The organism is Pseudomonas sp. NPDC089422, assembly GCF_044749405.1.
Classification (GTDB): domain Bacteria; phylum Pseudomonadota; class Gammaproteobacteria; order Pseudomonadales; family Pseudomonadaceae; genus Aquipseudomonas.
Window position 1 is genome coordinate 120,834 of the sequence record NZ_JBIVHW010000010.1, and the last position, 55,025, is coordinate 175,858.

54 protein-coding genes (2 of these 54 cut by a window edge) are annotated in these 55,025 nt (G+C 63.9%); 31 read left to right on the plus strand and 23 right to left on the minus strand.

Annotated elements, in window-relative coordinates:
- The 4 genes in view from ACIPZ8_RS19575 to ACIPZ8_RS19590 are tightly spaced (at most 54 nt apart) and all read right to left on the minus strand, a layout consistent with a single transcriptional unit that may run on beyond the window.
- Window positions 1-1,213: the 5' portion of an aldehyde dehydrogenase (NADP(+)) gene (locus tag ACIPZ8_RS19575; RefSeq protein ID WP_400726398.1), read on the minus strand. The gene continues 365 nt to the left of window position 1, outside the view; only the first 1,213 of its 1,578 coding nucleotides appear in the window; its start codon is at window positions 1,211-1,213; its stop codon lies beyond the left edge, outside the window.
- A 54-nt stretch (window positions 1,214-1,267) separates the two neighbouring features.
- Window positions 1,268-2,215 carry a dihydrodipicolinate synthase family protein gene (locus tag ACIPZ8_RS19580; RefSeq protein ID WP_400726401.1) on the minus strand — a complete coding sequence of 316 codons (948 nt, stop codon included), beginning with the start codon at window positions 2,213-2,215 and terminating at the stop codon, window positions 1,268-1,270.
- 43 nt (window positions 2,216-2,258) lie between these two features.
- Window positions 2,259-3,185 (minus strand): 4-hydroxyproline epimerase, encoded by a 927-nt coding sequence (locus ACIPZ8_RS19585; protein ID WP_400726403.1) that lies wholly within the window; start codon window positions 3,183-3,185, stop codon window positions 2,259-2,261.
- 23 nt (window positions 3,186-3,208) lie between these two features.
- Entirely contained in the window at window positions 3,209-4,819 is a 1,611-nt protein-coding gene (locus ACIPZ8_RS19590; RefSeq protein WP_400726406.1) for an APC family permease, read from the minus strand.
- Window positions 4,820-5,195: 376 nt separating this feature from the next.
- Between ACIPZ8_RS19590 and ACIPZ8_RS19595 the strand changes: the two genes are divergently transcribed.
- Window positions 5,196-5,978, plus strand: a complete 783-nt coding sequence (locus ACIPZ8_RS19595) for a helix-turn-helix domain-containing protein (protein WP_400726408.1) — start codon at window positions 5,196-5,198, stop codon at window positions 5,976-5,978.
- Here the strand turns inward: ACIPZ8_RS19595 and ACIPZ8_RS19600 are convergent.
- Window positions 5,966-6,853, minus strand: coding sequence for a LysR family transcriptional regulator (locus ACIPZ8_RS19600; protein WP_400726410.1), 888 nt, complete (start codon window positions 6,851-6,853; stop codon window positions 5,966-5,968). The two genes, ACIPZ8_RS19595 and ACIPZ8_RS19600, sit on opposite strands and share 13 nt — an antisense overlap.
- Before the next feature lie 140 nt (window positions 6,854-6,993).
- Here ACIPZ8_RS19600 and moaB point away from each other — a divergent pair, with 140 nt between their 5' ends.
- On the plus strand, window positions 6,994-7,533 hold the full coding sequence (gene moaB / locus ACIPZ8_RS19605; protein WP_400726412.1) for a molybdenum cofactor biosynthesis protein B: 540 nt from the start codon (window positions 6,994-6,996) through the stop codon (window positions 7,531-7,533).
- Window positions 7,534-7,553: 20 nt separating this feature from the next.
- Here moaB and ACIPZ8_RS19610 read toward each other — a convergent pair whose 3' ends face one another.
- On the minus strand, window positions 7,554-8,453 hold the full coding sequence (locus tag ACIPZ8_RS19610) for a bestrophin family protein (RefSeq protein ID WP_400726415.1): 900 nt from the start codon (window positions 8,451-8,453) through the stop codon (window positions 7,554-7,556).
- 20 nt (window positions 8,454-8,473) lie between these two features.
- Window positions 8,474-9,478, minus strand: a complete 1,005-nt coding sequence (gene moaA / locus ACIPZ8_RS19615) for a GTP 3',8-cyclase MoaA (RefSeq protein ID WP_400726418.1) — start codon at window positions 9,476-9,478, stop codon at window positions 8,474-8,476.
- Window positions 9,479-9,746: 268 nt separating this feature from the next.
- On the opposite strand from moaA, the gene ACIPZ8_RS19620 reads away from it, so the two are divergent.
- A complete protein-coding gene (locus tag ACIPZ8_RS19620; protein WP_400726421.1) occupies window positions 9,747-12,077 on the plus strand; it encodes an FdhF/YdeP family oxidoreductase in 2,331 nt (776 codons plus the stop codon).
- Between the two features lie 33 nt (window positions 12,078-12,110).
- On the opposite strand, the gene ACIPZ8_RS19625 is transcribed toward ACIPZ8_RS19620, so the two are convergent.
- The gene (locus ACIPZ8_RS19625; RefSeq protein WP_400726663.1) at window positions 12,111-12,569 is read right to left on the minus strand and encodes an Lrp/AsnC family transcriptional regulator; all 459 of its coding nucleotides are present in this window, start codon (window positions 12,567-12,569) and stop codon (window positions 12,111-12,113) included.
- Window positions 12,570-12,695: 126 nt separating this feature from the next.
- Here ACIPZ8_RS19625 and ACIPZ8_RS19630 point away from each other — a divergent pair, with 126 nt between their 5' ends.
- Entirely contained in the window at window positions 12,696-13,880 is a 1,185-nt protein-coding gene (locus tag ACIPZ8_RS19630) for a trans-sulfuration enzyme family protein (RefSeq protein WP_400726424.1), read from the plus strand.
- Window positions 13,881-13,984: 104 nt separating this feature from the next.
- Here the strand turns inward: ACIPZ8_RS19630 and ACIPZ8_RS19635 are convergent, their stop codons facing one another.
- The gene (locus ACIPZ8_RS19635) at window positions 13,985-14,221 is read right to left on the minus strand and encodes a YdcH family protein (protein WP_103446325.1); all 237 of its coding nucleotides are present in this window, start codon (window positions 14,219-14,221) and stop codon (window positions 13,985-13,987) included.
- Window positions 14,222-14,338: 117 nt separating this feature from the next.
- On the opposite strand from ACIPZ8_RS19635, the gene ACIPZ8_RS19640 reads away from it, so the two are divergent.
- From ACIPZ8_RS19640 to ACIPZ8_RS19660, 5 genes are all read left to right on the plus strand, one after another.
- The gene (locus ACIPZ8_RS19640) at window positions 14,339-14,704 is read left to right on the plus strand and encodes a 5-carboxymethyl-2-hydroxymuconate Delta-isomerase (RefSeq protein ID WP_400726427.1); all 366 of its coding nucleotides are present in this window, start codon (window positions 14,339-14,341) and stop codon (window positions 14,702-14,704) included.
- A 167-nt stretch (window positions 14,705-14,871) separates the two neighbouring features.
- On the plus strand, window positions 14,872-16,509 hold the full coding sequence (locus tag ACIPZ8_RS19645) for a phosphoethanolamine transferase (protein WP_400726430.1): 1,638 nt from the start codon (window positions 14,872-14,874) through the stop codon (window positions 16,507-16,509).
- Between the two features lie 89 nt (window positions 16,510-16,598).
- Window positions 16,599-17,732, plus strand: a complete 1,134-nt coding sequence (gene rnd / locus ACIPZ8_RS19650) for a ribonuclease D (RefSeq protein ID WP_400726433.1) — start codon at window positions 16,599-16,601, stop codon at window positions 17,730-17,732.
- Window positions 17,729-18,022: a YcgL domain-containing protein gene (locus tag ACIPZ8_RS19655; RefSeq protein WP_400726436.1), complete on the plus strand. Its 294-nt coding sequence runs from the start codon at window positions 17,729-17,731 to the stop codon at window positions 18,020-18,022. The genes rnd and ACIPZ8_RS19655 overlap by 4 nt, the downstream gene beginning before the upstream one ends.
- A 2-nt stretch (window positions 18,023-18,024) precedes the next feature.
- On the plus strand, window positions 18,025-18,957 hold the full coding sequence (locus ACIPZ8_RS19660; RefSeq protein ID WP_400726438.1) for a D-2-hydroxyacid dehydrogenase: 933 nt from the start codon (window positions 18,025-18,027) through the stop codon (window positions 18,955-18,957).
- Window positions 18,958-19,064: 107 nt separating this feature from the next.
- On the opposite strand, the gene ACIPZ8_RS19665 is transcribed toward ACIPZ8_RS19660, so the two are convergent.
- Window positions 19,065-19,658 carry a nitroreductase family protein gene (locus ACIPZ8_RS19665; protein ID WP_400726441.1) on the minus strand — a complete coding sequence of 198 codons (594 nt, stop codon included), beginning with the start codon at window positions 19,656-19,658 and terminating at the stop codon, window positions 19,065-19,067.
- Between the two features lie 146 nt (window positions 19,659-19,804).
- On the opposite strand from ACIPZ8_RS19665, the gene ACIPZ8_RS19670 reads away from it, so the two are divergent.
- The 8 genes from ACIPZ8_RS19670 (at window position 19,805) to ACIPZ8_RS19705 (ending at window position 29,763) form a co-directional block, all read left to right on the plus strand.
- On the plus strand, window positions 19,805-20,254 hold the full coding sequence (locus ACIPZ8_RS19670) for a YcgN family cysteine cluster protein (protein ID WP_400726444.1): 450 nt from the start codon (window positions 19,805-19,807) through the stop codon (window positions 20,252-20,254).
- A gap of 41 nt (window positions 20,255-20,295) precedes the next feature.
- Complete coding sequence (locus ACIPZ8_RS19675; RefSeq protein ID WP_400726447.1) at window positions 20,296-21,504, plus strand: hypothetical protein; 1,209 nt, start codon at window positions 20,296-20,298, stop codon at window positions 21,502-21,504.
- 323 nt (window positions 21,505-21,827) lie between these two features.
- The gene (gene gabP / locus ACIPZ8_RS19680; RefSeq protein ID WP_400726450.1) at window positions 21,828-23,225 is read left to right on the plus strand and encodes a GABA permease; all 1,398 of its coding nucleotides are present in this window, start codon (window positions 21,828-21,830) and stop codon (window positions 23,223-23,225) included.
- A gap of 455 nt (window positions 23,226-23,680) precedes the next feature.
- Window positions 23,681-24,397, plus strand: a complete 717-nt coding sequence (locus tag ACIPZ8_RS19685; protein ID WP_400726453.1) for a GntR family transcriptional regulator — start codon at window positions 23,681-23,683, stop codon at window positions 24,395-24,397.
- Between the two features lie 61 nt (window positions 24,398-24,458).
- Entirely contained in the window at window positions 24,459-25,778 is a 1,320-nt protein-coding gene (locus tag ACIPZ8_RS19690; protein ID WP_400726456.1) for an NAD(P)/FAD-dependent oxidoreductase, read from the plus strand.
- Between the two features lie 183 nt (window positions 25,779-25,961).
- Window positions 25,962-27,290: an MFS transporter gene (locus tag ACIPZ8_RS19695; RefSeq protein WP_400726459.1), complete on the plus strand. Its 1,329-nt coding sequence runs from the start codon at window positions 25,962-25,964 to the stop codon at window positions 27,288-27,290.
- Window positions 27,291-27,365: 75 nt separating this feature from the next.
- Window positions 27,366-28,259 (plus strand): dihydrodipicolinate synthase family protein, encoded by an 894-nt coding sequence (locus tag ACIPZ8_RS19700; protein ID WP_400726462.1) that lies wholly within the window; start codon window positions 27,366-27,368, stop codon window positions 28,257-28,259.
- A 13-nt stretch (window positions 28,260-28,272) separates the two neighbouring features.
- The gene (locus ACIPZ8_RS19705; RefSeq protein WP_400726464.1) at window positions 28,273-29,763 is read left to right on the plus strand and encodes an aldehyde dehydrogenase; all 1,491 of its coding nucleotides are present in this window, start codon (window positions 28,273-28,275) and stop codon (window positions 29,761-29,763) included.
- 88 nt (window positions 29,764-29,851) lie between these two features.
- On the opposite strand, the gene ACIPZ8_RS19710 is transcribed toward ACIPZ8_RS19705, so the two are convergent.
- Complete coding sequence (locus ACIPZ8_RS19710; RefSeq protein WP_085675738.1) at window positions 29,852-30,322, minus strand: RNA methyltransferase; 471 nt, start codon at window positions 30,320-30,322, stop codon at window positions 29,852-29,854.
- Window positions 30,323-30,410: 88 nt separating this feature from the next.
- Entirely contained in the window at window positions 30,411-30,782 is a 372-nt protein-coding gene (locus ACIPZ8_RS19715; RefSeq protein ID WP_023381762.1) for a YajD family HNH nuclease, read from the minus strand.
- A gap of 132 nt (window positions 30,783-30,914) precedes the next feature.
- On the opposite strand from ACIPZ8_RS19715, the gene ACIPZ8_RS19720 reads away from it, so the two are divergent.
- Entirely contained in the window at window positions 30,915-31,193 is a 279-nt protein-coding gene (locus ACIPZ8_RS19720) for a hypothetical protein (protein WP_400726467.1), read from the plus strand.
- A 298-nt stretch (window positions 31,194-31,491) separates the two neighbouring features.
- On the opposite strand, the gene ACIPZ8_RS19725 is transcribed toward ACIPZ8_RS19720, so the two are convergent.
- On the minus strand, window positions 31,492-33,534 hold the full coding sequence (locus tag ACIPZ8_RS19725) for a S9 family peptidase (protein WP_400726470.1): 2,043 nt from the start codon (window positions 33,532-33,534) through the stop codon (window positions 31,492-31,494).
- 91 nt (window positions 33,535-33,625) lie between these two features.
- Between ACIPZ8_RS19725 and ACIPZ8_RS19730 the strand changes: the two genes are divergently transcribed.
- The 3 genes from ACIPZ8_RS19730 to ACIPZ8_RS19740 are packed head-to-tail and all read left to right on the plus strand — an operon-like array spanning window position 33,626 to window position 35,445.
- Window positions 33,626-34,126 (plus strand): MFS transporter, encoded by a 501-nt coding sequence (locus ACIPZ8_RS19730; RefSeq protein WP_400726473.1) that lies wholly within the window; start codon window positions 33,626-33,628, stop codon window positions 34,124-34,126.
- A 14-nt stretch (window positions 34,127-34,140) separates the two neighbouring features.
- Window positions 34,141-34,914, plus strand: coding sequence for a class II glutamine amidotransferase (locus tag ACIPZ8_RS19735; protein ID WP_400726476.1), 774 nt, complete (start codon window positions 34,141-34,143; stop codon window positions 34,912-34,914).
- Window positions 34,915-34,923: 9 nt separating this feature from the next.
- Complete coding sequence (locus ACIPZ8_RS19740) at window positions 34,924-35,445, plus strand: DUF2937 family protein (protein ID WP_294338107.1); 522 nt, start codon at window positions 34,924-34,926, stop codon at window positions 35,443-35,445.
- Window positions 35,446-35,726: 281 nt separating this feature from the next.
- Here the strand turns inward: ACIPZ8_RS19740 and ACIPZ8_RS19745 are convergent, their stop codons facing one another.
- Complete coding sequence (locus ACIPZ8_RS19745) at window positions 35,727-36,641, minus strand: LysR family transcriptional regulator (protein ID WP_400726479.1); 915 nt, start codon at window positions 36,639-36,641, stop codon at window positions 35,727-35,729.
- A 129-nt stretch (window positions 36,642-36,770) separates the two neighbouring features.
- On the opposite strand from ACIPZ8_RS19745, the gene ACIPZ8_RS19750 reads away from it, so the two are divergent.
- From ACIPZ8_RS19750 to ACIPZ8_RS19765, 4 genes are read left to right on the plus strand one after another with little or no spacing between them, the layout of a single operon-like run.
- Entirely contained in the window at window positions 36,771-38,057 is a 1,287-nt protein-coding gene (locus ACIPZ8_RS19750) for an MFS transporter (protein ID WP_400726482.1), read from the plus strand.
- A gap of 9 nt (window positions 38,058-38,066) precedes the next feature.
- The gene (locus ACIPZ8_RS19755) at window positions 38,067-38,846 is read left to right on the plus strand and encodes a 5-oxoprolinase subunit PxpA (protein WP_400726485.1); all 780 of its coding nucleotides are present in this window, start codon (window positions 38,067-38,069) and stop codon (window positions 38,844-38,846) included.
- Window positions 38,843-39,529: a 5-oxoprolinase subunit PxpB gene (gene pxpB / locus ACIPZ8_RS19760; protein ID WP_400726488.1), complete on the plus strand. Its 687-nt coding sequence runs from the start codon at window positions 38,843-38,845 to the stop codon at window positions 39,527-39,529. The genes ACIPZ8_RS19755 and pxpB overlap by 4 nt, the downstream gene beginning before the upstream one ends.
- Complete coding sequence (locus ACIPZ8_RS19765) at window positions 39,526-40,452, plus strand: biotin-dependent carboxyltransferase family protein (RefSeq protein WP_400726491.1); 927 nt, start codon at window positions 39,526-39,528, stop codon at window positions 40,450-40,452. Before pxpB ends, ACIPZ8_RS19765 begins: the two co-directional genes overlap by 4 nt.
- 25 nt (window positions 40,453-40,477) lie before the next feature.
- Here the strand turns inward: ACIPZ8_RS19765 and ACIPZ8_RS19770 are convergent, their stop codons facing one another.
- The 4 genes from ACIPZ8_RS19770 to ACIPZ8_RS19785 form a co-directional block, all read right to left on the minus strand.
- The gene (locus ACIPZ8_RS19770; protein WP_400726494.1) at window positions 40,478-41,320 is read right to left on the minus strand and encodes an RHS repeat-associated core domain-containing protein; all 843 of its coding nucleotides are present in this window, start codon (window positions 41,318-41,320) and stop codon (window positions 40,478-40,480) included.
- A 99-nt stretch (window positions 41,321-41,419) separates the two neighbouring features.
- Window positions 41,420-42,598, minus strand: coding sequence for a VWA domain-containing protein (locus ACIPZ8_RS19775; RefSeq protein ID WP_400726497.1), 1,179 nt, complete (start codon window positions 42,596-42,598; stop codon window positions 41,420-41,422).
- A 13-nt stretch (window positions 42,599-42,611) separates the two neighbouring features.
- The gene (locus ACIPZ8_RS19780) at window positions 42,612-43,457 is read right to left on the minus strand and encodes a MoxR family ATPase (protein ID WP_152953989.1); all 846 of its coding nucleotides are present in this window, start codon (window positions 43,455-43,457) and stop codon (window positions 42,612-42,614) included.
- Window positions 43,458-43,567: 110 nt separating this feature from the next.
- Window positions 43,568-44,641: a DUF748 domain-containing protein gene (locus ACIPZ8_RS19785; RefSeq protein WP_400726500.1), complete on the minus strand. Its 1,074-nt coding sequence runs from the start codon at window positions 44,639-44,641 to the stop codon at window positions 43,568-43,570.
- Window positions 44,642-44,776: 135 nt separating this feature from the next.
- Here ACIPZ8_RS19785 and cysK point away from each other — a divergent pair, with 135 nt between their 5' ends.
- The 4 genes from cysK to ACIPZ8_RS19805 all read left to right on the plus strand — a co-directional run bounded on the left by cysK (window position 44,777) and on the right by ACIPZ8_RS19805 (window position 48,140).
- Window positions 44,777-45,751, plus strand: a complete 975-nt coding sequence (cysK, locus tag ACIPZ8_RS19790; protein WP_400726503.1) for a cysteine synthase A — start codon at window positions 44,777-44,779, stop codon at window positions 45,749-45,751.
- A 172-nt stretch (window positions 45,752-45,923) separates the two neighbouring features.
- Window positions 45,924-46,859: an aspartyl/asparaginyl beta-hydroxylase domain-containing protein gene (locus ACIPZ8_RS19795; RefSeq protein ID WP_400726506.1), complete on the plus strand. Its 936-nt coding sequence runs from the start codon at window positions 45,924-45,926 to the stop codon at window positions 46,857-46,859.
- 118 nt (window positions 46,860-46,977) lie between these two features.
- Window positions 46,978-47,142, plus strand: a complete 165-nt coding sequence (locus ACIPZ8_RS19800) for a hypothetical protein (RefSeq protein WP_400726509.1) — start codon at window positions 46,978-46,980, stop codon at window positions 47,140-47,142.
- Window positions 47,143-47,258: 116 nt separating this feature from the next.
- Window positions 47,259-48,140 carry a DMT family transporter gene (locus ACIPZ8_RS19805; protein WP_400726511.1) on the plus strand — a complete coding sequence of 294 codons (882 nt, stop codon included), beginning with the start codon at window positions 47,259-47,261 and terminating at the stop codon, window positions 48,138-48,140.
- Between the two features lie 3 nt (window positions 48,141-48,143).
- Here ACIPZ8_RS19805 and ACIPZ8_RS19810 read toward each other — a convergent pair whose 3' ends face one another.
- Both ACIPZ8_RS19810 and ACIPZ8_RS19815 read right to left on the minus strand, forming a co-directional pair.
- Complete coding sequence (locus ACIPZ8_RS19810) at window positions 48,144-48,602, minus strand: DUF4265 domain-containing protein (RefSeq protein ID WP_400726514.1); 459 nt, start codon at window positions 48,600-48,602, stop codon at window positions 48,144-48,146.
- Between the two features lie 13 nt (window positions 48,603-48,615).
- Window positions 48,616-49,491 (minus strand): DMT family transporter, encoded by an 876-nt coding sequence (locus ACIPZ8_RS19815; protein WP_400726516.1) that lies wholly within the window; start codon window positions 49,489-49,491, stop codon window positions 48,616-48,618.
- 137 nt (window positions 49,492-49,628) lie between these two features.
- Between ACIPZ8_RS19815 and aceK the strand changes: the two genes are divergently transcribed.
- On the plus strand, window positions 49,629-51,338 hold the full coding sequence (aceK, locus tag ACIPZ8_RS19820; RefSeq protein ID WP_400726519.1) for a bifunctional isocitrate dehydrogenase kinase/phosphatase: 1,710 nt from the start codon (window positions 49,629-49,631) through the stop codon (window positions 51,336-51,338).
- A 31-nt stretch (window positions 51,339-51,369) separates the two neighbouring features.
- On the opposite strand, the gene ACIPZ8_RS19825 is transcribed toward aceK, so the two are convergent.
- Window positions 51,370-52,230, minus strand: a complete 861-nt coding sequence (locus tag ACIPZ8_RS19825; RefSeq protein WP_400726522.1) for a DUF6279 family lipoprotein — start codon at window positions 52,228-52,230, stop codon at window positions 51,370-51,372.
- 131 nt (window positions 52,231-52,361) lie between these two features.
- Between ACIPZ8_RS19825 and ACIPZ8_RS19830 the strand changes: the two genes are divergently transcribed.
- Complete coding sequence (locus ACIPZ8_RS19830; RefSeq protein ID WP_400726525.1) at window positions 52,362-53,198, plus strand: S1 RNA-binding domain-containing protein; 837 nt, start codon at window positions 52,362-52,364, stop codon at window positions 53,196-53,198.
- Here ACIPZ8_RS19830 and ACIPZ8_RS19835 read toward each other — a convergent pair whose 3' ends face one another.
- Complete coding sequence (locus tag ACIPZ8_RS19835) at window positions 53,199-53,579, minus strand: hypothetical protein (RefSeq protein WP_060510375.1); 381 nt, start codon at window positions 53,577-53,579, stop codon at window positions 53,199-53,201.
- Between the two features lie 111 nt (window positions 53,580-53,690).
- On the minus strand, window positions 53,691-55,025 hold the 3' portion of the coding sequence (locus ACIPZ8_RS19840; RefSeq protein ID WP_400726527.1) for a nitrous oxide reductase family maturation protein NosD. It continues 135 nt past the right edge of the window; only the last 1,335 of its 1,470 coding nucleotides appear in the window; its start codon lies beyond the right edge, outside the window; its stop codon occupies window positions 53,691-53,693.

A 55,025-nucleotide genomic window follows, 5' to 3' on the forward strand; every position in this document is an offset into this window, starting at 1 on the left:
TGCAGGCCACCACCAGTGAAGCAGCACCGAACACTTCGGCCTGCAATGCCGGGTCACTGAGAAACGCTTCGGCCTGAGTCACGAACAGCTGTGCCTGGCATTGGTTCGGCCCTTGCTGGGCCTGGCCGCTGGCTGCAACCGTAGCGTTGGCGTTGTTGGCCAAGGCGCCGACGCCAGTGGCATAGGCGCTGGCAATGCCCGGGGTGAGCATGGTCTGCGCGGCAGCCTGGCGCACATGTTCGCTGGCAGTCTCGATGAAGCGCTGCAGCGCTGGCCCCTGGCGGGCGATCACCAGCCCGGGGTTGGTGCAGAACTGCCCGGCGCCCTGGGTCAGCGAGGCGACGAAACCTTGCGCCAACGCTGCACAACGGGCCTGCAGCGCGGCGTCGAAGAGGAACACCGGGTTGATCGAGCTCATCTCGGCGTACACCGGAATCGGCTCCGGACGGGCCTGGGCCGCCTGGCACAGGGCAATGCCACCGCTGCGCGAGCCGGTGAAACCGACCGCCTTGATGCGTGGGTCGTTGACCAGGGCGATGCCGACTTCACGGCCGGCGCCGTACAGCAGCGAGAATACGCCTTCGGGCAGGCCGCAATGTTTGACCGCACGGGCCACGGCCTGGCCGACCAGCTCGCTGGTGCCGGGGTGCGCGGCGTGAGCCTTGACCACCACCGGGCAGCCGGCGGCCAGTGCCGAGGCGGTGTCGCCGCCAGCCACCGAGAAGGCCAGGGGGAAGTTGCTGGCACCGAACACGGCCACCGGGCCCAGGGCCACCTGGCGTTGACGCAGGTCGGCGCGTGGCAGCGGCTGGCGTTGTGGCAGGGCGTTGTCGACCCGCACATCGAGCCATTCGCCGCTGCGTACCACGCGGGCGAAGGTGCGCAGTTGCGTGCAGGTGCGGCCACGCTCGCCCTGGATGCGCGCCTTGGGCAGGCCGCTTTCGGCCACGGCGCGGTCGATCAGTACGTCGCCCAGCGCTTCGATTTCGCTGGCGATGGTTTCGAGGAAACTGGCGCGTTGTTCCAGCGAGGTTTCGCGGTAGCTGTCGAACGCCGCCCAGGCCAGTGCGCAGGCCTGGGCCACGTGTTCGCCGGTGCCGCCGGCGTAGGCGGGTTCGAGGGCCTGGTTGGTGGCCGGGTCGATGGCGCGGATCGCGTCGCGGCTGCCGGGTACGGCGCGCTGGCCGATCAGCAGGTTGCCTGTCAGGGTCATGGGGCGTCCTTTGGAATTGAATTCAGTACAAGGGCTGCGAAGCAGCCCCAGGGATCAGGCCAGGTTCTGCTCGGCCGACCAGCTGGCGTACCACTTGCGGAACAGCGCGTACTGCTGCTCGGTATAGTTGCGCTGGGCATCGGTGAGCACGTCGGTTTCGTTGAAGTGCAGGCTGTACTCGGTGTCGCCGTTGAGCACCATCAGGTGCTTGTAGTACAGCACCAGGTCGCAGCCTTCATCGAACGACGACAGCACCGCCAGCGCCGCTTCCAGCTCACGCGCCAGGCGGCGGGCCTTGGCGTCGCCCTTGGCGGCCTGCTTGCTCAGGCTCACCAGCTGCAGCACTTCACGCGGCAAGGCGTTGCCGATACCGGTGATGGCACCGGTGGCGGCGCAGTTGACGAAACCATGCACCACCTGGGTGTCGACGCCGACCATCAAGGTCACGTCATCATCCTTGGAGGTGATGTGCTCGGCGGCGTAGCGCAGGTCAGCACCACCGCCGAACTCTTTGAAACCGATCAGGTTGGGGAATTCGCGACGCAGTTCGAAGAACAGGTCGGCGCGGGTGGCGAAGCCGTAGTAGGGACTGTTGTAGATTACCGCCGGGAGCTTCGGCGCTGCGGCGAGAATGGCCGAGAAGTGGTGTTTCTGGGCGATCAGCGAAGCACCGCGGCTGAGCACGCGGGGGATGACCATCAGGCCGGCAGCGCCCACCTTGGCGGCGTGGGCCGCGTGGGAAACGGCTTCGCGAGTGTTCACCGCACCGGTGCCGACGATGGTCGGGATGCCGGCGGCCACCAGGCGGGCCACGCCTTCCTGGCGTTCGGCTTCGGTCAGCAGCGGCCAGTCGCCCATGGAGCCGCAGTAGACCACGGCGCTCATGCCGGCTTCGATCAGCTCGCGACCCTTGCGCACCAGGGCGTCGAAGTCCGGCTTGCGCGCGGCGGTGCACGGGGTCATCAGGGCAGGCATGGTGCCGGTGAAGATGTTGTCAGTCATTGTTGTCACTCCTGGCGATATTCAGTGGTTTAAAAAGCCGGGGTCAGATGCCCCAGGCGAAGGGATCCTGTTCGTCGATCAGCAGGGTGCTGTCGGCGGTCATGTATGCGCGGCCGGTGATGAACGGGCGAATGCGCTCGCCGTCGCGCGCGTAGCGGCCGTGGAACTGGCTGCCGGTGATGCTGGCCTGGGCCCAGGTCTGGCCTTCTTCGAGCTTGCCGTCGGCGGCCAGGCACGCCAGCTTGGCGCTGGTGCCGGTGCCGCAGGGCGAGCGGTCGTAGGCTTTGCCCGGGCACATGACGAAGTTGCGGCTGTCGGCATGGGCGTCGTCGGCGAACAGCTCGACATGGTCGATCGGCGCACCGTGCTCGCCGGTGATGCCCTGGGCTTCGAGGGCCTTGAGCATGGCCCAGGTGTAGTCGGTGAGGGCTTCGCGGTTGTCCAGTTCGATGCGCTGGCCGTGTTCGGAGACCAGGAAGAACCAGTTGCCGCCCCAAGCGATGTCGCCACGCACCAAGCCATGCCCGGGCACATCCACTGCCACCTGCTGGCGGTAGCGGTAGGAGGGCACGTTGCCGACGGTGATGGCACCGTCTTCATGCAAGGTGGCACTGACTTGGCCGACCGGCGTGTCGATCTTGTGCTCGCCGGGCTCGATCAGGCCCAGGTGCTGCAGCGAGGCGACCAGGCCGATGGTGCCGTGGCCACACATGTTCAGGTAGCCGGCGTTGTTGAAGAAGATCACCCCGCAGGTGGCGTCGGCCGATACCGGTGGGCAATACAATGCACCGACCAGCACATCGTTGCCGCGTGGTTCCAGCAGGCAGGCGCGGCGCCATTGATCGTGCAGCTCGCGCAGTTCGTCGCGCTGCTCGGCCATGCTGCGCCCCTCAAGCTGCGGGAAGCCTTTCATCACCAGGCGGGTCGGTTCGCCGCCGGTATGCGAGTCGATGACGTGAATCTGTTTCAAGGGCTTGTCCATTGCTAAGAGGATCAGGAGGCGACGGCGGGGCGGCCGCTGTAGGGTTCAGCCGAGGCTTCGCTTTCGTCCTCGCCTTCCAGGCGCACCAGGTGAGCCGGCACGCCGGTGGCCGCGCCCCAGTAGTAGATGCCCAGGGCGCAGGCGGCCACGGCCAGGGTGTCGAACGGGTGGCCGAGCACGCCCAGGCCGCCGAAGCTGCCCAGCCAGGACAGCAGGATGGTCACGGCGTAGAAGCCGATCAGCCAGGCCGACGAACGCACTTGCTGGGCCAGCGACAGGTGCTGGGTCGGGACGAAGCGGCCGCACAGCAGGTACAGCACGAACATCACGATCTGCAGGGCCAGCAGCCAGGACACGGTGCTCCAGCCGGACCAATAGACGATCAGTGCGGCGATGATGAACGACAGCGGGCCGAGCACGCCCATGCCCTTGACCCGGAACGGGCGCGGCATGTCCGGCGCATTGCGGCGCAGGGCGGCGACGGTGACCGGGGCCACGGCGTAGCTCAGTACCAGGGCGGCAGACACCACGTTGATCAGCGCTTCCCAGGAGGGGAACGGCAGGGTCCAGAACACCGACAGGCCGAAGGTCAGCCACAGCGCCGGGCGCGGGATGCCGGACTCGGCGTCGATGCGGGTGAAGTACTTGAAGAAGGTACCGGTCTGTGCCCAGCCATAGACCACGCGCGGGGTGGCGTTCATGTAGATGTTGCCGCAGCCGCTGGGCGAGATCACCGCGTCGGCCACCACCAGGTAGGCCAGCCAGCCCACACCCAGGGCCAGGGCGATGTCACGGTAGGGCAGGGCCAGTTCCTTGGTCACAGCGGCCCAGCCGTTGCTCAGCATCTCGGTCGGCACGCTGCCGAGGAAGGCCAGTTGCAGCAGGGCGTAGATCGCGGTGGACAACAGCACCGAGAGGATCAGCGCGATCGGGATGGTGCGCTGCGGGTTCTTCACTTCGCTGGCCACCGAGATGATCGGCGTCAGGCCCAGGTAGGCGAAGATGATGCCTCCGGCCGACACTGCCATTTCCACGCCGGACAGGCCGAACGGGGCGAAGCCCTGGACTTCGAAGTTCTCCGGCTTGAAAAAGGTGAACAGCACGCCGATCACCAGCAGCGGCACGATGAACTTGAACACGCTGACCAGGTTGTTGGCCTTGGCGAAGGTCTTCACGCTGCGGTAGTTGAGGAAGAAGAACAGCCCCAGCAAGGCGAATTGCACCAGCCAGCCGAGCACCGTCGGGTCGCTGGAGCCGGCCTTGGTCAGCCCGGGGAACCAGGCTGCGGCGTACTGGCGCGAGGCGACCACTTCGATGGCGATCAGGCTGGAGAAGGCGATCAGGGTGATGAAGCCCATCAGGTAGCCGAGCAGCGGGCCGTGGGAGTACACCGGGTAGCGCACCACGCCACCGGCACGCGGCAGGGCGGCACCGAGTTCGCAGTAGACGATGCCCAGCAGCAGCACGGCGAAGCCGCCGAGGAACCAGGAGAGGATACCGGCCGGGCCGGCGATGGCCGAGACGTGGCTGGCGGCGAACAGCCAGCCGGAGCCAAAGATGGCGCCGAGGCCGATGAAGGTGAGGTCGAGCAATGACAGCTGTTTCTTGAATTTGCCTGACATGGGGGCGCCTTTTTGTAGGTTTTGGATAGGCAGGTCTGATGTCACGTGATGCGGCTTGCGTGGGGCATAGAGTGGACCCGATCGGGGCGGGGGTTCTTGATGGTTTTCTGCAGGGGGTATGACGAAATCGGCACAGTTGCAAAAAAGCAGTGGCGAGGTCGAAGGGGGCAGTTATAGGCTGAAAACCTGTGCTGGCAGCCTGAGCACGCACTTTGTAGGAGCGGCCTTGTGTCGCGAAAGGGCCGCAAAGCGGCCCCGGCAATCTTGCATGAAGGCGCAGATCCCGGGGCTGCTGTGCAGCCCTTTCGCGACACAAGGCCGCTCCTACAAAAAGCATGTGCATACCCGGCCGATGCAGCCAGCAGAGATCCGACAGATGACCGATACTTCCCTGGCAACCCTGTACCAGTCCTTCGACCAGCACCGCCCGGCCACCCTCGAGGCCCTGCTGGCGGGTGTGTCGCTGCTGCTACCGATCCTCGACGCCATCCCCAACGCCGCGATCTTCATCAAGGACCCGGCCGCCCGCTATGTACTGGCCAACACCACCCTGGTGCAGCGCTGTGGCCTCAAGCGCCTGCAACCGCTGCTGGGCAAGACCAGCGCCGAGGTGTTCCCGGCGCAACTGGGCCCCGGCTATACCGAGCAGGATCGCCGCGTACTCGAGGATGGGCTGGTGCTGGAAGACCAGCTTGAACTGCACCTGTACGGCAGTCGTGAGCCGGGCTGGTGCCTGACCCACAAGCGCCCGCTGCGCAACCCGGCGGGCGAGATCATCGGCCTGGTGGGCATCTCCGTCGACCTGCAGTCAGCCGCCGACACCCACCCCGCCTACCAGCGCCTGGCTGCCGTGGACGAGCACATCCGCCGCCATTTCCACCAGCCCATCAGCATGCATGAATTGACCCGCATCGCCGGCATCTCCGTGGCGCAGTTGGAGCGTTACTGCAAGCGGGTGTTCCACCTCACGCCGCGGCAGATGATCCACAAGGCACGCCTGGAGCACGCCCACCGGCTGCTGCATTCTGAATTGCCGATCACCGAGGTGGCGCTGCGCTGTGGCTACACCGACCACAGCGCGTTCAGCCGCCAGTTCAAGCAACTGACCGGCTTTACCCCGCGCCAGTACCGCCAGGCAACGGCGAATCAGGCCGGTTGAAACAGCCGCTTGGCTTCGTCGAAGCACTGCTCGGCAATCGCCGAGCGCGGCTCGCTGCGGCGCAGCAGCAGGCCGACCGGGCTGTGGATGCTGGCGTCGGCGATGGGGATGATGCGCATGTGCTCGCTGAGGTCTTCCAGGCCGCAGCCCAGCGGCATGATCGCGCAGCACACGCCGGTGTTGATGGCCTGCACCAGCTGGAAGGTCGAGTCGCTTTCCAGCACGGCGTTGGGCTCGAGGCCGCGGCTGCGGAAACTCAGGTCCAGTGACTGGCGGTAGTGCATGCCCTTGCTCAGCAGGCCCAGGGGAATGTTGCCGAGCTCGTCCCAGCGCAGGCTGTCGGTGTCGAACTGGAAGTGCTGGGTGTCGAACAGCAGGCCCATGGTGGTGGTGCCCAGTTCGATCACTTCGAAGAAGCTGGCGTTGACCTGGTCGAGGTAGCAGATACCCAGGTCGAGCTGGTTGCGGCTCAGGCCGTCCATGATCTGCTCGGTGCTGTGCGAGCTGAGCTGGAACTGCAGCTCGGGGTACTTCTCGCGCAGCGGCAGCAGCAGGTGCATGGGGTTGAAGCTGGCCAGCGGCACGGTGCCCAGGCGCAGGCTGCCGACCACCTGGCCACGGCAACTGGCGGCCTCGGCCTGCAGGCCGTCATGGGCGGCGAGCAGGGTGCGGGCCCAGGCCAGGATGCGCTCGCCCGCTTCGGTGAAGCCTTCGAAGCGCTGGCCGCGCTTGACCAGCACCAGGTCCAGTTCGTCCTCCAGGTTGCGCAGGCGCATGGACAGGGTCGGCTGGGTGATATGGCACAGCGCCGCGGCCTGGCCGAAGTGGCGGGTCTGGTCGAGGGCGATGAGGAACTTGAGCTGCTTGATGTCCATGGAAATGCCTGGCGTCTGGTTGTGCAGACCTTAACCCACGTCTGCGATAGATGTCATTGATCGGCCGGTTCGCCATTTCGATTGGACGCTTGTCAGGCTTGCCTCTAGCGTGACGACAATGCCATTCAAGGAGTTTCACCGTGCGCGTCCAATCCGATGCGGTCTTCGTACCGCTGAACATCGCCGTGCTGACCGTCAGCGACACCCGTACCTACGACAACGACACCTCCGGCCAGCTGCTGGCCAGCCGCTCGGTGGAGGTTGGCCATCGCCTGGTGGCGCGGGCGCTGCTCAAGGACGACCTGTACAAGATCCGCGCCCAGGTGGCGACCTGGATCGCCGATGACGACGTGCAGGTGGTGCTGATCACCGGCGGCACCGGCTTTACCGGGCGTGACAGCACGCCGGAAGCGGTGCAGTGCCTGCTGGACCGGAGCATCGATGGCTTTGGCGAACTGTTCCGCGCCTTGTCCATTCTCGATATCGGCAGCTCGACGGTGCAGAGCAGGGCGCTGGCGGGGATTTCCAACGGCACCCTGGTGTGCTGCCTGCCCGGCTCCACCGGCGCTTGCCGTACTGCCTGGGAGGGCATTCTGGTGGAGCAGCTGGATGCGCGGCATCGGCCCTGCAACTTTGTGAAGCATCTTAAGCCTATCGAAGCCTGCGAGAGCCGCGGTTAGCCTGCCCCGCGAAGAGGCCATCAGCTCAACACATAGTCCACCGGCAGCAATACCGGTGGCAGCGGTTCCACGCCCAAAGCCCCCAGCACATCCCGCTCCACGGTCCTCACCATGGCATCCATCGGCAGGTCGTTTTCATCCCGCCCGAACGGATCTTCCAGCTCGTTCCCAATCGCATCCAGGCCGAAGAAGGTGTAGCCGACAATGGTGGTGAACAGCGGCGCCAGCCAGCCCAGCGGCTCGGCCAGGGCAAACGGCAGCAGCAGGCAGAAGATGTAGATGGTGCGGTGCAGCAGCAGGGTATAGGGGAACGGCAGCGGCGAACCCTTGATCCGCTCGCAGGTGGCCTGTACCTCGGTCAGCCCGGCCAGGCGTTGTTCCAGCAGGGTATAACGCCATTCGCTGATCTGCCCTTGCTCTGCCAGCCGCGAGCAGTGGCTGCCAATGTCGCGCAGGATGCCATCGCACACGTTGTAGTCAGCCACCGGGGCCGCCGCGTTCAGCCACGGGCGTGTGGCGTTCGCTTCGTTTTCGTTGCGCAACCGTGCATTCAGCCCATGGGCAAACCCGCACAGGCTGCGCAGCAGCTCGGCGCGCAGTGTCGGGTCGGTGATCACCAGGCTTTCGCGGATGAACGAGCGGGTTTCGATGATCAGCTTGCCCCAGGCCTTGCGCCCCTCCCACCAACGGTCGTAGCAGGCGTTGTTGCGAAAGCTCATGAAGATCGACAGTGACAGGCCAAGCAGGGTGAACGGCGTGGCGCTGACCGGGTAGAAGAAGGCCGGAAAGTGCCGCTCGACCAGCACGATCAGCGCAGCCAGCAAGGTCACCATCAGGCAGCGCAGGGCAATACGCTTGACGATCGAGCCCTTGAGGGTGAACAGCACGCGCAGCACATCGGGGCGAGGGTGGACGATCATGGAAATCCAGAGGCGGCCGATCAGCCGCCGGTCATGTTCATGAAGCGCAGGATCTGCACCTCGCCACCGACCTCGAAGTGATGCCGGTAGGGCTTGAGGTGCAGCGAGTCGCGGATGGCCTTCTCCAGCCGTTCAGCATCGCCAGGGTGGGCACGCAGCACCTGCTTGAGGTCCATCGAGTGTTCGTTGCCCAGGCACAGCAGCAGGCGGCCTTCGACCGTCAGGCGCACACGGTTGCAAGTGGCGCAGAAATTGTGGCTGTGCGGCGAGATGAAGCCGACGCGAGTATGCGCCGCTTCGGCCAGGCGCCAGTAGCGCGCCGGGCCCTGGGAGGATTCGGTGGATTCGATCAGGCTGAAGTGCCCGGCCAGGCGCTCACGCACTTCATCGCTGGAGCAGAACGACTCGCCGCGTTCATGTTCGTTGATCACCCCCAGCGGCATCTCCTCGATGAAGGTGATGTCCAGCTCGCGGTCGATGGCGAAGCGCACCAGGTCGACCAGTTCGTGGTCATTGCGGCCCTTGAGCACCACGCAGTTGAGCTTGGTGCGCTGAAAGCCGGCCTGGCGCGCGGCGTCGATGCCGGCGATCACCTGGTTGAGGTCGCCGGTGCGGGTCAGCTGCTTGAAACGCTCGGCGTCGAGGCTGTCGAGGCTGATGTTCAGGCGCGTGACGCCGGCGTCGAACAGCGGCTGGGCCAGGCGCCCGAGCTGCGAGCCGTTGCTGGTCATGCACAGTTCGCGCAGGCCGGGCAGGGCGGCAATGCGCCCGCACAGGTCGACGATGCCCTGGCGTACCAGCGGCTCGCCACCGGTCAGGCGGATCTTGCGGGTGCCGAGGGCGACGAAGCGCTCGGCCACCTGGAACAGTTCTTCAAGGCTGAGGATCTGCTGGCGCGGCAGGAACTGCATGTCTTCGGCCATGCAGTACACGCAGCGGAAGTCGCAGCGGTCTGTGACCGACATCCGCAGGTAGTCGATTTTCCGGTTGAAGCCGTCGATCAGGGCCCGGCTGTTCTGTTCCACGTTGGCGCTCGATAGGAAATGGGGGCTACAGGATCCAAGCTATAGCCTGTGGCCAGCCCCGTCAAATCGCTTTCCCTGACTGCTTGATCAATGCCCTCTATCATGGCTGCAGGCCAGGCGCGGCAAGGGCTGCAGGGCATGATCGAGAGCGCTTATCGTGCCGTAAGGTATTTCGATTGGACGGCTCTGGGGCGGGCTCCATAGGCTGGAAAAAACGCCGGGCAGATCGATTCGGTGAACATTTCCATGCCGCGTGAGGATTGACCGCATGAGCCAGGACCAACACATCAGGGACTACAAGGGCCCCGCCGCCGGCTGGGGCGCGCTGAAGAGCGTGACCAAGAGCTGGCTGGGCAGCGACAACGCCTTCAAGAACCTGCGGGCCATGCTCAAGACCAACCAGAACGGTGGCTTCGACTGCCCAGGCTGCGCCTGGGGCGAGTCGCCGGAAAGCGACATGGTCAAGTTCTGCGAAAACGGTGCCAAGGCGGTGAACTGGGAGGCCACCGGTCGCTCGGTGGACCCGGCATTCTTTGCCAAGTACAGCGTCAGCGCGTTGCTCGACCAGACCGACTACTGGCTTGAATACCAAGGCCGCCTGACCCACCCGATGCGCTACGATGCGGCCACCGACCACTACGTCGAAACCACCTGGCAAGAAGCCTTCGAGCTGATTGCCCGGCACCTGCGCGCGCTCGACTCGCCCGACCAGGCCGAGTTCTATACTTCGGGCCGGGCCAGCAACGAGGCGGCGTTCCTCTACCAGCTGTTCGTTCGCGCCTACGGCACCAACAACTTCCCCGACTGCTCGAACATGTGCCACGAAGCCAGCGGCGCCGGCATGTCGGAAACCCTCGGGGTGGGCAAGGGCACCGTGGTGTTCCATGACCTGGAGCTGGCCGATGCGATCTTCGTCATCGGCCAGAACCCCGGAACCAACCACCCGCGCATGCTCGAACCGCTGCGCGAGGCGGTCAAGCGCGGGGCCCAGGTGGTGTGCTTCAACCCGCTCAAGGAGCGTGGCCTGGAACGCTTCCAGCACCCGCAGCACCCGTTCGAGATGCTCAGCAACGGTTCCGAGCCGACCACCAGTGCCTACTTCCGCCCGGCCCTGGGCGGCGACATGGCGGCCATGCGCGGTATCGCCAAGTTCCTCTTGCAGTGGGAGCGCGAAGCCCAGGCCAAGGGCGAGCCGGCGGTGTTCGACCATGCCTTCATCGCCGAGCACACCAGTGGCGTCGATGACTACCTGGCGGCGGTGGATGCCACCTCCTGGGAGCACATCGTCAAGCAGTCGGGCCTGACCCTGGCCGAGATCGAACTGGCCGCACGGATGTACCGCAAGGCCGAACGGGTGATCATGTGCTGGGCCATGGGCGTCACCCAGCATCGCCATTCGGTGCCGACCGTGCAGGAAATCGTCAACCTGCAGCTGCTGCGCGGCAACGTCGGCAAACCCGGTGCCGGGCTGTCGCCGGTGCGCGGCCACAGCAACGTGCAGGGTGACCGCACCATGGGCATCGACGAGAAGCCTAAGGCAGCTTTGCTCGATGCCATCGAGAAACGCTTCAAGTTCCGTGTGCCGCGGGCCCACGGGCACAACGCGGTGCTGGCGATCAAGGCCATGGAAGAGGGGCTGGCCAAGGTGTTCATCGGCCTGGGCGGCAACTTCGCCCAAGCCACCCCGGATACCCCGCGCACCCACGCGGCGCTGCGCAACTGCGCGCTGACCGTGCAGATTTCCACCAAGCTCAACCGCTCGCACCTGGTCACCGGGCGCGATGCCCTGATCCTGCCGTGCCTGGGCCGTACCGAGATCGACATGCAGGCCGAAGGGCCGCAAGGCGTGACGGTGGAAGACACCTTCAGCATGGTGCATATCTCCAACGGCCAGCTGCGCCCGCGCTCGGCGCACATGCGTTCGGAGCCGTGGATCATCGCCGGCATGGCCAAGGCGACCTTGGGCAACCAGCCGATCGACTGGGAGTATGCGGTCGCCGACTACAGCCGCATTCGCAGCATGATCGCCGACGTTATCCCGGGCTTCGCCGACTTCAACCAGCGCCTGCAGCACCCGGGTGGCTTCCACCTGGGCAACAACGCGGCTGATCGCAACTTCCGCACGGCCACCGGCAAGGCACGCTTCATGCCCCATGCGCTGCCGGAGGAGTTGGTCAACGCCAAGGTGCTGGCGCGGGGCGACAAGCCGGACCTGATCCTGCAGACCATGCGTTCGCACGACCAGTACAACACCACGCTGTACGGGCTTGATGACCGTTATCGCGGGGTGTTCGGCCTGCGCGAAGTGGTGTTTGTCAGTGAAGCGGATATCCGCCGCCTGGGGTTCGAGCCGGGCGAGCAGGTGGACCTGGTGTCGCTGTGGGAGGATGGTATCGAGCGGCGGGTGTCGGGCTTCCGCCTGGTGGCTTACGACATTCCGGATGGCCAGGCAGCGGCGTATTACCCGGAGACCAACCCGCTGGTACCGCTGGAGAGTTATGGCGAAGGGACGTATACGCCGACGTCCAAGTTCATTGCGATCAAGCTGGAGAAGGCCAAGGCCGGGAACCGGATCGAGGCGGTGCTCGCTTCGGATTGAGTGGAGACTGCTGGGGCCGCAAAGCGGCCCCAGCTATCGGTGCACCGGCAAGGCCGTGGTGTATTTCATCTGCTCCATGGCGAAACTGGAGGTGATGTTCGACAGCCCCTCGGTGCTGGTAATCAGCTTCTTGTAGAAGCGGTCATACGCCGCGATGTCGCCCACCACCACCCGCAGCATGTAATCCCAGTCCCCGGACATGCGGTAGAACTCCATCACCTCCTCGAAGCCTTTCACCGTCGCCGCGAACTGCTCCAGCCAGGCGCTGTCGTGGCGCTGGGTCTTGAGCTGGACGAACACCGTCAGCCCCAGCCCCAGGCGCTCGGGGTCGAGCAGGGCGACACGGCCGAGGATGTAGCCGTCTTCCTCAAGTCGCTTGACCCGCTTCCAGCACGGCGTGGTCGACAGGTTGACCGCTTCGGCCAGGTCCTTGAGCGAGATCGAGGCATCGCGCTGCAACAGGGTGAGGATGTGTTGGTCGAAACTGTCCATGGCAGGGTTAGAGCCCACGAGAAAAATTTTCCCCAGATTAACCCAGGCCTAGGAAAATTTCCCGCGTTGAGTCTGATTTGCTGCCGCGCCAGGTTGTTGCCATAGTTGCAGCCTTGAATCCTGCCAATGGGCCCGACCATGTCCGACAAGCCGCGTAACTTCGCCACCCGTACCATCCACGCCGGCGAGCAGCACAGCGTTGCCGATAACGCCATCTTCCCGCCCATCTACACTGCCAGTTCCTACATCAAGCGCAGCCTCGACGATCACCCCGAGTACGCCTACAGCCGCGTCGGCAACCCAACCCGCCACGCCTATGAAAGCTGTGTTGCCGCGCTGGAGGAGGGCGTCGGTGCGGTGGCGTGCGCATCGGGTGTGAATGCCACCGCCACGGTGCTGGAGCTGCTGCCCAAGGATGCCCACGTGGTGGTGATGAATGGCGTCTACGGCGGCACCTTCCGCATCCTTGAAGACTACCGCGGGCGCACCTCAGGCCTGAGCACCACCTATGTCGACCTCAACGACATCGAGGCGGTGGCGGCAGCGATCAAGCCAGAGACCCAGCTGATCTGGATCGAGTCACCGACCAACCCGCTGCTGCACCTGGTGGACATCAAGGCGGTGTGCGAGCTGGCCCGTGCCCGCGGCATCCTCACCTGCATCGACAACACCTTCTGCTCGCCATGGAACCAGCGCCCGATCACCCTCGGCGTGGACCTGGTCATGCATTCGGCGAGCAAGTACATCGGCGGCCATTCCGACCTCACCGGTGGCGTGGTGGTCGCAGCCAATGACCAACTGCTGGCGCGGTTGCGCAAGATCAGCATGGCGGTAGGCGCGATCCAGGGGCCGTTCGACTGCTACCTGGCCCTGCGCGGGCTGAAGACCCTGGATGTGCGCATGGAGCGCCAGTGCGCTAACGCGCTGCAGGTGGCGCGCTTCCTCGAAGGCCACCCGCAGGTCGAGCAGGTGTTCTACCCAGGGCTGGAAAGCCACCCGCAGCACGACCTGTGCACGCGGCAGATGCGCGCTGGCGGAGCGGTGGTGGCGATGAAGGTCAAGGGCGCTGACCGGGCGGCGCTCAACCGGTTGGTCGAGGCGTTGCAGATCTTCGTGCTGGCCGACTCGCTGGGCGGGGTGGAGAGCATGATCAACCATTCCTGGAGCATGTCGCACAACTCGTTGAGCCCGGCGCAGAAGGGCGAGATGGGGATCAGCGAGAACCTGCTGCGGTTGTCGGTAGGGATCGAGGATTACCGCGACCTGATCGAGGACCTGGATGGCGCCTTGAAGGCTTCGGCTGCGGTGTAAGGGCTGCTGGCCTCTTCGCGGCTAAAGCCGCTCCTACAGGATCTGCACATAACCTGTAGGAGCGGCTTTAGCCGCGAAGGGCCAGTGAATTCAATGAAGGACTATCAGGACTTCGGCGGATGAATGATCCGTTCGATCTTGTCCTTGAGCAGCAGCCTTTCCTTGCGCAGGCGGTTGACCGCCTCGTCGTTGGTGCCATTGGCCTCGGCGGCCAGCACCTCCTTGTCCTTGGTGTTGTATTCCTTGTGCAGCTTGTGAAGGTCCTGGTCCTTGTCTATGAGCGCCTGGAATGCGTCAGCGGTAACGTGCAGGTCAGCGAGCAGATCATGCGGAACTGGCATTTCTTCACCTCTGTCAGGGTTGTCGGTAAGGTCCTGACCTTTGAGGATAGCCGCCTTTGCGCAGGTAGGGGACTGGGGTAGGCTGTCGCATCCTTTCCCGAGCCTGGAACCTGCGCCATGCCTCACCTGAACCTGGAATACAGCGACAACCTGCGCGAGCTCAACGTCGATGTGCTGTTGCTGCGCCTGAACCACGCCCTGGTCGGCAGTGGCCAGTTCGCCGACGAGGCCGACATCAAGAGCCGTGCCGAGGCCTTCAGGCAATACCGGGTCGGCATTGCGCCGGGTGAGCGTGCCTTCGCCCATGTGCGGCTGGCCATCCTCAGCGGGCGTTCACCCGAGGTGAAGCAGCAGTTGTCGAACGGCCTGCTCGAGGTGTTGCGCGAAGCCATCCCGGCCCAGGCCGGCGTGGACATCCAGCTGTGCGTCGAAGTGCTCGACATCGACCGCGAACCCTATGCCAAGGCGCGTCTGCCCGGCTGAACGAATGCTGAATGAAGTTAATTTAATGTAAAAAAATGCATCGGCTTACGAATTTGTTACCGTCTTTTTCACGAAAAATTGATGGTGTGCTTTCTAGAGTTCGCCCGACTTTCCCACGGTGCCATCCGGCCTGGGGGGTTGATAACCACTCTTGACTGCGAATGCCGATGCTCAACTTCAAATCCCTGCGGACTGAATGGGTCACGCTGTTGGCCAGCGTTTACCTGCTGGTCGGTCTCAACATGTTCCTCTGGAAGCACCTGCAAGAGGTGGTGCCCGCCGGGGTATCGGGGCTTTGGCTGAGCCTGGCGTTCGCCGTGCTGATGTTGTTCGCGTTCAACCTGGTGTTGACGCTGTTCGCCTTCCGTTATGTATTGAAGCCGCTATTGATCGTGCTGTTCGTGAGTGGTGCAAGTGCCGCTTACTTCATGAACCAGTATGGCGTGCTTATTGATGCCGGCATGTTCCGCAACATGGCCGAGACCAATGTTTCGGAAGTGCGCGACCTGATGTCGTTCAAGTTCGCTGCCTATATTCTCTTGCTCGGCGTATTGCCCTCGGTATTGCTGTGGAAAGCGCAGATCGCCTACCGCCCGTGGCACCGTGAGCTGCTGGGCAAAGTGGTGGTCAGCGGGGCCTGCGTGGTGGCACTGGGCTCGGTGGCCCTGGTCAACTATCAAGGGCTGTCGTCGCTGTTTCGCAACCACCACGAACTGCGCCTGATGCTCACCCCGAGCAATGTCGTCGGCGCAACCATCGGTTATGTCAACGAGCGCGTCGGTACCGCTGCGCGACCATTCCAGAACTATGGCGAAGATGCCAAGCGCGATGCCGCCTGGCAGAAACACGAGCGCAAATCGCTGACCGTGCTGGTGGTCGGTGAAAGTGCACGGGCCGATCACTTCGGCGTGCTGGGCTATGACCGCGATACCACCCCGAACCTTGCCAAGGAACAGGGCTTGGTGAAGTTCTCCGATGTGCATTCCTGCGGTACCGAAACCGCCGTCTCGGTGCCGTGCATGTTCTCCGGCATGAAGCGCAAGGAATACGACGCCCGTGTGGCGAAGAACCGCGAAGGGCTGCTGGATATCCTTCAGCGTGCCGGCCTGGCGGTGCAGTGGCGCGACAACCAGTCGGGCTGCAAAGGTACCTGCGACCGCGTGCAGTTCATCGACGTCAGCAACCTCAAGGACCCGCAACTGTGCGCCGGCGGCGAATGCCATGACGAAATCCTGTTGCAGGGCCTGGGCGAACTGATCGACAACCTCGACAAGGACACCGTGCTGGTGCTGCACCAGATGGGCAGCCACGGCCCCGAGTACTTCAAGCGCTACCCCCAAGGCGGCGAGCGCTTCACCCCGGTATGCCAGAGCAACGCGCTGAACCAGTGCAGCGAGCAGGAAATCATCAACGGCTACGACAACACCCTGGCCTACACTGACAAAGTGCTGTCCTCGCTGATCGATACCCTGCGCAGCAAGCAGGACAAGGTCGACACGGCCATGATCTACCTGTCCGACCATGGCGAGTCGCTGGGCGAGTACAACCTGTTCCTGCACGGCACCCCGTATGCCATAGCCCCGGAACAACAGAAGCATGTGCCATTGCTGACCTGGTTCTCCGACAGCTACAAGGAGGACTTCGGCATCGACACCGACTGCCTGGCCAAGCTCAGCGATGCGCCGCTGTCGCAGGACAACCTGTTCCACTCGATGCTGGGCCTGCTGCAGGTGCACACCGAGGTCTACCAGCAGTCGCTGGACATGTTTGCCAGCTGCCGGCCATGGCTGGCAGCCCAGCGTTGAGGCCGTTCATCTAATCCAGGGATGGCGCAGGTTTCACCAGCAGGGCCCGCGCCGTATATACTGCGCGCCAATGTTTGTGGGAGAGCCTTGTGGCCATCGAAATTCACTGGATCCGTGACGACCAGACCCTGGCCGAACACTGCCGCAAGTGGCGCGAACTGCCCTTCGTGGCGCTCGACACCGAGTTCATGCGGGTCGACACCTTCTACCCGAAAGCCGGCCTGGTTCAGGTCGGTGACGGGCAGCGGGCTTTCCTCATCGACCCGCTGCTGATCGGCGACTGGCAGCCGCTGGGCGAACTGCTCGACGACAGCAGCGTGGTCAAGGTGCTGCACGCCTGCAGCGAAGACCTCGAAGTGCTGCTGCGCCTGACCGGCAAGCTGCCGCAACCGTTGTTCGACACCCAGTTGGCGGCCGGTTACCTGAACCTGGGCTTCTCCATGGGTTATTCGCGTCTGGTGCAGGAAGTGCTGGGCATCGAGCTGCCCAAGGGCGAAACCCGGTCTGACTGGTTGCAGCGCCCGCTGTCGGAAACCCAGGTCAGCTACGCCGCCGAAGATGCCGTGCACCTGGCCGAACTGTTCGCTGCCCTGCAGCCGCGCCTGTCCGACGACAAGTACGCCTGGGTGCTGGACGACGGTGCCGAGCTGGTGGCCGCCCTGCGCCGTGAGGTCGAACCCGAGGTCCTGTATCGCGACGTCAAGCTCGCCTGGAAGCTGGGCCGCCAGCAACTGGCGGTGCTGCGTGAGCTGTGCGCCTGGCGCGAGCGCGAAGCACGCAGCCGCGACGTGCCACGCAACCGCATCCTCAAGGAACACTCGCTGTGGCCCATGGCCAAGGGCCAGCCGGACAACCTTTCGGCCCTGGCCAAGATCGAAGAAATGCACCCGCGCACCATCCGCCAGGACGGCGCCTTCCTGCTCGAGCTGATCAAGCGCGCCGGCAGCCTGCCGCCCGAGCAGTGGCCACAGCCGCTGCCTGAGCCGCTGCCGATCGAAGCCGCCGGTATCCTCAAGCGCCTGCGCGCCATCGGCCAGGCCGAAGGCGAGCGCCTGGGGATCGCCCCGGAGCTGATGCTGCGCAAGAAAGCCCTGGAAGCCCTGCTCAAGAGCGGCTATCCCAACGGCCCCTACCAACTGCCCGATTCGCTGCGCGGCTGGCGCCGTGAGCGGATGGGCCAGGCCCTGCTCGACGACCTCGCAGGCGCCGGAGACAAGCAATGAAGCGTATCTGCTCGATCTACAAGAGCCCCCGCAAGAACGAAATGTACCTCTACGTGCTCAAGGCCGAAGGCCTGGAGCGGGTGCCAGAAGCGCTGCTGCCCTTCTTTGGCAAGCCGGTGCATGCCTTCGACCTGGTGTTGACCCCGGAGCGCCAACTGGCCCGCGAGGACATCGCCAAGGTGCTGGAAAACCTCGATACCCAGGGTTATCACTTGCAGATGCCACCGGCCGAGGACGAGTACATCGAGCACTTGCCCGAAGAGCTGCTGCGCCGTAACGACCCGGTCTGACCATGCGTGTACTGATCGCTGAGCATGATCATGCTCGATACGCCGAGCTATTGCGCGAGGCAGCGCCGCAGCTGGAAATCCTGACCAGCAGCGACTCCGCCGAACTGGCCCGCCAGGCACCGCAGTGCCCGGTCTGGCTGGGCCAGCCGGACTTGCTGGCGAGCCTGCTGCGCCAGGGCCACAAGCCGCAATGGATGCAATCGACCTGGGCCGGCATCACGCCGTTGCTGGCCGAGGGCCTGCCGCGTGACTACCGCCTGACCCGCGCCGTGGGCATCTTCGGCCAGGTGATGGCCGAGTACATGCTGACCTACATGCTCGGCCACGAGCGCGAAGTACTGTCGCGCCTGGTCAGCCAGGTCGAGCGACGCTGGGATGACCGCCCGGGGCGCACCCTGGAAGGGCGCAAGGTGCTGATCGTCGGTACTGGGGATATCGGTCAGCGGGTGGCGGAGTTCCTCGTGCCGTTTGGCGTGAGCCTTTTTGGCATCGCCAGCAGCGCCCGTGAACAGGCGCCGTTCGTCGAGGTTGCGGGGCTGGCGGATTTGCCGCGCATGGTCGGGCAGGTGGATTACGTGCTCAACCTGCTGCCGGACACGCCGGCTACCCATGACCTGTATGACGCGGCGTTGTTCCGGTGCTTCCAGCCCACGGCGCTGTTCATCAACGCTGGGCGCGGCGCGGCGGTGGTCGATGCCGACCTGGTCGAGGCATTGAAGGAGGGGCACCTGGCCGGGGCGGTGATCGACGTGTGCCGGCAGGAGCCGCTGCCACAACGGCATCCGTTCTGGACCGCCTGGGGCCTGTTGCTGACCGGGCACAGCTCGGCGCCGACCTCGCCGGCGGCGATGGTGCGGTTGTTTGCCGAGAATGTGCGGGCATATGCCGAGGGGCAGGGGTTGCGCGGCGAAGTCGATTTCGCCCGCGGTTACTGATCTCTTTTGCCTGTGCTGGCCTCTCGCGGATAAATCCGCTCCTACAGGGGCGCGTTCCTTGTAGGAGCGGATTTATCCGCGAGAGGCCAGCACAGGCGACGCAAGCATTACAGGCTGAAATCACCCTCAGCCGCCAGCTCGCTTAACGGCCGACGCGGGCTCGGCACTTCACGCGCCTGCAGCGCCTCGTCCAGGCTGGCCTTGTCGCCCAGCTTGCCGATCGCCACCATTGCATGCAGCTCATAACCTTCCGGAATCTTCAGCTCCTGGCGCGCCAGTGCCTGGTCGAACCCGGCCATGCCGTGGGTGTGCCAGCCGCTGATGCTGGCCTGCAGCGCCAGATGGCCCCAGGCGGAACCGGTGTCGAAGGTATGCCACAGCGCCGGCTTTTCTTCCGTGGCGCCAGGTGCCGCGAAGGTGGTCTTGGAAATGATCAGCACCAGCGCCGAGGCCTGCTGCGCCCAGCTGCGGTTGAACGGTACCAGCAGGTTCAGGTAACGCTCCCAGCTCGGCGTGTCGCGGCGCGCATAGAGGAAGCGCCAAGGCTGCGAGTTGTAGGCCGACGGCGCCCAGCGTGCCGCTTCGAGGAAGCTCAGCAGGGTCGCTTCGCTGATCGGTTCGGCGGTGAACGCGCGTGGCGACCAGCGGTTGATGAACTGCTCGTTGATGGCGTAATCGGCAATGCGGGGGTTGGCGCTCATGGCGGCTCCTGCAAGTGGATGGCAAAGCACGCACGCTACTGCGTCCGCCTGGCACTGACAAGCGGTCTGGCGTTGCCGAAGGCCAGGCTCTAGACTGGCGCCGCCGCGCATCGCGGCCACCAAGATGACTGCAGGAAACCCGTGTGATGATCGCTGACAGCGCGCCGTTCTGGCGGCGCAAGACCCTTGAACAACTCAGCCCACAAGAGTGGGAGTCGCTGTGTGACGGCTGCGGCCTTTGCTGCCTGCAAAAGCTCGAGGATGAAGACGACAACAGCGTCTATTACACGCGCATCGCCTGCAAGCTGCTCGACCGCGATACCTGCCAGTGCAGCGACTACCCCAATCGTTTCGCCCATGTGCCCGATTGCATCCAGCTCACCCCGGGCAAGGCCGACCAGTTCAAATGGCTGCCGAGCACCTGTGGCTACCGCCTGGTCAGCGAGGGCAAGGACTTGCCCGAGTGGCATCACCTGGTGTGCGGTGACCGCCAGCAGGTGCATGAACAGCGCATCTCGCAATCGGGGCGTATGCTCAGTGAACATGATGTGGACGAAGACGACTGGGAAGACCACCTGATTTTCCGCGCCAGCTGAACGGCGCACCCCGTCGCCTCTGAGGAACAAGGAGTTTCGCTATGCGTTGCCAGTGGTTGTTGCTCCTAGGGCTGGTGGCCTGTTCGCCGGCCTGGGCGAAAAAAGTCGACCTCGATTACCAGGTGCGCCTGCTGCCCGCCAACGGCCAGGCCGAAGTTCGCCTGACCCTGGCCGAAGGCAGTGCCGTGCGCAGCCTGGATTTCGACCTGGGCAAGGCTGGCGCCTACAGTGGCTTCCAGGCCGATGGCCAGTGGCAGCAGCAGGGCGAGCGTGGCGTGTGGCACCCGGCGACGGGCAAGACCAGCCTGAGTTACCGGGTGAAGCTGGACCAGAAACTGCGCAGCGGCGCCTACTCCTCGCGCATCACCCCGCATTGGGCGCTGTTCCTCGGCGATCAGCTGGTGCCGCCTGCGCGTCTCGACCAGCAGGACGGTACCGAGCTGGTGGCACGCCTGACGGTCGATCTGCCCGAAGGCTGGAAGAGCATCGAAACGTCCTGGCCACGCATCGGCAAGGACAAGTTCCGTATCGACAACGTGTCCCGCCTGTTCGACCGCCCGACCGGCTGGATGCTCGCGGGCGACCTGGGTAGCCGCCGCGCCCGCCTTGGTGAGACCGACGTTACCGTGGCTGCGCCAGTGGGGCAGGGCATGCGGCGGATGGACAGCCTGACCTTGCTGACCTTCGTCTGGCCGCAATTGCAGGCGGTGTTCCCGCGCAACCCGGCCAAACTGCTGCTGGTGGGGGCCCGTGATGGCATGTGGCGCGGAGCGATGGCTGGCGACGGTTCGATCTACCTGCACAGCAGCCGGCCGATGGTCAGCGAGAATGGCAGCAGCCCGCTGCTGCGCGAGCTGGTGCAGCTGTTTGCGCAGATTCGTGTACGGGACAACAGCGACTGGCTGGGCCAGGGCCTGACCGAGTACTACGCCACCGAGCTGTTGCGCCGTGCCGGAGGCATCAGCGACGACCGTTACGAGGTCTGGCAGGCACGCTTGCAGAAGCAGGGCGGCCAGGTCACCCAACTGCGCGCCGAGCACGCCAGCCCGGCCCAGGTCGCCCGTGGGGTGATGGTGTTGCAGGCGCTGGACAAGGAAATCCGCATCCATACCCAGGCCAAGCGCTCGCTGGATGATGTGACCCGGGCGCTGATGCGCCTGCCCAGCGTGAGCACCGAAGAGTTCGTGCAGATCAGCGAGAATGTGCTGGGGCGCCGCTCCGAAGTGTTGCAGAGCAAGGCCCTGCGCTAGCCAGTACCGGCCTCTTCGCGGGCAAGCCCGCTGACCCCGAGGCGGAGTGGATATCGAGCATCGCAAGTCCTCCTTGTGGAATGTAACTAGCTGACCCGCCTGATGCGGCTGGCGTTCATTGGCTGTGCCGGGTGGTCGCGAAGGCTCTGCAACGGGCATTCCGCCCGTCCTGATGTCCGGTCTGGTCAAGTGCCTGGCGGATACGGGCAACTGAAGCGCGCTCATGCAGGATTAACTTGTCCCCGCGCGAAGCTCATCCACGCTGGGTTTCGACCCAGGAGCTTCACGTCCCCCTCCACAAAAAAACAACAGCAGGGATCAGGATGACAATGACAAGCGCGAGTGGCGCCGGCAATCAGCTGGCGCAAGGCTTCAAGCAACGCCACGTGACCATGCTTTCCATCGCCGGGGTCATCGGCGCCGGGCTGTTCATCGGCTCCGGGCACGCCATCGCTGCCGCAGGCCCTTCAGCCATCATCGCCTATGCACTGGCCGGTGCCCTGGTGGTACTGGTAATGCGCATGCTCGGCGAAATGGCGGTCGCCAGCCCCGACACAGGCTCCTTCTCCACCTATGCCGACCGCGCCATCGGGCGCTGGGCCGGGTTCACCATCGGATGGCTGTACTGGTGGTTCTGGGTACTGGTCATCCCCATCGAAGCCATCGCCGCCGGCGTGGTGCTCAACAACTGGTTCCCGCACATCGATGCCTGGTTCTTCGCCCTGAGCATGACCGTGCTGCTGACCGCCACCAACCTGTTCAGCGTGGCCAAGTACGGTGAATTCGAGTTCTGGTTCGCCATGCTCAAGGTCATCGCCATCGTCGCCTTCATCGCCCTGGGTGCCGCCGCATTGGCCGGCGTGTTGCCGGGCCGTGAAGTCAGCGGCCTGCCGCGCCTGCTGGAAGCGCAGGGCGGGTTCATGCCCAACGGCTGGACGGCGATCATCGGCGCCTTGCTCACCACCATGTTCAGCTACCTGGGTACCGAAGCGGTAACCATCGCCGCGTCGGAATCCAAGGACCCGGCACGCAACATCGCCAAGGCCACTCGCTCGGTGATCTGGCGCATCAGCGTGTTCTACCTGCTGTCGATCTTCGTGATCATCTCGGTAGTGCCGTGGAACGACCCGCTGCTGCCGGTGCAGGGTTCCTATCAGCGTGCGCTGGAAATCATGCACATCCCGTATGCCAAGCTGCTGGTGGACATGGTGGTGCTGGTGGCGGTGGCCAGCTGCCTGAACTCGTCGATCTACATTTCCTCGCGCATGCTCTATTCGCTGAGCAAGCGCGGTGACGCCCCGGGCTTCATCCAGCGCACCTCCAAGGTTGGCGTGCCCCGCGCGGCCGTGATCGGCAGCACGCTGATCGGCATGCTGGCGACCATCGTCAACTACTTCGCACCGGCCGAGGTGTTCGCCTTCCTGCTGGCCAGCTCCGGCTCGATCGCCTTGCTGGTGTACCTGGCCATCGCCTTCTCGCAGCTGCGCATGCGCGCCATCCTGCAGCGGCAGAACGTCGAGATCGCCTTCAAGATGTGGCTGTATCCGTGGCTGACCTATGCGGTGATCGGCTTCATCGTGTTCGCCCTGGGCACCATGTTCGTGATGCCGCAACACCGCATGGAGGTGTCGTTGACCTTGGCCCTGGCGCTGGTGATCCTGGTGCTGGGCGTGATTACCAGCAAGCGGCATGAGCGGCGGGAGGCATTGGCTGCTGTGTAGTACGACGAACGTTTTCTGCTGCCTGTGAAATCGAGCGCCGCCCGCGCGGCGCATCGCAGGCAAGCCTGCTCCTACATCTGTTTCGGGCCAATCCATCCTGAAGAATTGGCGCGCGGCCCCATGTGCAAAGGGTACGCACGCCAATGGCACAGGCATTACTGGCCCGAAACAGATGTAGGAGCAGGCTTGCCTGCGATGCGCCGCGCGGGCGGCGCTCGGTCGTACAGACGCTGAAAATCTAAGATCTGTCTGGTCTGGATAATTACCTGTCCGGTTTGGCAATGCAGCCTCGAGGGTGTTTAATCTCACCCCTGCAAAGCCCTAAAACCCTTTGAAACAAGGGCCCCGAGAGATTTCACCGTTCATCGAAAATGCTGTAGACACATTGTCTAACAGTGCCCTATAGTCGTTATACAAATAGTAGACATAGCGCTATGACAACAAAGAAGGCCGCCATGAAAGCCACCGTCCAACCACTCGCTGCAGAAGTGCCGCAGGACCGCAAAGCCGTCCTGGCCGAAGCGCTGCGCCGCCGGATCCTGAGCATGGAACTGGCCCCGGGCGCCGTGGTGGACGAACTGGCCCTGTGCGATGAGTTTGGCTTGTCGCGCCCCCCGGTCCGTGAGCTGCTGCGCCAGATTGCCGCCGAAGGCTACATCGAGCTGGAAGCCAACCGCGCGCCACGTGTCGCCGCCATGAACCACGAGTCGCTGCACAGCTTCTACGTTGCCGCGCCGCTGATCTACGTGGCCACCACCCAGTTGGCCGCGACGTACGCGAGCGAGGCGGAAATCGAAGTGCTCAAGGGCATCCAGGCCCAGTTCCGCCAGGCCATCGAGGAGCGCGACGTGGAAAACCGCGTGCTCTACAACGACGCCTTTCACCTGGAAATCGGCAAGATGGCGCACAACGACTACCTGCTGCCGAGCCTGCGCCGCCTGCTGATCGACCATACCCGCCTGGGCAAGATCTTCTACCGCCACCCGACCACTGACGACATGCAGCGTGACCTCGAAGTCGCCTGCGAACAGCACGAGCAGATGATCGAGGCGATCGAGCGCCGCGACCCACAGGCCGCCGGTCATCTGGTGCGCGAGCACTTCGAGCTGTCGCGTCGGCGCATGGCCGAATACGCCGCACCGCAAGGGCTGGATGTGCCGATTCAGATATGAATTACCCGGTCGTCGCCACCGGCGCTGACCACCAGTCGAAAACAAGAACCAGGTTAGTGACATGACAAGAATAAGTTCGTTACCTGCCGATGATGCCACCTGTGGCTGGTATCACCTGAGCAAACCTCGCACGCCAAGGCCGGCCCACAGTGGCCACAGCCAGGCGCGCTGGGTGGTGGTCGGCGCCGGTTTCACCGGCCTGGCGGCTGCACGCCAGCTGGCAACGAACTTCCCCAACGACGAGGTCGTGCTGATCGAGGCCCAGGAGGTCGGTTTCGGCACCTCCGGGCGCAACGCCGGTTTCGCCATCGACCTGCCGCACGACATTGGTGCCGAGGACTACATCGGCGACATCGACATCGCCAAGACCATCCTCAAGCTCAACCTGGGTGGCCAGTCGTACCTCAAGGAACTGATCGAGCGCTACGACATCGAGTGCCAGTTCCGCCATTGCGGCAAGTACCAGGCCGCCATCGAAGACCGTGGCATTGCCGTGCTGGATGCCTATCGCCGTGGCCTGGACAAGCTTGGCCAGCCCTACGAAGTGATCGAAGGTCGCGACCTGCCCGAGCACATCGGCACCCACTTCTACCGCAAGGGCCTGTTCACGCCCGGCACTGCATTGCTGCAGCCTTCGGCACTGGTGAAGGGCCTGGCCGACAGCCTGCCAAGCAACGTCTCCCTCTACGAACACACACCGATCACCGACGTCGAGTACGGCGACAAGGTCGTGCTGCGCCACGCCAATGGCTCGATCACCGCCGACAAGCTGGTACTCACCACCAATGCCTTCGGCATGAGCTTCGGCTTCCTCAAGGGCCGCATGCTGCCAGTGTTCACCTACGGCAGCATCACCCGCCCGCTGACCGAGGACGAGCAGGCGCGCCTGGGCGGCAAGCCCTACTGGGGCGTGATCCCGGCCGACCCGTTCGGCACCACCATGCGCCGTACCGTCGACAACCGCCTGCTGATCCGTAACAGCTTCAGCTACAACCCGGACGGGCGCAGCAATCGCAAATACCTGGAACGCTTCGTCGAGCGCCACCGCGAATCCTTTGCCCGGCGCTTTCCGATGTTGCCCGGGGTGAACTTCGAATATACCTGGGGTGGTGCGCTGGCCTTGTCGCGCAACCACATGGGGTTCTTCGGCAAGTTGGCGCCGAATGTGGTGGGCGCATTGTGCTGCAACGGCCTGGGCGTTACCCGTGGCACGGTCACCGGCAAGTTGCTGGCCGACTGGCTGGCCGGTGACAAGAACGAACTGATCGAGTTTCTGCTCAATGCCCCCGGGCCTTGTGCGAACCCGCCGCAGCCCCTGGTTTCCCTGGGCTTGAACGCTAACCTTATGTGGGGGCAGTTCCGCGCTGGCAAGGAAAGCTGACCGTTATTTGAGTTAGACCCAAGAACTTTTCAAGCCGGTCGTATTTAACCGGCACGGGCTCGCTTTGCCCGAAATCGATGATCGAGCCGAGTAGTCCGATCACCCGGGGCTGAAGGTTGTTTTCAGTTTCGCGGGCGCGCTCGCCTTGAATATGTGCACGCAGAAGAAGTGGCAGGAACAACAATGACAAGTCCGAATATTTCGATTGAAGATGTACCGATCAACAACTTCCACCAGTTGCTGACCTTGCGTTCCGGTGGCGGTTCGTTCGTCGATGGCTATGTGCTGAGCATCATTGGCGTGGCCATGGTGCAGATGTCCGCAGGCCTCAACCTGACCAGCTTCTGGCAGGGCATGATCGCCGCCTCGGCGTTGATCGGCATCTTCTTCGGTGGCTTCTTTGGCGGCTGGCTGACCGACCGCCTGGGCCGCAAACGGGTGTTCTTCGTCGGCCCGGTCCTGTTCATGCTGGCTTCGGTCGCGCAGTTCTGGGTGGAGTCGGCGCTGACCTTGTTCCTGTTGCGCTTCGTCATCGGCATCGCGGTGGGCATCGAGTATCCGGTGGCGACTTCGCTGCTGGTCGAGTTCCTGCCCAAGAAAAACCGCGGCCCGCGCCTGGCCACCCTGACCGTGCTGTGGTTCGCCGGTGCCGCCACGGCCTACATGGTCGGTGAAGCCATCCTGCGCCACGGTGGCGATGATGCCTGGCGCCTGGTGCTGGCCAGTGCTGCGGTGATTGGTGCGCTGCTGTTCGCCATCCGCCTGGGCACCCCGGAATCGCCGCGCTGGCTGATCAGCAAGGGCCGTTCGGCCGAGGCCGAGCAGGTGATCAAGCAGGTGTATGGCAACGGCTTCAGCCTGAACAACCTGCCTGAGGAACCGAAGACCCGCAAGCTGTCGTTCCTCAGCCTGCTGCACTCCGGCTACGGCAAGCGCATGCTGTTCGTCACCATGTTCTGGACTTGCTCTGTGATCCCGGTGTTCGCCGTCTACGCTTTCGCTCCGAAAGTACTGGGAGCGCTGAACCTGAAAGGGGACTGGGCGGCGATCGGTTCGGTGGCCATCACCTGCCTGTTCGTGGTCGGCTGCATCATCGGCACTCGCCTGCTGAACACCCTCGGTCGGCGCACCACGCTGTTGCACAGCTTCTTCTGGTCGGGGCTGGCACTGCTTGGCCTGGGTGCCTTCAGCAACGGCAACGAGATGCTCATCCTCGTGCTGTTCGGCGCCTACGCCTTGTTCATTGGTGGTGCCCAGGTGCTGCAACTGGTTTACCCGAACGAACTGTTCCCCACCGAAATTCGTGCTGGTGCCGTGGGCGTAGGCACCTCGATGTCGCGGATCGGTGCCGCCGTCGGCACCTGGCTGGTCCCTATCGCCCTGGATAGCTATGGCATCGGCGCAACCATGTATGCCGCTGCCGCCGTGACCTTCGTCGGCCTGGCCTTCTCGGTCGCGCTGGCCCCGGAAACCCGTTCGCTGAACCTGCAACAGGCCGCTTCGCTGGGCTGAGTTGACTGACAACCCGCCACGGCGTCGATCCGTCGTGGCCTTTACAACACTGATCAACGCACTGGAGAACCTACCGTGAAATTCGAAGGCATCTACACCCCGGCAATCACTCCGCTGGCTGCGGACGGCTCGATCGACAAGGCGGCGTTCGCCGAAGTGCTCGAATACCTGGTCGAGTCGAAGATCCACGGCGTCATCATCGGCGGCTCCACCGGCGAGTACTACGCCCACACCACCCAGGAGCGCATCGAACTGGCCGCCCAGGCCAAGGACGTGCTCAACGGCCGCCTGCCACTGATCGTCGGCACCGGTGGTATCCGCACCGAAGACGCCGTGGCCTTCGCCCAGCACGCCAAGGAAATCAAGGCTGACGCGCTGCTGGTCGGCACCCCGCCGTACGCGCTGCCGACCCAGCAGGAAATCGCCCTGCACGTCAAAGCCGTCGACGCCGCCGCCGGCTTGCCGATCATGCTCTACAACTACCCGGGCCGCATGAGCGTGAGCATGGGTGAAGAGTTCTTCGACGCCGTGGCCGACGTGAAGAACATCGTCGCCATCAAGGAAAGCTCCGGTGACATGGCCCAGCTGCACCGCCTGGCCATCAAGCGCCCGAACATCCAGCTGTCGTGCGGCTGGGACGACCAGGCCCTGGAATTCTTCGCCTGGGGCGCCAAGAGCTGGGTCTGCGCCGGCTCCAACTTCATCCCGCGCGAGCACGTGGCTCTGTACGAGGCCTGCGTGATCGAGAAGGACTTCGACAAGGGCCGCAAGATCATGGCTGCCATGATGCCGCTGATGGACTTCCTCGAAGGTGGCAAGTTCGTCCAGTCGATCAAGTACGGCTGCGCCCTCAACGGCCTGAGCACCGGCGGCGTACGCAAGCCGCTGTACGACCTCGACGCTGCCGAGAAGCAGGAGCTGCAGCGCGTGGTCAGCGAACTGAAGGCCACCATCGCCCAGATCAAATAAGGAGGCTGGAAAAATGGCTGAATTGCTGAGCAAGGAACAATACGCGGCCATCGCCGCCGACCTGCAATTGCGCACCAAGGCATTCATCGACGGTGAATTCCGCGATGCCATCTCGGGGCGCACTTTCGTCACCACCAACCCGGCCACCGGCAAGCAGCTGGCCGAGGTCGCCGCCTGCGACGTGAACGACGTCAATGTCGCCGTGGCCGCAGCCAAGCGCGTGTTCGAAGAGGGCACCTGGTCGAAGATGCAGCCGAACGACCGCAAGCACGTGCTGCAGAAGTTCGCCCAGCTGCTGGAAGACAACGCCCACGAGCTGGCGGTGCTGGAAGCCCTGGACAGCGGCAAGCCGGTCAGCGAGTGCCAGACCGTCGACGTGCCGGAGACCATCCACACCATTCGCTGGCACGCCGAGCTGATCGACAAGATCTACGACGCCACCGCCCCGACCGGCAATGCCGCCGTGACCATGGTGGTACGTGAAGCCATCGGCGTGGTCGGCCTGGTGCTGCCATGGAACTTCCCGCTGCTGATGCTGGCCTGGAAGATCGCCCCGTCGCTGGCCGCCGGTTGCTCGATCGTGGTCAAGCCGGCCAAGGAAACCACCCTCAGCGCCCTGCGCGTGGCCGAGCTGGCCCATGAAGCCGGCATCCCGGCGGGTGTTTTCAACCTGGTGCCTGGCGGCGGTCGCGAAGTGGGCGAAGCCATCGGTCGTCACATGGACATCCCGATGGTCAGCTTCACCGGTTCGACCGATACCGGTCGCCTGTTCCTGAAGTACGCTGCCGAGTCCAACCTCAAGCGCATCGTCCTGGAGCTGGGTGGCAAGAACCCGGCCGTGGTCATGAACGACTGCGAAGACCTCGACGAAGTGGCCCAGTTCGTCACCGCCGGTGCGTTCTGGAACATGGGCGAGAACTGCTCCGCCTCGTCGCGCCTGATCGTGCACAAGGACGTGAAGGACGAGCTGCTGGGTCTGATCGCCAAGCACCTGAAGGACTGGAAGCTGGGCGACCCGCTCGACCCGGACAATCGCCTGGGCGCCATGGTCAGCAAGTCGCATTTCGAGAAGGTCAAGTCGTACCTGGAATACGCTGCCGAGCAGAAACTCAGCATCGTTCAGGGCGGCGAGACCGAAGATGGCGTGTTCGTGCAGCCGACCATCGTCGACAACGTTGGCCGCGACAACAAGCTGTTCGTCGAGGAAATCTTTGGCCCGGTGCTGAGCGTGACCAGCTTCGAGACCATCGACGAAGCGATCGAGCTGGCCAACGACACCGTCTACGGCCTGGCCGCTTCGGCCTACACCGGCAGCCTGCGCAATGCGCTGCGCCTGTCGCGTGAAATCCGCGCGGGCGTGGTGACGGTCAACTGCTTCGGTGAGGGTGATGTCACCACGCCGTTCGGTGGCTACAAGGAGTCTGGTTTTGGTGGGCGCGACAAGTCCATCTGGGCCCATGACCAGTACACGGAGCTGAAGACCATCTGGATCAACGCTTCGTGATCTGAGCAAGACCGGTGCTGTTCTGACGGAGCTCAGCACCTGGCCGCCCTTGCAGTTTTACTGCATGGGCGGCTTTTTTATTTGTCTTTCATTTGAATTTGGGGCCCGAACGGGTATTCAGCCCCTTGGCCATGCGGTCATACAGCACCACATTCACCGTCGCCGCCAGGTTCATGCAGCCTTCGGTGGGGATGTAGATGGTCTCTTCGCACCACCCGCGCACATCCTCGCTCAACGAGCCATCCTCAGGCCCGAAGATATAGATCGCCCGATCGGGGTGGGTGTATTCCGGCAGCGGCCGGGCGCCGTCCACCAGCTCCACCGCCACTGGCGTGCAGCCCAGGGGAATGATGCGTTGCAGGTCGTCGATGCCGATCAGCGGAATGTCGTAGTGCACGCGCTTGGTGTCGGTGACGAAGTCACGCGCGCGTTCATAGCGTTTGCCGGTGTAGAACACCGAGTTGACGCCGTAGCAACCCGCTGCGCGCATCACCGAACCGACGTTCTCGGCAGACTTGGGGTTGAACAGGCCGATGCAGCTGTACCGTTTGTTTGCCACGTGCCGGGGCCCTTCGCGAAAAAAAAGAGCGCGATTATACGGGCTTGCCGGCGGGGGTGGGGATTTGCACCGACAGGAGTCGCGACGATCAGTCCTTTTTCAGCATGCCCGCCAGCCCGGCGAACGGGTTGTGGGTGGCCTTGGCGATGCTCGGGGTGCTGGTCGAGCCTTCGCTGAAGTACTGCTGGTCGGTGTAGCGCGAGTGTTCATTGTCGTGGCAGTACAGGCACAGCAGCTCCCAGTTGGAGCCGTCCTGCGGGTTGTTGTCGTGGTTGTGGTCACGGTGGTGCACGGTCAGCTCGCTCAGGCGCTTGCCGGAGAACTCACGGGCGCAGCGGCCGCACACGTGCGGGTACATTTTCAGGGCTTTGTCGCGGTAGCCCATCTCCTTGTCGCGCTTGGCGTCGGCGAGGATGCGATCGAGGCGGGCGGTGGCGGCGGAGGTGGAAGCCGAACTCATGGTGTTTCCTTTGTTCTGATCAGGCAGATGACGGTTATGCCATTGAGTCTAGCGCGCTTGCGGGGCAGGCGGACAGGCGAAAACTCGAATATCGGCGTAGCCTGTACAGAGGTTCCCGACAGGAGGTTGCTGATGTTCCATGCGATCCTCGCCGCGCTGCTTGTCGCCGCCATGCCCCTGGCCGAAGCGGCAGGCACGCCACCCCGGCTGAACACCCCGGTGCCCGGTGCGCCGGGCACGCCGACGCCCACGCCTTACCCGCAGATCACCCCGAGCACGCCGCCCAAGGCCTACGACAGTACGCCGGGTGCGCCGCTGTTGCCGCCGATGCCGGTGCCGGGGCCGCCGAAGGACCAGGATTTGCCGGGCCTGCACCAGGAACCGGTGAAGGCGCCTGCGCAGGATGATTAGGGCTATAAGGTTCGCCTTTGGTTCTTCGGCGGCTGTGAGACCGAGCGCCGCCCGCGCGGCGCATCGCAGGCAAGCCTGCTCCTACATCTGTTTCGGGCCAGTGAGTCCTGTGGCATCGGCGCGCGTACCCCTTAGCGTATGACTCGATATCGCGCCGTACAAACAAGAGCCCGCGCGCCAATGGCTCAGGATTGATTGGCCCGAAACAGATGTAGGAGCAGGCTTGCCTGCGATGCGCCGCGCGGGCGGCGCTCGGTCTCGCAGGCGCTGAAAACCTAACGGCGAACCCTTTGAAACCTCACACCACCCCCAACTCACCAAACACGAACGCATACTCAAGCGCCACATCGCGCAGCCCCTGGTACCGCCCGCTCATCCCGCCATGCCCCGCACCCATCTCGGTCTTGAGCAGCAGCAGGTTGTCGTCGGTCTTGCGCGTGCGCAGGCGCGCTACCCACTTGGCCGCCTCCCAGTACTGCACGCGGCTGTCGTTGTAGCCGGCCACCACCAGCATGGCCGGGTAGGCCTGGGCGCTGACGTTCTCGTAAGGTGCATAGCCCTTGATGCGCGCATACACCTCGGGCTCCTCGGGGTTGCCCCATTCGTCGTACTCGGTGACGGTCAGCGGCAGCTCGGGGTCGAGCATGGTATTGAGCACGTCGACGAACGGTACCTCGGCGATGGCGCAGCGGAACAGTTCAGGGCGCAGGTTGAGCACCGCGCCCATCAGCAGGCCGCCGGCGCTGCCGCCGCTGATGGCCAGGCGCTCTGGCGCGGTCACACCCTGGGCGATCAGGTGTTCGGCACAGGCGATGAAGTCGCTGAACGTGTTGTGCTTGTGTTCCTGCTTGCCGGCGCGGTACCAGGCTTCCCCCAGCTCGCCGCCGCCGCGCACGTGGGCGATGGCGAAGGCCACGCCGCGTTGCAGCAGGCTCAGGCGGGCATGGGAGAACCACGGGTCGAGGCTTTCGCCGTAGGCGCCATAGCCATACAGGTAGAGCGGCACGGTCTTGCCCTGGTCTTCGCGGCGGCGCACCAGGCTGATCGGTACCTGGGTACCGTCCGGCGCGGTGGCCCACAGGCGCTGGCTGACGTAGTCGTCGGCGTCGAACTGGCCGAGCACCGGGGTCTGCTTGAGAACTTCCTGGGCGCCCGTGGCCAGCTCCAGCTGGCGCACCTGGGCCGGGCGATTGAGCGCCTCATAGCGCAGGCGCACACGGCGGCTGGCGAACTCCAGGCTGTCCTGCACGTACAGGCTGTAGGCCGCATCGGGCAATTCGACCCGGTAGGGTGCCAGGCCCTGCGGGCGCACTTCGATGATCGGCAGGCCACCTTCGCGCAGGCTCAGGGTCAGCGCGTCGGCATTCAGGCTCAGGCCCTCGAGCATGATGTCGTCGCGGTGCGGCACCAGCACCTGCCACTGGTCGCGGCCGGGTACAGGGGTGGCCGGGGCATGGCAGAGGGCGAAGTTGATGCCGTCCTGATTGGTGCGGATGAACCAGCGCCACTGGCCGTCGAGCTGGCCGTGGTCGGGGAAGTACTCGTGGCCCTCGACCCGTGGCGCCAGGCAGGTGAATGCCGCCTGTGGCGTTTCGGCGTCGAGCACCCAGGCCTCGCTGGTGGTCTTGCAGTTGAGCAGCAGCACCAGCTGACGCTCGGAGCTGGTGCGATAGCAGTGCAGGAAGAAGCGCCCGTCGGTCTCTTCGAACACCGTGGTCGCGTCGGCCTCGCCGAGGGTATGGCGACGCAGGCGCCAGGGGCGGTGGGTATCGTCCAGTTCGGCGAAGAACAGCGTCTGGCTGTCGTTGGCCCAGGTCATGCTGCCGTCGCAGTCATCGAAGGGCAGGGCAGTCAGGTTGCCGCTGGTCAGGTCCTTGACGTACAGGCTGTAGATTTCGTCGCCGCTGGTATCGAGGCTGTAGGCCAGCAGGCGGTGGTCGGGGCTGACACTGAACGCGCCCAGCGACAGGAAGCCGCCGTTGGCCAGGGCGTTGGGGTCGAGCAGCAGTTGTTCCTGGCTTTCATCGACCGTGTTGGAGTCGTCCGCCGGGCGTGGGCAGCGGTAGTGGCGCGGGTACTCGTCGCCTGCGGTGGTGCGGGTGTAATAGAGGTACGGGCCCCAGGGCGAGGGCAGCGAGAGGTCGGTTTCGAGGATGCGGCCCTTGATCTCTTCGAACAACTGCTCGCGCAGCCCGGCCTGGTCGGCCAGGCAGGCCTCCTGGTAGGCGTTTTCCGCCTGCAGGTAATCGAGCACTTCCTGGGTGTCGCGCTGCTGCAGCCAGGCATAGGGATCGGCGGCCTGGTCCTGGCGGGCAATGGGGGGCTGGGGCTTGATTGGCATCGGGGATCTCTTGACCGGGACAGGGAGACGCTGTCTGCGCCCTGAAAAGTGTTTATCATAGGCATCTCTTTGCCTGGCTTGCACGAACACCATGATCGAGAACGACTACACCTTCGCCTGGGGCCTCTACGCTGTCGCCGCCCTGGGCTGCCTGCTGGTGGGCTTCAAGCTCACCGGCTGGATGTGGCGCTGGCTGCGTGAACCGCTGCGGGTGATCCTGGCGGTGCTGCTGCTGACCCCGACCATCGTCGACCCGGTCAAGGACAGCTTCGCCCCGGCGATCGCCATCACCGCCCTGGACCTTGCGTTCAAGGTCGGCAACAACGCCTGGCGGGCGATCTCCGATTTCGCCATGTACGGCATGATCGCCTTCGCCTTGTACATCGTCTTCGTGCTGATCCGCTGGCCGCTGGAGAAGCGCGCCCGCGAGCGCCGCGCGCAGGCCGAAGCCGCCGCCCAGCGCCGTGCCGCCGAGGACAATGCAGTCACCACTGGCGCGCCCATGGCAGCCGAGCGCCATGACCGTTACCGCGACGACCCGCCACCTGCCGCACCGAGTGGCGGCCGCGGCCGGGTCGAGCCACGCCTGTAAGCGGAGACACCCCCATGTGCGAACTGCTGGGCATGAGTGCCAACGTCCCCACCGACATCGTCTTCAGCTTCACCGGCCTGATGCAGCGCGGTGGGCGGACCGGCCCGCACCGCGACGGCTGGGGCATCGGTTTCTACGAAGGGCGCGGCCTGCGCCTGTTCCAGGACCCGGCCGCGAGCAGTGAATCGGAAGTCGCCAACCTGGTGCAGCGCTACCCGATCAAGAGCGAAGTGGTGATCGGCCATATCCGCCAGGCCAACGTCGGGCGCGTGTGCCTGTCCAACACGCACCCGTTCGTCCGCGAAATGTGGGGTCGCAATTGGTGCTTCGCGCACAACGGCCAGCTCGGTGACTTCAAAGGCGAAGCGACCTTCTATCGCCCGGTGGGCGATACCGACAGCGAGGTAGCCTTCTGCGACCTGCTCAACCGCATCCGCGCGGCCTTCCCCGAGCCGGTCGAGGTGGAACAGCTGCTGCCGGTGCTGGTCGAAGCCTGTGCCGAGTATCGCGGCAAGGGCGTGTTCAACTGCCTGCTCAGCGACGGCGACTGGCTGTTCTGCTTCTGCTCGACCAAGCTGGTACACATTACCCGGCGTGCGCCGTTTGGTGCTGCGCGCTTGAAAGATGTCGACCTGATCGTCGATTTTCACACCGAGACCACCCCCAATGACGTAGTCACGGTGATCGCCACCGAGGCTTTGACCGAGAACGAGACCTGGCGGCGCTACGAACCCGGTCAATGGGGCCTATGGCGACACGGCGAGTGCGTCGTGCAAGGCCAGAGCTAAGGACGCTGCATGTTCAGAAGTTACCTGCGGTTGCTGCTGTTCACCTTCGGCCTGCTGGCCGGTATCCAGGTGCCTGGGCTGGTCAAGGACTACAGCCAGCGGGCCGAGGCGCACCTGTTCGAATCGCGCCAGGCGCTGGATGGTTTCAAGCAGACCGCCGAGCGCTTCTTCAACGGCGACCTGCAGGCGCTGGTGCGGCATTACCGGACCAGTGATGACCCGGTGTTCCTCAGCGACGCCAACAGCATCGAAAGCCTGCTGATTCGCAATCAGCTGCTGGAAGACGAATGGCAGGCGCTGCAAGGCTCCTGGGTGAGCCGGACCTGGCATGTGCTGGTGCAGCCGGAGCCACAGTTGCGCGAAGAGACGCTCAAGGGGTACAGCTACCAGATTCTGCTGGTGCCCGAGGCGATCGGCTGGGGCGTTGGGGCCGGGTTTGTGCTGGCTTTCGTGGTCGAGAGCCTGTTGCTGGGGATTGGCTGGGTGATCCTGGGTGGGCGGCGCAAGGCGGTGAAAGAGAGCTGGCGCTGATGGGTTCGCCTTCAGGTTTTCTGCGCCTGTGAGATCGAGCGCCGCCCGCGCGGCGCATCGCAGGCAAGCCTGCTCCTACATCTGTTTCGGGCCAATTATTCCTGAGGCAATGGCGCGCGGGCCCTTGTTTGCACGATGCGATATCGAGCCATACACCAAGGGTGCGCGCGCGAATGGCACAGAACTCACTGGCCCGAAACAGATGTAGGAGCAGGCTTGCCTGCGATGCGCCGCGCGGGCGGCGCTCGATCTCACAGGCGCAGAAAACCCAACGGCGAACCCTAAGAAACCAGCACAATCCGCTGCCCACCCACATCCCGGGCATACCGCTCCAGCACCTGCCGACACACCCCGACCACCTCATCCACCAACGCCACCCCGGTCTGCCAGGCCACCACCAGCTCCAGGCTCGGCGGTGGCTGCAAGCCTTCCAGCAGCACCAGTTCACCTCGGCTCAACTCTGCATCCACCAAGGCCGGTGGTAAGGCGCCAACCCCGAAGCCGTCACGCAACAAGCGGGTGATAGCCGCCACCGAGTTCACGCAGTTCAACCGCGGTGTCTCGGCCCCGGCCACCTGCAGCAGGCTGAGTACCTCCTGGTGCGGCCGTGAGTTCTTTGAAAAGGTGACAATCCGCTCGCGCCCCAGCTCGGCCAGCGAGGCAAAGTCGCGGTGGTACACCGAACCTGCCGCCACCACCCAACCCATCGGGTAGCGCGCCAGGTCCTGGCTGCGGATCGATTGCTCGCGCAGCAGGTCGGTCTGCAGGATCACGTCGAGAAAGCCCTTCTGCAGCTGCTCGCGCAGGTTCAGCGCGGTGTCGGCGACCAGTTCGATCTCCACCTGCGGGTAGCGCTCGGTCAGCTCCGCCACCAGCGCGCTCATCCAGGTGTGGATCACCGTGTCCATCACCCCGACGCGAATGCGCCCGACCTTGGCCCGGTCGCTGTCCAGCGACTGCTTCATGGCCTTGGCCGTGTCGAGCATGCGCTCGGCGTACTCCAGCACCTTGCTGCCTTCCGGCGTCAGGCTGACACCTCGGGAGTCGCGCAGCAGCAGTTTCACCCCAAGGTCGGCCTCCAGCGCGGCAATGCGACTGGACACCGAGGCCTGGGTGGTGAACAGCTTCTCGGCGGTAAGGCGGAAGCTTTTGAGGCGGGCGACCCAGACAAAGGTTTCGAGGAAGCGAAGGTTCATGATCAGTTTTTCTTGTTCCAGACCGGCGGTTTTTCTCGTTGGACTCAGGCAGCAGGGCCTTTGAACATGACGCTCAGGCCGCGACACCCGACGTCGCCCATAAAACAATACCAACAAGCCGAGGCAAGCATGAACCCAAGCGGCGTGCAGCAGCAGGTGCAATCCCCTCCTTCGACCGGGCCGTTCGCCTGGTACCGCGGCATCGACCAACAGCAACGGCGCACATTCTGGAGCTGCAAGATCGGCTATGGCCTGGACGGCATGGACACGCAGATGCTCAGCTTCGTCATCCCGACGCTGATCATGCTGTGGGGCATCAGCACCGCAGAAGCCGGGCTGATCCACACCAGCACCTTGATCGCCTCGGCCGTCGGCGGCTGGATCGCCGGCATCCTCTCCGACCGCATTGGCCGCGTGCGCACCCTGCAACTGACGGTACTGTGGTTCGCCTTCTTCACCTTCCTCTGCGGTTTCGCCCAGAACTATGAGCAGCTGCTGATCGCCCGCACTTTGATGGGCTTCGGTTTTGGCGGCGAGTGGACCGCCGGCGCAGTGCTGATCGGCGAGGTGATCCGTGCCCAGGACCGCGGCAAGGCGGTGGGCATGGTGCAGTCGGGCTGGGCCATTGGCTGGGGGCTGACGGCGATCCTGTATGCGCTGCTGTTCTCCTGGCTGCCGGCAGAGCAGGCCTGGCGCGCGCTGTTCCTGCTGGGCCTGGTGCCGGCGATCTTCGTGATCTTCGTCCGCCGCCTGGTCAAGGACCCGGAGGTGTATCGCCAGGCCAAGGCCGGGGAAACCGCCGAAGCGCCGTCGCATTTCTACGAGATCTTCGCCCCCGGCATGCTCTGGACCACCGTACGCGCCTCACTGCTGACCACCGGTGCGCTGGGCGGTTACTACGCCATCACCTCGTGGCTGCCGACCTTCCTCAAGAACGAGCGCGGCCTGAGCGTGCTGGGCACCGGCGGCTACCTGGCCATGGTGATCGTCGGCTCCTACATCGGTTATGTGGTCAGCGCGTACCTGTCCGACCTGCTGGGGCGCAAGAAGAACTTCATCCTGTTCGCCGTGGGCTCGTTCATCATCGTGCTGCTGTACACGCAGCTGCCGGTCAGTGACGGCGTGATGCTGTGGCTGGGCTTCCCGCTGGGCTTCTTCGCCTCGGGCATCTTCAGCGGCATGGGCGCGTTCCTGACCGAACTGTTCCCGACCCGGGTGCGTGGCTCGGGGCAGGGCTTCTGCTACAACATCGGCAAGGTCATCGCTGCCTTGTTCCCGCTGCTGATCGGCCTGCTTGGCGAGAAGATCCCCCTGGGCCTGGGTATCGGCGTGTTCTCTGCGGTGTCCTATGGCGTGGTGATCGTGGCGGCGCTGAGCCTGCCGGAAACACGCGGCAAACAACTTCAGGCGCGCTAAGGTAGGCCTATGAACATCGACACGGGAGCACGTCAGGTGAAACCCCTGCTACTCAATTGCGACATGGGCGAGAGTTACGGCAGCTGGCGCATGGGCCTGGATGCCGAGGTGATGCCCTACATCGACTGCGCCAACATCGCCTGTGGCTATCACGCCGGCGACCCGAGCATCATGCGCCGCACCGTGGCCCTGGCACTGGAGCACGGCGTGACCATTGGCGCGCACCCGGCCTATCCGGACCTGGTCGGCTTCGGCCGCCGTTCCATGGCCTGCAGCCCTGAAGAGATCCGCGACCTGCTGCATTACCAGATCGGTGCCCTGGACGGCATCTGCAAGGTGCTCGGCGGCCGGGTGGCCTATGTGAAGCCCCACGGCGCGCTGTACAACGACATGATGGCCGACCCGCTCAAGCTGCGCACCGTGCTGGAAGCCGTGGCGGCCTATGGCAATGGCCTGCCGCTGATGCTCATGGCCACGGCCGACAACCGCGCGGCCCAGGCCCTGGGCGATGAAATCGGCGTGCCGCTGTGGTTCGAAGCCTTCGCCGACCGCGCCTACACCGCCAGCGGCCACCTGGTCTCGCGGCGCCTGCCGGGCGCGGTGCACCATGACCCGGCGCTGGTGGTCGAACAGGCCCTGCGCCTGGCCCGCGGTGAAACCCTGGTGGCGGATGACGGAAGCGCGTTGCAGCTGGCCGCCAGCACCCTCTGCGTGCATGGCGACAACGACAGCTCGGTAGCGGCCGTGCGGCAGATCCGCCAGGCCCTCGATGCGCAGGAGGCGCGATGAAGCTGCGTATCGAAGTCGTGGCCATCGACAGCCTGATGGTGCGCCTGTTCGACCGTATCGACGAAGCCAACATGCCGTGGATGCTCGCCGCCAGCCAGCGCCTGAGCGCGGCGTTCGGCGCGCACCTGGTGGATCTGGTGCCGTCCTACACCACGCTGATGGTGCAGTTCGACCTGCCACCGGGTGAGGCGAGGGTGTTGATCACTCAGGCGCTGGAGGGCTTGCAGCCGGACACCGGCAGCGGGGGCCGACGACATGAAATCCCGGTGTGGTACGACGCCAGCGTCGGCCCGGAACTGCCCGTGCTCGCAGCTCGCAGCGGGCTGAGTGAAGCCGAAGTGGTCCGTCTGCACAGTGAGCGTGAATACCCGGTATTCGCCCTTGGTTTTGCACCCGGTTTCGGTTTTATGGGGCTGGTCGACGAACGCCTGGCCAGCCCGCGCCTGAGCACCCCACGCAAGCGTGTGGCGGCCGGCAGCGTCGGTATCGCCGAACGCCAGACTGCGGCTTACCCTGCAGTGTCGCCGGGTGGCTGGAACCTGATCGGGCGCACCCCGGTGCGCCTGTTCGACCGCGAACGCGAGGGCTACAGCCTGCTGCAACCGGGTGACCGGGTGCGCTTCGTGGCGGTATCGCGTGAGGAATTCCTGGCCCTGGGCGGCGATGTGGAGGCGCAAGGATGAAGCAGTTGAAGATCGAGGCCAGCACCGCATTGTGCCAGTTGCAGGACGCCGGGCGCTTTGGCGTGCGGCACCTGGGCGTGACACAGGGTGGGGCGCTGGATTGGGTAGCGATGCATTGGGCCAACTGGCTGCTTGGCAACCCTCTTGGGGCGCCCGTGGTCGAGGTGGCGCTGGGCGGCTTTGCGCTGGTGGCCGAGCAGGATTGCGTGCTGGCGCTGGCCGGGGCTGACCTGGAGGCACGAGTGGATGATCAGCCACTGCTGCCATGGCGCAGCTTCACGCTGGCCAAAGGGCAGCGCTTGACCCTGAAGCAGCCAAAGCAGGGTGTGCGGGCCTACCTGGCGGCGCCGGGCGGGTTCCTAGGTGAAGATGTGCTGGGCAGCTGTGCTACGGTCGTGCGCGAGGAACTGGGGGGTATCGATGGGCGCGGTTCAGCGCTTGGCAAAGGGCAAACGCTCACCTTTGTCGGGGATTCGCCGGCCTTGCGCGAAGTACCTGCGGCCCTGTGCCCGAGCTATGTGGCCAAGCCCATGCTCGACCTGGTGATGGGCGCACAGATCGGTGATTTCAGCGGGACCAGTCTGTTTGAAGCGTTCAACCGTGACTGGACACTAGACAGCCGGGCCGACCGCATGGGTATCCGCTTGCTGGGGCCAGAGCTGGTCTATCAGGGTGCGCCGATGATTTCCGAAGGGATCCCGCTGGGGGCGGTGCAGGTGCCACCGGACGGGCAACCGATCGTGCTGCTCAATGACCGGCAGACCATTGGCGGCTATCCGCGGCTGGGGGCGTTGACGCCGTTGGCGTTGGCGCGGCTGGCGCAGTGCATGCCGGGGGCGGTGGTGCGGTTCAGGGCGGTGGTGCAGGAGGAGGCGTGGCAGGTACACCAACGTCTTATGTTTAGTTGGCGCCGTGAGCCATGAATGCTCAAAGAAGACAGTTCCAGGGTCATGTGCGTATTTGAGTGAGACGTTTATTTAAATGCTCTTCATACTCAAGTAGTTCTTCTTTTATTGATGAAAAGCGCTTTGTCCAATTACTGTTATCTTTATGCATTATGTTGTTGGTGAAGTAGTGTTCGTTTAGTTGTTTGAGGCGCTTTGAATCTTTGCTTAGAACGCCTGAGGTGTTCAGGGTTTTTAACTTTCCCAGTCTGTCTTCCTTGATGAGTTTTAGTGCTGTTGTGAGGGATTGGGTTTTAATTGTTTTGCTGTGTTCAGGGTGGGCATTTTTAAAGTTATCAAGGCTTTTGCCTGATAAGTGGCTGGATATATTTTTAATGATTTGAGGCATTGAGGCGAGCTCGGAAATTCTATTTCGAGTTTGGGGTTGGCGGTTAAAGAATCGTGCGCCCGGAAACCAGCTTGGAAGACGCACATGGCCAGATGGGTCACGGTAGTTAACCGGGTCACCATTGCAATATGAGTACGAATTCATGGTGTCGGCAATGAACGGGCTAAAGGAATCAGAACTACAAAAGCGCCTCATGGATGGGCTGTAAATTCTGTAACCCAGGCCTAAAATGTAGCAATTTGTCGCGAGATCGAACAATGCTCCATGGTAGGCAACGAATAGACTGCATGGCTCAGCCGAGTATCCATAGATAGAATAAGCTGCGGGGCAGGCTTTAATTTGGGATATCGAGGCCAATAGTGTGCGATTGCCATCTGTCGCCAGCAATGATGCTCTATCGTTCAAGTGAGGAAATGGTGGCTGATGTCTTGTTGGCTCGTAGGTGAATTGGGGTGTATCATGATTTTTGCTTTTTGAGTTTTGAACGGGCCGTTTCATGTCACCTCCGCAAGCGGTGTTTTTTGATGAGACACCTGTTCGCAGAAAAAAACAACTATCACAATTGATAGTTGTTTTATAAGCGTGCGCGGTTAGGCGTTACTTCGAAAGATAGCGCATACCGTCCTCCAACCCCTGCAAGGTCAGCGGGTACATCTTGTCCTCGATCAAATCCCGCACCAAATGGGTCGAAGCCGTGTAGTCCCAGGCCTGCTTGGGATACGGGTTGATCCAGATGATCTTCCTGAATTTCTCCATGAAGCGCTGCATCCACAGATACCCGGCCTCTTCGTTCCAGTGCTCGACACTACCTCCCGGCTGGGTGATCTCGTACGGCGCCATGGCCGCATCGCCGACGAACACCACCTTGTAGTCATCGCCGTACTTGTGCAGCAGGTCGAAGGTGGAGAAGCGCTCCGAGGTGCGGCGCAGGTTGTTCTTCCACACCGACTCGTACACGAAGTTGTGGAAGTAGTAGTACTCCAGGTGCTTGAACTCGGTCTTGCAGGCTGAGAACAGCTCTTCGCAGACCTTGACGTGGGCGTCCATCGAGCCGCCGATGTCGAACAGCAACAGCAGCTTCACCGTGTTGCGCCGTTCCGGGCGCATCTGGATGTTCAGCAGGCCGGCGTCACGCGCGGTGTGGTCGATGGTGCCGTCGATGTCGAGCTCTTCGGCGGCGCCTTCGCGGGCGAACTTGCGCAGCCGGCGCAGGGCCAGCTTGATGTTGCGCGTGCCCAGTTCGACCTGGTCGTCGAGGTTCTTGTACTCGCGCTGGTCCCAGACTTTTACCGCCTTGCCCTGGCGCTTGCCGGCCTCGCCGACGCGGATGCCTTCCGGGTTGAAGCCGCCCGAGCCGAACGGGCTGGTGCCGCCGGTGCCGATCCACTTGTTGCCACCGGCGTGGCGTTCCTTCTGCTCTTCGAGGCGCTTCTTGAACTCCTCGATGAGTTTGTCCAGGCCACCCAGCGACTGGATCTGCGCGCGCTCCTCGTCGGTGAGCGAGCGTTCGAATTCCTTGCGCAGCCACTCATCGGGGATCAGCGCCTCGATGTGCCGGTCAAGGTTTTCCAGGCCCTTGAAGTAGGCGGCGAATGCACGGTCGAACTTGTCGAAGTGGCGCTCGTCCTTCACCAGGATGGCGCGGGCCAGGTAGTAGAAGGCGTCCATGTCGGCGAACACCACGCCTTTTTGCAGGGCGTGGTGCAGGTCGAGCAGCTCGCGCACCGATACCGGCACCTTGGCCGCGCGCATTTCATTGAATAGGTTGAGCAGCATGGCCCGGCTCCTGTCAGCGGTTGCCGCGCCGGCTCATGAAGGCCAGGCGCTCGAGCAGTTGCACGTCCTGCTCGTTCTTGACCAGGGCGCCAGCCAATGGCGGGATGGCCTTGGTCGGGTCGCGTTCGCGCAGCACGGCTTCGCCGATGTTGTCGGCCATCAGCAGCTTGAGCCAGTCGACCAGCTCGGAGGTGGACGGCTTTTTCTTCAGGCCCGGTACCTTGCGCACGTCGAAGAACACGTCCAGCGCCTCGCTGACCAGCGACTGGCTGATGTTCGGGTAGTGCACGTCGACGATCTGCTGCAGGGTGCCGCGGTCAGGGAAGGCGATGTAGTGGAAGAAGCAGCGGCGCAGGAAGGCGTCGGGCAGCTCCTTTTCGTTGTTGGAGGTGATGATGATGATCGGGCGCTGTTTGGCCTTGATGGTCTCGTCGATTTCGTAGACGTAGAACTCCATCTTGTCGAGTTCCTGCAGCAGGTCATTGGGGAACTCGATGTCGGCCTTGTCGATTTCGTCGATCAGCAGGATCACCCGCTCGTCGGCCTCGAATGCCTCCCACAGCTTGCCTTTCTTCAGGTAGTTGCGCACGTCGTGGACCTTGTCCACACCCAGCTGCGAGTCGCGCAGGCGGCTGACCGCGTCGTACTCGTAGAGGCCCTGGTGGGCCTTGGTGGTGGACTTGATGTGCCAGGTAATCAGGCGTGCGCCGAACGAGGCGGCGAGCTGCTCGGCGAGCATGGTCTTGCCGGTGCCGGGCTCGCCCTTGACCAGCAGCGGGCGTTCGAGGGTGATGGCCGCGTTGACCGCCAGCTTCAGGTCGTCTGTGGCGACGTAGTCGCGGGTGCCTTCGAACTTCATGGGTCTGTCCTCTGCGGGGTGCCTATAGTTTGCCAACGACTATAACGCGGGCCCAGGCAGCTGGAAACGCAGACCGGGTATTCAGTCCCTGAATGGCTCGTCACGCACGCTCAGTCGGAACTGGGCGGGGACTGCTCATAACGTGCATTGAACGCCTGGATGAAGCCATTGCGCAGGATCTGCAGGAACGCTTCGAAAGCACTGATATTCTGCTGGTGCACGCTCCCGCTCAGCTCCACCCGGGTGGCGAACTGGTTCTTCGGCTGGTTCTTCAGCACCGTCTCACTGGCCCCCACCAGCGCCTCCCAGACCGAGCGGAAAGTGCCCTTGTTCCTGTTCTCCACGTCCTGTTGCCAGTCGAACACATCGACATCGCGCAACAACGGCTTGATGTAGCCGTGCAGCCGGCCTTGGTCGGCCTGGGCCTCGATGACCAGGTCGCCGTGCCCGGCATTGAAGTCGAACTTGCCGTAAGCGCTGGAAAAGTCGTTGAGCCTGCGCAGCTCGATGCCGGTGGTACGCAGGCGGAACTCGAAATCGTCGAAATCACTGAACGGGTCGAAGGTGGCGCGGCTTTCGACCTTGGCATCGCCCAGCAGCAGGGCGGTGGCGTCAAGGCTGGCATCGCGGCGGCCCTTCTTGTCGCGCACATTGGTCAGGTTGCGAATGTCTGCATCGAGCTGCGTGGCCTTGAGGGCGACCGGCGGCTTGGAATTGAAGTTGTGGAAGGTGAGGGTACCGTTTTCGATATGCACTTCGTTAAGGGTGATCGGCAGAAGTTTTTCCAGCTGCTGGCGCCAGTCGGTCCCCCGACCGGTCTGCGAGGCCTGCTTGCTGCCGCCGTCGACGAAGTTGAACTCGGGGCGCTTGAAGGTCACCTTGGCCACCACGGCCTTGTCGTAGATCAGTGAATGCCAGCTCACCGACAGGTCGATCAGCGGCGCATCCAGCAACGGCACCGGTAACTTGCCAGTGGTCTTGACGATTTTCAGGCCGTTGATCTGGTAGGCGCCGCGCCACCAGGCCAGGTCGACGTCGGCCACCTGGCCACGGTATTCGCCCAAGTGGGCAAGCTTGTCGTTCAGGTAATCGCGCACCAGGTAGGGCAGGGCCACCTGCAGGGCCACCAGCAGCACGATCAGGCTGGCCAGGCCAATCATCGGCCAGCGATAGCGAGCTTTCATCGCAAGGCTCTCCGCAGCGGGTTGCACGGTTGACCGCAGGCAAAGCCCGGGAGTTCTAACAGGCTTTACTGGCCACCGGGGCGGGCTTACCCTTTAAGTCTTTCCCTGCTGTTTCTCATGTTCAAGGACCCTGCCATGAGCCGTATCTACGCAGACAACGCCCACTCCATCGGCAACACGCCGCTGGTACAGATCAACCGCATCGCCCCGCGTGGGGTGACCATCCTGGCCAAGATCGAAGGGCGCAACCCGGGCTATTCGGTCAAGTGCCGGATCGGCGCGAACATGGTCTGGGACGCCGAGAGCAGCGGCAAACTCAAGCCAGGCATGACCATCGTCGAGCCGACCTCGGGCAACACCGGTATCGGCCTGGCGTTCGTTGCCGCCGCCCGTGGCTACAAGCTGATCCTGACCATGCCGGCCTCGATGAGCCTGGAGCGCCGCAAGGTGCTCAAGGCGCTGGGCGCAGAGCTGGTGCTGACCGAGCCGGCCAAGGGCATGAAGGGCGCCATCGAGAAGGCCAACGAAATCGTCGCCTCCGACCCTGCCCAGTACTTCCTGCCGGGCCAGTTCGACAACCCGGCCAACCCGGCGATCCACGAGAAGACCACCGGGCCGGAGATCTGGAACGACACCGACGGCGCGGTCGATGTGCTGGTTGCAGGTGTTGGTACCGGCGGCACCATTACCGGCGTGTCGCGCTACATCAAGCACACCCAGGGCAAGTCGATCCTCTCGGTGGCGGTCGAGCCGCTGGCGTCGCCGCTGATCAGCCAGACCCTGGCCGGTGAAGAGCTCAAGCCCAGCCCGCACAAGATCCAGGGCATTGGCGCCGGTTTCGTGCCGAAAAACCTCGACCTGTCGATCGTCGACCAGGTCGAGACCGTGACCGACGAAGAGTCCAAGGCCATGGCCATTCGCCTGATGCAGGAAGAAGGCATTCTCTGCGGCATTTCCTGTGGCGCGGCGATGGCAGCAGCGGTGCGCCTGGCCGAGAAACCGGAAATGCAAGGTAAGACCATCGTCGTAATCCTGCCCGACTCGGGCGAGCGTTATCTGTCCAGCATGCTGTTCAGCGACCTGTTCAGCGAGCAGGAAAACCAGCAGTAATCAGCCCGGCCGCTGATCCGGCGCAACATTCGGCGGCCTGGTTTATTGCAAAATCTTCATGAGTGAGATCCCGCCCAGGCTGTTTTTACCGGGGCGGGATGGGTTTATGATGGCCGGATGATTTTTCCGGGAGCAGGCAGCGCTGGCCTGGCTCCCTTCAAAGGAGTGTTGCATGACCTTTTCCTTCCTCGCCAAGGCGGGTGTCCTGCTGGTGTTCTTCGGCAGTGTGCTGTTCGTGCACCTGCGCGGCAAGGCACGGCTGCCGGTTCTGCGCCAGTTCGTCAACCATTCGGCGCTGTTCGCTCCTTATAACAGCCTGATGTACCTGTTCTCCAACGTGCCGTCCAAGCCTTACCTGGACCGCCAGCGCTTCCCCGAGTTGGATGTGCTCAAGGACAACTGGCAGGTGATCCGCGAGGAGGCCATGCGCCTGTTCGACGAGGGGTACATTCGTGCCGCCGAAAAGGACAACGACGCCGGCTTCGGTTCGTTCTTCAAGAAGGGCTGGAAGCGCTTCTACCTGAAGTGGTACGACAAGCCGCTGCCGTCTGCCGAAGCCCTGTGCCCGAAAACCGTCGAGCTGGTCAGCAGCATTCCCAACGTCAAGGGTGCGATGTTTGCCCTGCTGCCCGGTGGCAGCCACCTGAACCCGCACCGTGACCCGTTTGCCGGTTCGCTGCGCTACCACCTGGGCCTGTCGACCCCCAACTCCGACGCCTGCCGCATCTACGTCGATGGCGAGGAATACGCCTGGCGTGACGGCGAGGACGTGATGTTCGACGAGACCTACGTGCACTGGGTCAAGAACGAAACCGACGTGACCCGGGTGATCCTGTTCTGCGACATCGAGCGCCCGTTGAGCAGCCCGCTGATGACCCGCATCAACCGTAAGGTCAGTGCCTTCCTCGGCCGCGCCACCGCGCCGCAGAACACCGATGACGAGCGGGTGGGCGGGATCAACCAGGCGTATGCCTGGAGCAAGCGCTTCAGCAATAAAATCAGCAGCCGCATGAAGCAGTTCAAGCGCGCCAACCCCAAGGCCTATCGCATCCTGCGGCCGGTGCTGGCAGTGGTGGTGGCTTACTTCCTGTACCGCTGGTTGTTCTGATAGCAGGGCCGGCCTCTTCGCGGGCTTGCCCGCGAAGAGGCCGGAACAGGCTATTGCCCAACCCAGCATTCACCGCTATATTCCGAAACACTTCTCTTCTTCGAAGACCGACCCGATCATGCCAGCCATCCCTTCCACCACCAGCTTTGCCCTCGCGCCAGTCGCGGGCAGGGTCGTGCGTGGCAGCCAGCAGCCGGCCATGATCAGTCACTATCCACCACCACCTGTCAGTGGCGTCGTAGGCGGCGTAGCTCCGCCTCCTTGCGTGGTCGTGCTGGGCTGATCGGCTTCTGGCCGCATCCCTTCGCACCCGCAACCTACTGAACACGGTCGGCACCTTCCCTCGCTGAAGTTCACGCCCGCCGTCTGGCTTTTTCGCCTTATATCAGGTGGCAATACATGTCTGTCTTCAACAAAGCATCCGTGGCCTCGGCGGCCACCACCAGCCTGTTCGTCCTGCTCTGGAGCAGTGGCGCGATCGTTTCCAAGCTCGGCCTGGCCCATGCCAGCCCCTTTGCCTTCCTGCTGCTGCGCTCGGCGCTGGCCCTGACCGGCCTGCTGCTGATCGGCCCATTGCTGGGCCTGCGCTGGCCGCGTACCCGGGGGGCGATCCTGCGGGCCCTGGGCACCGGCTGTGTGCTGCTCGGCGCCTACCAGATCTTCTACCTGCTGGCGCTCAACACCCATGTCACCCCAGGCGTGATGGCCACGGTGATGGGGGTGCAACCGATCCTCACCGTGGTGCTGATGGAGCGCCAGCGTTCCTGGAGCCGTTTGTTCGGCCTGGGCCTGGGGCTTGGCGGGCTGGTGATGGTGGTCTACCAGGGCATCAACCTGGGCGGCGTGTCGCTGCTGGGCATGCTGTTCGCCCTGCTGGCGCTGGCCAGCATGACCTTTGGTTCAATCCTGCAGAAGCGCATCACCGACAACCCCATGGGCACACTGCCGCTGCAGTACATCGCCGGCTTCGCCATGTGCGCCGTGTTCGCGCCGCTGCAACCGCTGCATGTGGAATGGGCCGGCGGCTTCATCGGCGCGCTGCTGTGGATGGGGCTGGTGGTGTCGCTGCTGGCGACCCTGCTGCTGTATCGGCTGATCGCCAAAGGTAACCTGGTCAATGTCACCAGCCTGTTCTACCTGGTGCCGGCAGTGACTGCGGTGATGGACTTCCTGATCTTCGGCAACCGCCTGGCGCCGTTGAGCCTGCTGGGCATGGGGCTGATCGTGGTCGGCCTGCTGTTCGTGTTCCGCAAGCCGGTGGCGCGGCTGGCCGAGGCGTAGGGCCTAGCGGAACTCTTCGGGGATGGCGTGGCGCAACACGCCTTCCTCGAAGTCCAGGGTGCCGGCTTCGCGCTGGGTCAGCAGGTAGTACAGCAGGGTGTCGGCCGATTGCATTGCCGGCACTTCGACCGCCAGCATCCTCACCGCCTTTTCCACCTCGCACGTGCAGCCGAATTCGGCCAGGGCCGCGTGCACCTGCTCCAGGGTTTCCGGTGGCTTGACGACGACCCGGAACACCGACGCCCCGGCGCTCTGCTGCAAGGCGTCGAACCAGGCCTGGTCGCCCTCGTGACGGATGCTGATGATGTCGCCGGGGGCGATGCCGTAGACGTGGAAGGGGATGCTGTCGACCCGATAGCCCCCTGCGACCTCCTGTGTCCACAAGCCTTCCACCGAGGCTGGCGGGTAGCCGCTCGCGTCCTGCTCCAGGCGGAACAGCACCTTCCTGAATGTGTCGCTCATGGTCCGCATCGCCTCACGTGCGCGCCGGGCGCAGTACCAGCCACAGCGCCAGGGCAATCAGCACACCGCCATACACATGGGCCATCGACAAGGGCTCGTCGAGCAGCCATGCCCCCCACAATACACCGAATACCGGGATCAGGAAGGTCACGGTGCTGGCCTTGACCGGGCCGATTTCGGCCAGCAGGCGGAAGTACAGGATGTAGGCGAAGGCGGTGCACAGCAGGCCCAGGCCCAGCAGCGACAGCCATACCTGCCAGCCACCCCAGCTTGCCGGTGGCTGGGTCAGGGCGCTCCAGGCGAACAGCGGGCTCAGCATCAAGGTGGCGCCGAGCATGCTGCCCAGGGCCGACAGGCGGCTGTCCAGGCCGCTGATCCAGCGCCGTGCAAGGAAGCCGGCGAAGCCGTAGCAGGTGGTGGCCGCCAGGCACGCCAGGGCACCTTGCACCAGGGCCATGTCCAGCGCTACCGGGCCGGCGCCGCTGAGGATGCCGACACCAAACAGGCCGAGGAAAATACCGCCGAGCTTGGGCAGGGTCATGGCCTCGCGGAAGAACAGCGCGCCGATCAGTACGCCCATCAGCGGTGTGGTGGCGTTGAAAATCGCCGAATAGCCGGCGGGCAGCACTTGCGCGGCCACGGAATAGAAGGTGGCCGGGATGCCCGAGTTGATCATGCCCAGCACCAGGCAGGCGCCGAGCTTGCCGTCGAAGTTCCAGCGCACCCGGGTGGCGGCGAGGATGGCGATCAGGCCCAGGCAGGCGATGGCGACGCGGAAGAACGCGGTAGGGACGGTACCCAGCTCCGGGGCGATAATGCGCATGAACAGGAAACTCGCCCCCCAGACAGCGGCAAGGGTCAGCAGGCGGGCTAGGGCAATGGGGCTCACAACGGTCTCCGGGGACGGGGCAGGGCGCGAGTGTACGTGACTGGCTTGGGCGATTCTTGTGCTTTCTTGCGCTGTATACCTGTACCGGCCTTTTCGCGGGCTAAGCTCATAGCTCACCCAGCCCCGAGGTGTTGTGCATGACCCAGCATTGGCCCGCCGGCGAGATCGCGCGGATGATCCTCGACGGCTTCGATGACTACCGCGAGCACTTTCGCCGTATCACCCTTGGCGCCCGCGAGCGCTTCGAGCAGGCGCGCTGGCAGGACATCCAGCGGGCGTCGGCAGTGCGGATCAACCTGTATGAACAGAAAGTCGGCGAGGTCAACGCCTGGCTGCGCGATGGTTTCGACGAAGAGGTGCTGCTGGATGTGGAACAGTGGCCACTGGTGAAAAACGCCTACATCCGCCTGATCGACCCACGGCTGGACGACGAGCTGGCGGAGACCTGGTACAACTCGCTGTTCTGCAGCCTGTTCAGCCATGACCAGATCAGCGACGGCTGCATGTTCATCCACACCACCCGGCCGTCGATCCGCACCCATGAGCGCGCTGCGCAGACCCGCACCTACACGCCCGGCGGTAGCCTCAAGGGGCTGTTGCGGGCCATTTTCGCTGACTATGCCTTTGCCTATGGCGATCTCGAAGGCGATGTGGCACGCCTTGAAGAACAACTGAAGGAGTGCCTGCCGGACTGGGTGTGCAAGGACCCGGCCCTGGCCGTGGAACTGTTCGTACCGGTGCTGTACCGCAACAAGGGTGCTTATCTGGTCGGCCGCCTGTACAACGCTGACGAGCAGTGGCCGCTGGCGATCGCACTGCTGCACCGGGAAGGCCATGGCATCGAGGCCGATGCGCTGATCACCGACGAGGCCGAGGTGTCGATCATCTTCTCGTTCACCCGTTCGTACTTCATGGCCGACGTGCCGGTGCCGGCGGAGTTCGTCAACTTCCTCAAGCGCATCCTGCCGGGCAAGCACGTTGCCGAGCTGTACACCTCGATCGGTTTCTACAAGCAAGGCAAGTCGGAGTTCTATCGCGCCCTGATCAACCACCTGGCCAGCAGCGACGACCGTTTCGTCATGGCCCCCGGGGTACGCGGCATGGTCATGAGCGTGTTCACCCTGCCGGGCTTCAATACCGTGTTCAAGATCATCAAGGACCGCTTCTCGCCGTCCAAGACCGTCGACCGCGCCACGGTGATCGACAAGTACCGGCTGGTGAAAAGTGTCGACCGGGTGGGGCGCATGGCCGATACCCAGGAGTTTGCCGACTTCCGTTTCCCGCGTGGAAAGTTCGAGCCCGAATGCCTGGCCGAGTTGCTGGAAGTGGCGCCCTCGACCGTGGCCCTGGAGGGCGACACGGTGCTGGTCCGCCACTGCTGGACCGAGCGGCGCATGACCCCGCTCAACCTGTACCTGGAGCACGCCAGCGAAGGGCAGGTGCTCGAAGCGCTGGAGGACTACGGGCTGGCGATCAAGCAACTGGCAGCGGCGAACATCTTCCCGGGTGACATGCTGCTGAAGAACTTCGGCGTGACCCGGCATGGGCGGGTGGTGTTCTATGACTATGACGAGATCAGCTTCCTGACCGAGGTGAACTTCAGGCACATCCCGCCGCCGCGTTACCCGGAGGACGAGATGTCCGGCGAGCCGTGGTATTCGATCGGGCCGCACGATGTGTTCCCCGAGGAGTTCCCGCCGTTCCTGTTTGCCGATATCGGCCAGCGCCGGCTGTTCAGCCGCTTGCACGGCGAGTTGTATGACGCGGACTACTGGAAGGGGCTGCAGGCGGCAATCCGGGAAGGCAAGGTGATCGATGTGTTTCCTTATCGGCGCAAGGGGCGCTGAATGCGGGTTTCCAGGCCCGGCCTCTCAACATTCAACCCTTCAAACACTTCATCTCACTGAAGTCCGTCCTCACCTTGGCCAGCCGCTCCTGCAGGAACTGCCGCTGCGCCGGGCTGCTCAAGTGCACCAGGTCCACAATCAAACTGCGCGCCTGCTGCTCGGTATTCTGGTAGGCAGCACGGTACTCCGGCGTCCACAGGCTTTCCTTGCGTTGCAGCAAGGTCGCCAGGCGCGGCTCGAAGCTGGCGTCGTTGCGCTGGTTCATGGCCAGCATCAGCTGTTGCTGCCAGTGCTGGCGGTTGGCGATCCACTGGCGGTTCTGGTCACCCAGCGCCTGCGACCAGGCCTGCACACGCTGGCGCTGGGTGGCATTGAGCTCACCGAACCAGTTGGTCAGGCGCTTCTCCATTCGCTCGGTGCGGCGGGCGATCTGCTTGGCCACGGGCGTGTCGACGTATTCCCTCTGCCGCTCGTTGATATCGTCGCGGAAGGCATCGCGCATTTCCGCGACCTGCGCATCGCTCATGCCACGCAGGAGTTCGGTGGCCGAGGGGGTGATTTCCTCGGCCACCCGGCCAATCGCCTGGCGGGCCTCGACGGTGCGTTGCTGCAGGGTCTGGTCGGTCACCTGGTCGTCGGCGACCATGTCGCGCACCCGGTCGAGCCAGTCGAGGTAGCCGGGCAGCTGGGTCTTGCAGTGCCAGGCCAGGTGCTGCTTGAGCCGTTCGTCGAGCAATGCCTTCTGCTCACGGTTCATCGCCAGGTAGTCGCCCAGCGACCAGGGCACCAGGCGGTCGAGGTTGCGATAGGCCAGGTCGATGCGGTTGCAGGCCGCCAGTGCCATGGCGCAGGCAATGGCGATGAACAGGGCTTTGGACAGGCGTACAGGCATGTTCAGGTCCTGGCGGTGGCTGGGCACTCGGTAGACGCAAAGGGCGCCGGGGCGGTTCCGCAGAATCAGCGATCAGGCAGCGCAGTGGCTTCAGGTGTAGAATAGCCGCCTTGTCTTGAGGAACATCGGAAATGGCTCTGCTTGGGCGTTACAACAGTTTGCAAATCGTGAAACACGTGGAATTCGGCCTGTACCTGGATGGCGGCGCCGACGGCGAAATCCTGCTGCCCGGGCGCTACATCCCGAAGGACGCCGAAACCGAGGTCGACGACTGGCTGAACGTGTTCATCTACCTGGACAGCGAAGACCAGCTGATTGCCACCACCGAGAAGCCCAAGGTGCAGGTCGGCGAGTTCGCCAGCCTGAAGGTCAAGGACATCAACGGTGCCGGTATCTTCCTCGACTGGGGCCTGTCCAAGGACCTGCTCATGCCGTATTCGGAAGAATCACGCCAGCTGAAGATCGGCGACTACTGCGTGGTGCATGCCTACCTCGACAAGCGCACCCGCCGCATTACCGCGACTTCGCGCCTGGACCGCTACCTCGACCGCGCCCCGGCCGACTACTCGGTTGGCCAGCCCGTCCAGCTGCTGGTGGCCGGTGAGACGCCGATGGGCTTCAAGGCCATCATCAACAACCGCCACTGGGGCCTGATCCACAAGAACGAGGTGTTCAAGTTCCTGCGTTCGGGCATGCATGTGGATGGCTTCATCAAGGAACTGCGCCATGACGGCAAGATTGCCCTGAGCCTGCAGCCGGTCGGCCAGGCGCTGGGCGATGACCTGCAGGCGCGCATCATGGCGCGCCTGGAGGCCGAAGGTGGGGTGCTGGCGGTGAGCGACAAGAGCGCCCCTGAAGTGATCAGCCAGATGTTCAACGTCAGCAAGGGCAACTTCAAGAAGGCCATTGGCGGGTTGTTCAAGCAGGGCCGCATCGTCATCCATGACGATCGCATCGAAAAGGCCTGATCAGGCCTGCACGAAGGTCCGGAAATCCAGCTGCTCGCCACCCGGGCGGGTGTCGCGCAGCAGCGAGTCACGGTCGGCGCTCAGGGCCAGGCTGATGGTCGAGCGGCGCTTGCCGGGGTTGCGCACTTCCATCTGCTCCTGGTGAGCACGGAGGAAGTTGACCGGCACCTTCAGGTGCTGCAGCTCGTCGCTTTCCGGGGTGTGCAGCAACAGGTTGACCCAATCGGGCTGGCCCTTGCGCAGCAGCGCCACCGGCACCTCGAACCACCACAGGTTGCGTTTGCGGTCGAGGATGGCGAACAGGGTGTTGGCGCTGGTCAGCACCGGGTTGGCCAAGGCCTGGTTGCGGCGGGCGATGGCGGCGGGTTTGTCGAGTTTCATGCAGGTTCCTGCGGGTTGACGCTTGATTAGGGCTGCATTGTGAGGGGTGGCAGAGGGCGCGGCAAGGTTTGACGGCCCTTTCGCGGGTAAACCGCGAAGAGGCCATCAGCTTTAACGACGGATAGGCCTGCTCAACTCGGAAGTAGCCCCGTCCGCAGTGGTCACCGTCGCCGTAAAGCTCTTCAAATCGCCGATATTCTCCAGCACCTGGGCAAACCGCGCCTGCCCCTTGGCATCGCTGTTAACCAACAGATCACCCAGATACTGCTCCGCCTCGGTCCCATCCGCCTGAGCATTGCCAAACACCTCGATGCGCAACAGGCTCGACACTGGCCCCTGCACCTCGCCCCGCAGCACATTGCCGTCCAGCGCGATCAGCCGTGGCGGCTGCTGGTTGTGGTTGGGCAGCGGCTGGCACGGCTTGGGCTCGCCCTTGGCGTCACAGATGATCGCCTGGTCCTTCTTTGGCAAATCCGCGCCGACGCCACGCGAGCCTACATACAAGGCATGGGCCTGGGCCGGAACGCCGAACACGATGGCGCCGGTCCGCTGGTTCGGCACGCACGAACCCCCGGCCTCGCAGCGGCGGATGTCCTGGCTGTTGCCCCAGACGCGGTTGCCGCTCAGGCGCGTGGCGGTGAGCTCCGGCTCCGGGCGCAAGGCTACGCCGATGCGGTTGCCGTGGATCAGGTTGCCGTCGAGGATGTTGCCTTCGCCGGTGACGCTGACGCCGATCGAGTTGCCGCTGAAGGTGTTGGCGCCGAGGTAGTTGCGCTTGCCCCAGTTGATCTGCAGGCCGTCGGAATAGTTTTCGAAGCGGTTGCGCACCACGCTGTTGTCGTTGCCCAGCAGGATCTCGATGCCCTGGGACGGCTCGGGGTTGGCCGGGGTGGAGCGGAACAGGTTGTCGGCCACCAGGTTGAAGGCCGCGCCGCGGGTCAGCTCAAGGCCATCGCCGTTGTCGATCAGCTGGTTGCGCAGCACCTTGTTGTTGACCGTGGTGGTGGCGGTCGGGTTGCCGGCACCATCGTCGCCCGTGAGCATGATGCCGGCGCCGCCTTTGTTGGCGACGATGCGGTTGTCTTCGATGACGTTGCCGCTGGCGCGGTTGACCAGGATGCCGATGCAGAAGTTGCGCACTTCCAGGCCACTCAGGTGCACGCCCTGGGTATCACGCAGTACCAGCCCGGGGTTGGTGGTGGTGCGCACGTTGGTGCCGAACTGGCCCGGCAAGGCGCCGGGGCAGGTGCGCACGCCCTGGTCCTTGATGTAGCCCGAGCCATCGATGGCGATGTACTGGCCGTCACGCGCCCAGGGCAGGCCGGTGATCTGTACAGGGCCCTTGATTTCCGGCAGCGCGTGGGTCGGGCGAATCACGTAGGGCGGTTTACCCTCCGCAGCGATCTCGATGCGGTAGTGGCCGGGGTTCTGGTTGCTGGTTTCGAT

Coding starts and splice junctions, on each gene's coding strand:
- ACIPZ8_RS19580 (WP_400726401.1), bottom strand. CDS start 2,215: ATGACTGACAACATCTTCACCGGCACCATGCCTGCCCTGATGACCCCG.
- ACIPZ8_RS19590 (WP_400726406.1), bottom strand. CDS start 4,819: ATGTCAGGCAAATTCAAGAAACAGCTGTCATTGCTCGACCTCACCTTC.
- ACIPZ8_RS19595 (WP_400726408.1), top strand. CDS start 5,196: ATGACCGATACTTCCCTGGCAACCCTGTACCAGTCCTTCGACCAGCAC.
- ACIPZ8_RS19600 (WP_400726410.1), bottom strand. CDS start 6,853: ATGGACATCAAGCAGCTCAAGTTCCTCATCGCCCTCGACCAGACCCGC.
- ACIPZ8_RS19610 (WP_400726415.1), bottom strand. CDS start 8,453: ATGATCGTCCACCCTCGCCCCGATGTGCTGCGCGTGCTGTTCACCCTC.
- ACIPZ8_RS19620 (WP_400726421.1), top strand. CDS start 9,747: ATGAGCCAGGACCAACACATCAGGGACTACAAGGGCCCCGCCGCCGGC.
- ACIPZ8_RS19625 (WP_400726663.1), bottom strand. CDS start 12,569: ATGGACAGTTTCGACCAACACATCCTCACCCTGTTGCAGCGCGATGCC.
- ACIPZ8_RS19630 (WP_400726424.1), top strand. CDS start 12,696: ATGGGCCCGACCATGTCCGACAAGCCGCGTAACTTCGCCACCCGTACC.
- ACIPZ8_RS19635 (WP_103446325.1), bottom strand. CDS start 14,221: ATGCCAGTTCCGCATGATCTGCTCGCTGACCTGCACGTTACCGCTGAC.
- ACIPZ8_RS19640 (WP_400726427.1), top strand. CDS start 14,339: ATGCCTCACCTGAACCTGGAATACAGCGACAACCTGCGCGAGCTCAAC.
- ACIPZ8_RS19645 (WP_400726430.1), top strand. CDS start 14,872: ATGCTCAACTTCAAATCCCTGCGGACTGAATGGGTCACGCTGTTGGCC.
- ACIPZ8_RS19655 (WP_400726436.1), top strand. CDS start 17,729: ATGAAGCGTATCTGCTCGATCTACAAGAGCCCCCGCAAGAACGAAATG.
- ACIPZ8_RS19660 (WP_400726438.1), top strand. CDS start 18,025: ATGCGTGTACTGATCGCTGAGCATGATCATGCTCGATACGCCGAGCTA.
- ACIPZ8_RS19665 (WP_400726441.1), bottom strand. CDS start 19,658: ATGAGCGCCAACCCCCGCATTGCCGATTACGCCATCAACGAGCAGTTC.
- ACIPZ8_RS19670 (WP_400726444.1), top strand. CDS start 19,805: ATGATCGCTGACAGCGCGCCGTTCTGGCGGCGCAAGACCCTTGAACAA.
- ACIPZ8_RS19675 (WP_400726447.1), top strand. CDS start 20,296: ATGCGTTGCCAGTGGTTGTTGCTCCTAGGGCTGGTGGCCTGTTCGCCG.
- gabP (WP_400726450.1), top strand. CDS start 21,828: ATGACAATGACAAGCGCGAGTGGCGCCGGCAATCAGCTGGCGCAAGGC.
- ACIPZ8_RS19685 (WP_400726453.1), top strand. CDS start 23,681: ATGAAAGCCACCGTCCAACCACTCGCTGCAGAAGTGCCGCAGGACCGC.
- ACIPZ8_RS19690 (WP_400726456.1), top strand. CDS start 24,459: ATGACAAGAATAAGTTCGTTACCTGCCGATGATGCCACCTGTGGCTGG.
- ACIPZ8_RS19695 (WP_400726459.1), top strand. CDS start 25,962: ATGACAAGTCCGAATATTTCGATTGAAGATGTACCGATCAACAACTTC.
- ACIPZ8_RS19705 (WP_400726464.1), top strand. CDS start 28,273: ATGGCTGAATTGCTGAGCAAGGAACAATACGCGGCCATCGCCGCCGAC.
- ACIPZ8_RS19715 (WP_023381762.1), bottom strand. CDS start 30,782: ATGAGTTCGGCTTCCACCTCCGCCGCCACCGCCCGCCTCGATCGCATC.
- ACIPZ8_RS19720 (WP_400726467.1), top strand. CDS start 30,915: ATGTTCCATGCGATCCTCGCCGCGCTGCTTGTCGCCGCCATGCCCCTG.
- ACIPZ8_RS19725 (WP_400726470.1), bottom strand. CDS start 33,534: ATGCCAATCAAGCCCCAGCCCCCCATTGCCCGCCAGGACCAGGCCGCC.
- ACIPZ8_RS19730 (WP_400726473.1), top strand. CDS start 33,626: ATGATCGAGAACGACTACACCTTCGCCTGGGGCCTCTACGCTGTCGCC.
- ACIPZ8_RS19735 (WP_400726476.1), top strand. CDS start 34,141: ATGTGCGAACTGCTGGGCATGAGTGCCAACGTCCCCACCGACATCGTC.
- ACIPZ8_RS19740 (WP_294338107.1), top strand. CDS start 34,924: ATGTTCAGAAGTTACCTGCGGTTGCTGCTGTTCACCTTCGGCCTGCTG.
- ACIPZ8_RS19745 (WP_400726479.1), bottom strand. CDS start 36,641: ATGAACCTTCGCTTCCTCGAAACCTTTGTCTGGGTCGCCCGCCTCAAA.
- ACIPZ8_RS19750 (WP_400726482.1), top strand. CDS start 36,771: ATGAACCCAAGCGGCGTGCAGCAGCAGGTGCAATCCCCTCCTTCGACC.
- ACIPZ8_RS19755 (WP_400726485.1), top strand. CDS start 38,067: ATGAACATCGACACGGGAGCACGTCAGGTGAAACCCCTGCTACTCAAT.
- pxpB (WP_400726488.1), top strand. CDS start 38,843: ATGAAGCTGCGTATCGAAGTCGTGGCCATCGACAGCCTGATGGTGCGC.
- ACIPZ8_RS19765 (WP_400726491.1), top strand. CDS start 39,526: ATGAAGCAGTTGAAGATCGAGGCCAGCACCGCATTGTGCCAGTTGCAG.
- ACIPZ8_RS19770 (WP_400726494.1), bottom strand. CDS start 41,320: ATGAAACGGCCCGTTCAAAACTCAAAAAGCAAAAATCATGATACACCC.
- ACIPZ8_RS19775 (WP_400726497.1), bottom strand. CDS start 42,598: ATGCTGCTCAACCTATTCAATGAAATGCGCGCGGCCAAGGTGCCGGTA.
- ACIPZ8_RS19780 (WP_152953989.1), bottom strand. CDS start 43,457: ATGAAGTTCGAAGGCACCCGCGACTACGTCGCCACAGACGACCTGAAG.
- ACIPZ8_RS19785 (WP_400726500.1), bottom strand. CDS start 44,641: ATGAAAGCTCGCTATCGCTGGCCGATGATTGGCCTGGCCAGCCTGATC.
- cysK (WP_400726503.1), top strand. CDS start 44,777: ATGAGCCGTATCTACGCAGACAACGCCCACTCCATCGGCAACACGCCG.
- ACIPZ8_RS19795 (WP_400726506.1), top strand. CDS start 45,924: ATGACCTTTTCCTTCCTCGCCAAGGCGGGTGTCCTGCTGGTGTTCTTC.
- ACIPZ8_RS19800 (WP_400726509.1), top strand. CDS start 46,978: ATGCCAGCCATCCCTTCCACCACCAGCTTTGCCCTCGCGCCAGTCGCG.
- ACIPZ8_RS19805 (WP_400726511.1), top strand. CDS start 47,259: ATGTCTGTCTTCAACAAAGCATCCGTGGCCTCGGCGGCCACCACCAGC.
- ACIPZ8_RS19810 (WP_400726514.1), bottom strand. CDS start 48,602: ATGAGCGACACATTCAGGAAGGTGCTGTTCCGCCTGGAGCAGGACGCG.
- aceK (WP_400726519.1), top strand. CDS start 49,629: ATGACCCAGCATTGGCCCGCCGGCGAGATCGCGCGGATGATCCTCGAC.
- ACIPZ8_RS19825 (WP_400726522.1), bottom strand. CDS start 52,230: ATGCCTGTACGCCTGTCCAAAGCCCTGTTCATCGCCATTGCCTGCGCC.
- ACIPZ8_RS19830 (WP_400726525.1), top strand. CDS start 52,362: ATGGCTCTGCTTGGGCGTTACAACAGTTTGCAAATCGTGAAACACGTG.
- ACIPZ8_RS19835 (WP_060510375.1), bottom strand. CDS start 53,579: ATGAAACTCGACAAACCCGCCGCCATCGCCCGCCGCAACCAGGCCTTG.